The sequence below is a fragment of the Pseudonocardia yuanmonensis genome, assembly GCF_039542425.1.
Classification (GTDB): domain Bacteria; phylum Actinomycetota; class Actinomycetes; order Mycobacteriales; family Pseudonocardiaceae; genus Pseudonocardia; species Pseudonocardia yuanmonensis.
In genome coordinates this window covers 342,423-400,093 of sequence record NZ_BAABIC010000004.1, presented here as the reverse complement: position 1 = coordinate 400,093, position 57,671 = coordinate 342,423, and the positions used below count along the sequence as shown (strand labels likewise).

The following is a 57,671-nucleotide window of genomic DNA, read 5'->3' as shown; positions in this document are numbered from 1 at the left end:
GCCGGGCCCGAACGGCCCGCCGGGGCCGAAGCGCGGCCCGCCGCGCCGGCCGCGGCGGCGCTCGCCGCCCTCGCCGGCCGGCTCGGAGTCGATGTTCACGGTGATGTCCGGCCCGGAGCCGGGGCCGAAGGGCGGACGGGTGTGCGGGCGCCCGCGGCGCCCACCGAAGCGGGGGCCGCCGAACGGGGCGTCCCAGGGCGGGTTCATGGCAGACATGTCGGTCTCCTTCGTGGTTCTCGAGCCTCCTCTGAGCCTTCCTCAGTAGCTCGTGTGCCATCACGATATATCGCAATGCGTTGCCGATGCAACCCTGTCCCTCGAGTGCATTCGGCATGCATCCTGTGGCCCGGATCACCCGATCGAGCTGTGCTGGTCCCGTTCGTCCGGTTCGTGAGATCCTTGGGGCGGTTGCACGCGAGTCGGAGGTGTCCATGCTGCGGGTGCTCGGGGCCGCGCTCCTCGTGGTGCTGGCGTTCACGCTGGCCGGGGCGCTGTACCAGGTGCTGGCGTGGGCCGTGGCCGTGGGCGCGCTGGTGTTCGCGGGCGTCGTGGTGTGGTCGCTGTGGAGCCGCGACGACGGGGCGCGCGTGCGGCGGTGACCCGCGTCGCTCGACCCTTCCCGGCGGAACGAGCAGGAACCGGCCGGCGTTGAAGCGGACATGACGACCTCTTCCGGCTCGCGCTCCTTCGCGGGGCGGCGGGCCGCCTGGCTCACCCTGGCCCGCGTGATCGTCCAGAGCCGGCGGCCGGGGTCGCCGACCCTCGGCGACCGCGCCCGCGCGCTGCCCCGCATGGTGGGGGCTGCACTCAGCGGCCGCTCCGGTGTGCTGACCCGCGGCCGGCTCGGGCTGCTGGTCCTCGCCGCGGCCTACCTCGTGTCGCCGGTCGACCTCGTGCCCGAGGCCGTGACGGCGTTCCTCGGCCTGGCGGACGACGGCGTCGTGGCCCTCTGGCTCGGCGGCGCGCTGCTCGTCGAGACCCAGCGCTTCCTCGACTGGGAGCGCGACGGCCGCCCGCAGGTCGTCGAGGGCGAACTCGTCGGGTAGGCCCCCGCACCGGCTCGTAGGGTGCGGGCCATGCGTGCGATCGTCTGCGAGACGCCCGGCGGGCCGGAGGCCCTCAGCCTGCAGGACATCCCGACGCCCGAGCCCGGCCCGGGCGAGGTCCGGGTCCGGGTGGAGGCCGCGGGGGTCAACCCGATCGACTGGAAGACCCGGTCCGGCCTCGGCCCGGCCAGGTCGTTCGGCGGGAAGCCGTTCGTCGTGGGCTGGGACGTCGCGGGGGTGGTGGACGCCCTGGGGCCGGGCACCGACCTCGACGAGCTGGGGTTCGCGGTCGGCGACTCCGTCCTGGGCATGGCCCGGTTCCCGAGCCCGGACGGCGCGTACGCCGAGTACGTCACGGCCCCGGCCGCGCACTTCCGGGCGCGTCCCGCGGACCTGTCCGTGGTCGAGGCGGCCGCGCTGCCCCTGGCCGGGATGACGGCGTGGCAGAGCCTCGTCGACGTCGGGCACCTCGAGGCGGGGCAGCGGGTGCTGATCCACGCCGCGGCCGGCGGCGTCGGGCACTTCGCCGTGCAGATCGCGAAGGCCCTCGGGGCGCACGTGATCGGCACCGCCTCCGCCGGCAAGCACGACCTGCTCCGCTCGCTGGGTTGCGACCAGGTCGTCGACTACCGGACCGAGCGGTTCGAGGAGGTCGTGGAGCCCGTCGACCTCGTCTACGACCTCGTCGGCGGCGAGACGGCCGTGCGCTCGTTCGATGTGGTGAAGCCGTCGGGGATGCTCATCTGCCTGCCGACGATCGCGGTCGAGGCCGCGGTCGCGGCCGCTGAGGAGCGCGGGGTGAAGGCCTCCGGCGCCTACGTGCGCGCAGGCGGGCCGGGGCTGAGCGAGCTGCTCCGGCTGCACGCCGACGGGAAGCTCCTCGTGCGCGTCGCCGAGACCTTCCCGCTGGAGCGCGCCGCCGACGCGCACCGGTTGGGCGAGCAGGGCCGGACGACCGGCAAGATCGTCCTCACGGTGTAGGGGCCGGCCCCACGGACGCTCAGGCCGCGGGGCCGCCTCCCCGCTCAGGCCGCGGGGCCGCCTCGACGACGCTCAGGCCGCGGGGCCGCCTCGACGCTCAGGCCGCGGGGCCGCCGTACTCGCGCAGGAGCGAGTCGAGGAAGTCCTCGGCCTCCGCGGCGGCCGCGGTCGCGTCGCCGGCCCGGATGGCCGCCAGCAGCCCGGTATGGCTCTCGCACCGCCCGCCGGCCACGGTCGTCGCGACGCTGGCGTGCACCACCTCGGTCAGCCCGCGGTAGAGCTCAGCCAGCACGCCGTTGTGCGCGCAGCGCAGGACGAGCTGGTGGAAGGCGAGGTCGGCGCGGACGAAGGCCGCGAGGTCCGCCGCGCGCTCGGCCTCCTCGCAGGCCGCCATGGCGCGGTCCAGCTCGGCCAGCTCGTCGGGGGTGCGGTGGGCGGCGGCGAGACGGGCCCCCTCGACCTCGAGCAGCCGGCGGACCTGCAGCACCTCGCGCAGCTCGGTCCCGGCGAGCCGGCGGATCGCCCCGGAGATCTCGCTGGTCGCCCGGACGAACGTGCCGTCGCCCTGCCGGACCTCGAGCAGGCCGGCGTGGGCGAGCGCGCGCACCGCCTCGCGGACGGTGTTGCGCCCGACCCCGAGGGCCTCGGCGAGCTCGGCCTCGGGTGGGATCCGGGTGCCGACCGGCCACTCACCGGCCGCGACGGCCGCGCGGACCTGCTCGATGACCTGCTCGACGAGCCCGGCGCGCCGGGTGGTGGCCAAGGGCACAGGGCATCCTCTCATCCGAACATGGGATGTCTGTCAGAGTAGTCCCCATGGCACTCGGGGATCCGGGGCGCGCCGAGGCGTCCCCCCGTCCGGTCGCGTCCGCGCCCGGCGCGCACCACGCGTTCGCGGACGGGCAGGCGCTCGAGATCGCCGGGGAGGCCGCCGCCGAGGAGCGGCTGGCGCCCGCGCGGTTCGGTCCGCTGCGGGCGACGCTGCTGCTGGCCGTCGCGGTCGTGCTGGCCGCGCTGAACCTGCGCGCCGCGGTGACCAGCGCGTCGTCGCTGCTCGGCGACGTGCGGACCGGGCTCGGCGCCTCCGCCGCCTGGACCAGCCTGCTCACCACCGCGCCCACGCTGTGCTTCGCGATCGCGGGCCTGGCCGCCCCGGCGCTGGCCCGACGGGTCGGCCTCGCCCGGGCGATCGGGGTGGCGCTGGCGGTGCTCGGCGTCGGGCTCGTCGTGCGCGTGCTGGGCGGTGCGGGCGTGATGCTCGGCGGCACCTTCGTGGCGTGCGCCGGGATCGCGCTCGCCAACGTGCTGGTCCCTGTCGTCGTCAAGGAGTCCTTCGCCCACCGGGTCGGGCTGATGACCGGGCTCTACACCGCGGCGCTGCAGGGCAGCGGGGCGCTGGGCTCGGCGCTGACCCCGCCGCTGGAGGGCCCGGCCGGGGGCTGGCGCGGCGCCCTCGTGCTCTGGGCCGGGCTCGCCCTGGTGGCGCTGGTCGTGTGGGTCGTGAGCGCGCGGCACCGGCCGGCGGCCGAGGCACCCCGCGGCGCCCGGCGTCCCTCGTGGGGCCGGCTGCTGCGCAGCCCGGTGGCCTGGTCGGTGACGGCGTTCATGGGCCTGCAGTCCTTTCTGGCCTACGTCGTCATGGGCTGGCTGCCGCAGATCTACCTGGGCGCGGGCCTGTCCAAGGGCGCGGCCGGGGTGATGCTCAGCATCGCGACGCTCGTCGCCGTGCCGTTCAGCCTGATGGTGCCCGCGGTGGCCGCGCGGCGGAGGAGCCAGTCCGGGTGGAACGCCGGCCTCACACTGCTCGCGATCGCCGGGACGATCGGGCTGATGCTCGCGCCCGCCGCGGTGCCGTGGCTGTGGGCGCTGCTGCTCGGCGCCAGCATGACCGTGTTCGCCATGGCGATGACCGTGATCACGCTCCGGGCCCGGGACGCCGAGACGGCCGCGGGGCTGTCCGCGATGGCGCAGGGCTTCGGGTACCTCCTCGCCTCGACCGGGCCGATGCTCGTCGGGCTGCTGCACGAGGCGACCGGCGGCTGGACGGTCTCGCTCCTCGCGCTGCTGGTCGCGCTGGTGGCCCAGCTCGTCGCCGGCGTCCTCGCCGGGCGGCCGCGGCTCGTGTGAGCGCTCAAGCCGCCCCGGTGGAGGCGCCCAGGGCCGGCACGTAGCCGCGGGCATACCCCGGGGCGGTGGGGTGGTAGGCGCCCGGGCCGCCGGGCGCGACGATCCACGGGTCGGCGCTGCACAGCCCGTGCCCGGTGAAGGCCGGCCGGACGTCGACGAACGTCGCCCCGAAGCGTCGGGCGGTGTCGGCGATCCGGTCGTTCAGCACGTCCGCCCCGGCGTCGAGCCGCGCGCTGCGGACCGGGTTCAGCGGGCAGCCGGGGCCGTCGCCGAACAGTCGCGGGTAGCCGAGGACCACGACCCGGGCGTCGGGCGCGCGCACGTGCACGGCACCGAGCACCACCGCCAGCGCGGAGGGCAGGACGTACCGGGCAACCCGCTCGCCGGTCCGGACGGCCTGGTCGCAGCCCGCGTCGTCGGGCGCCGTGGTGCACCGCGCGAGGACGGGCGCGAAGCCGGTGTCGTTGCCACCCACCGTGATCGTGACCAGGTCGGTGTCCTTCGTGACCGCGGACACCTGGTCGCGCAGCACCCCCGCGGTCGTCGCGCCGCTGCACGCGACCGAGAGGAACGACGCGGGCACGGTCGCGGCGGCGTACCGGGCCGGGTAGGAGGCGTCGCTGCGCGCGCACACGCCGCTGGTGCCGTCCGGGGCGGCGCCCACGCCGGCGGCATAGGAGTCGCCCAGCGCCACGTAGTCGACCGGTGGTGAGGTCGGCTGAGCGGCCTGGGCGACGGGCATGCCCGTCAGCGTCGCGGCCAGGGCCAGGACGAGCGGGACGACGGTTCGGCGGAGCCCGGAGGGGAGGCGGCGGCGCACCCTCCCATCCAGCCATCGGCCCGCCGCGAGGGACAACCGCCGTCCGGGTCCGGGGAGCGTCCGCACCACCACGCACGGTGGTGACGGTGACCGGCCTACCGGACGACCGTTCAACCGGTTACCGTGCGGGACGTGTCGGTGCCGACGGAGGAGCGGGAGACGGTGGCGTGGCCCGCGGACGGGCTGGTCGCCGTCGTCAAGCAGGACTGCCCGACCTGCCGGCTGGTGGAGCCCGTGCTCGCCGCGCTCCCGGGGCTGACGGTCTTCACCCAGGACGATCCGGACTTCCCGGAGGGTGTCGCCGACCGGCGGGACGACACGGAACTGACGGCCAGCCTCGCGCTGGAGGTCGAGACCGTGCCCACGCTCGTCCGGTTCGCCGGGGGTGTGGAGGTCGCCCGGGTGGTCGGGTGGAGCCGGGCGCAGTGGGCCGAGCTGACCGGTGTCCCGGACCTCGGTGAGGGCCTGCCGGAGTACCGGCCCGGCTGCGGCTCCCGCACCCAGGACCCGGACGTGGCCGAGGAGCTGCTGGTCCGCACGCGCGGCGGTGCGCTGCACTCGCGCAGGCTGGAGATCGCCGCGCTGGAGGACGAGGCCGAGGCCCTCTTCGACCGCGGCTTCACCGACGGGCTGCCGGTCGTCCCGCCGACACCGGCGCGGGTGCTGCGCATGCTGGAGGGCACCTCGCGCAAGCCGGACGAGGTGGTCGCGGTGATTCCGCCGAACCTGGTCGAGGCGACCGTGGAGAAGGTCGCGATCAACGCCGTGCTCGCGGGCTGCCGACCCGAGTACCTGCCCGTGGTGCTCGCCGCCGTCGAGGCCGCCTGCACGGACGAGTTCAACGCCCACGGGCTGCTCGCGACCACCTGGGGCGCGGGTCCGGCGATCGTGGTCAACGGGCCGGTCCGCGCCGAGGTCGGCATGAACTGGGCCGGCAACGCGCTCGGGCAGGGCAACCGCGCCAACTCGACGATCGGCCGGGCGCTGCAGCTGGTGATCCGCAACGTCGGCGGCGGCCGCCCGCAGGAGGTGGACCGCGCCGCGCTCGGTCACCCCGGCAAGGTCGGGTTCTGCTTCGCCGAGGACGAGGAGGGCTCGCCCTTCGAGCCGCTCGCGCAGAGCCGTGGCGTGCCGCCGGGCCGCTCGGCGGTCACGGTGTTCGCGGCGGAGGGACCGCGCGGGATCGTGGACCAGATCTCGCGCACGCCGGAGTCGCTGGCCCGCTCGCTGGCTCTCGGGCTGCGCGGGGTGTGCCACCCGAAGCTGGTCCGCGGGTTCGACGCCACGCTGGTCGTCTGCCCGGAGCACGCGCGGGTGTTCGCGGAGGCGGGCTGGGACCGGGGGCGCCTGGCGGCGGCGCTGGACGAGGCGCTCCTGCTCGACCGCGCGGAGATCACCCGCGGGGCCGGCGGCATCGACGAGGGCGTGCCCGCCGGCGACTCCGACCGGCCGGTGGCGAAGTTCCGGCCGGGCGGACTGATGATCGTGCACGCCGGCGGCGGCGCCGGGATGTTCTCGGCCGTGATCGGCGGCTGGGCGGGCGGGCCGGGCGGGAGCGCGCCCGTGACGAGGGAGGTGGACCCGTGGCGATGACCGGGACGCGGTCGACGGGATCGTTGGTGATCCTGGACCCGACGGACGAGAGCACGCCGGACAGCCGCACGGCGCTGGAGCGGCCGGCCTCGCTCGAGGGGCTGCGGGTCGGTCTGCTCGACATCTCCAAGCCGCGCGGGGACGTCTTCCTGGACCGGCTCGCCGAGCTCCTCGCCGAGCGGGGGGTCACGGTCCGCCGCTACGCCAAGCCGACCTTCACCAAGCCGATGCCGCCCGACCTGCGGCGGGAGATCACCACGGAGTGCGACGTGGTGATCGAGGCCCTCGCCGATTGAGGCTCGTGCACGTCGTGCAGTGTGCACGACTTCGCCGCCCTCGAGGGCCGGGGCGTGATCGCGGCCTTCCTCGCGTCGACGCAGTTCGTGGTGGCCGCGGACGCCCAGGCGCGGGCGCTCGGCTACCGCGAGGTGCCGTCGGTGTTCGTGCCGCACCCGATCCAGGACCGCACGGACGCCGAGATGCGGGCGCTCGCCGATGCGGCGCTGGAGGAGGTGCTCGCGGCCGTCACCCGGCGCTGACCCACGGGCCGGAGCACGTCGAGGACGTCGGCGGGCGGAACGGGTCAGGGCGGCCGGGTCGTGCGGCGCACGGTGGCGGTGGTGCAGAGTGTCCGGAGGACCGCGGCGACGGCGTCGGCGCGGCCGTGGTTGCGAAGGCTCTCGAGGGGGAGGTGCCCGTGGCCGTCGAGTTCGATCTCGGGACCCGGTACCGGCCGGCGGGCGGGCCGGCCCTGCTCACCGGGGTGCAGGCGATCGCGCGGCTGCTGGTGGAGCAGCACGCCGCCGACGTCGCGGCCGGGCTGCACACGGCCTCGTTCGTCTCCGGCTACCAGGGCAGCCCCCTCGGCGGGCTGGACAAGACCCTCGCCGGGCTGCCCGAGCTGGCCGGGACCGCGGGGCTGCGGTTCGTGCCCGGCGTCAACGAGGAGCTGGCCGCCACCGCGGTGTGGGGCAGCCAGGTCGAGGTGCCCGGCCACGAGCGGACCGTCGACGGCGCGGTGGGGGTCTGGTACGGCAAGGCGCCCGGCGTCGACCGGGCCGGCGACCCCTTCCGGCACGGCAACATCTGCGGCGCCCACCCGAACGGCGGGGTGCTGGTGCTGGCCGGCGACGACCCCGGCTGCAAGTCCTCGACGATCCCGTGCGTCTCGGAGCGGACGCTCGCCGGCTACGGGCTGCCCGTGCTCTACCCGGCCGACGCCGCCGACGTCGTCCGGTTGGGCCGGTACGGCATCGCGCTCAGCCGGGCGTCCGGCATGTGGGTGGGACTCAAGATCACCGCGGACGTGGCCGACGGCGTGTACGCGCTCGACCCCGCCGAGGTCTCCGACCTGGAGATCACCGTGCCGGAGCTGGAGTGGGAGGGCCGGCCCTGGCGGTACCGGCAGTACCCGATGCTCGTGCCGCCCTCGTCCCTGGAGGCCGAGGCGCAGCTGTACGGCCCGCGCTGGGCGATGGTGCGGGCGTTCCTCGCCGCCAATCCGCTCGACGTCCTGGTGGACCCGGCCCCCGGCGCGACGGTCGGGATCGTGGCCGGCGGGAAGGCGTTCGGCGACGTCCGGCAGGCGCTGCGGGACCTCGGGGTGGACTCCGGGGTGCGGCTGCTGAAGCTGGGGGCGATCCACCCGCTCGAGCGCGGCCGGCTCCGCGACTTCGCCGCCGGGCTCGACACGGTGCTGGTGGTGGAGGAGAAGACACCGTTCGTCGAGACGGCGGTGCGGGACGCACTGTACGGCCTGCCCGGTGCGCCCGCCGTGCTCGGCGCGGCGGACGAGGCCGGCGGCCCGCTGGTGCCGCAGGCGGGGGAGCTCACCGCAACGGTGCTGGCCGGCCCGCTGCGCCGGGTGCTCCGCGACCGTGTGCCGCTCGCCGCGCCGAGGTCGGCCCCGCCGCCGCTCCCGCTACTGCCCGTCGCGCGCACCCCGTACTTCTGTTCCGGCTGCCCGCACAACCGCTCGACGATCGTCCCGGAGGGGGCGGTGGCGGGCGGCGGTATCGGCTGCCACGCGATGGTCGCGCTCACCCACCGCGAGGCCAGCGAGGTCGCCTCGCTCACGCAGATGGGCGGCGAGGGCGCGCAGTGGATCGGCCAGGCGCCGTTCACCACGGCCGGCCACATGTTCCAGAACATGGGCGACGGAACGTTCGCGCACTCCGGGCAGCTGGCGGTGCAGGCCTGCGTGGCCGCGGGCGTCACGATCACCTACAAGCTGCTCTACAACCGGGCGGTCGCCATGACCGGCGGGCAGGACGCCGAGGGCGGGCTCGAGGTGCCCGCGCTCGCGGCGAAACTGCTCGCCGAGGGCGTCGCGAAGATCATCGTCTGCGCCGACGAGCCGCGGCGGTACCGGGAGCTGCCCGCCCTGCCGAAGGGCGTGGACCTGTGGCACCGGGACCGGTTCGACGAGGCCCAGCGGGTCCTGGCGGAGACCCCGGGGGTCACCGTGCTGATCTACGACCAGCGGTGCGCCGCGGAGTCCCGGCGGCTGCGCAAGCGCGGCGCGATCCCGGTCCGGCCCACCCGCGTCGTGATCAACGAGGGGGTCTGCGAGGGCTGCGGCGACTGCGGTGCGAGGTCGAACTGCCTGTCCGTGCAGCCGGTGGACACGGAGTTCGGCCGCAAGACCCGCATCGACCAGACCTCCTGCAACACCGACTACTCGTGCCTCGCGGGGGACTGCCCGTCGTTCGTCACCGTGGAGTCGCCCGGGGGGCACACGGCGCGGCCCGAGCGCCGGGAGCCGCCCCCCGTGCCGGACGTGGACGTGCCGGAGGCCGGCGACGTCTTCCTCGCCGGCATCGGCGGGACCGGGATCGTCACGGTCAACCAGGTGCTCGGCTCCGCCGCCCTGCGGGACGGCCGGGCGGTGCACGGCGTGGACCAGACCGGGCTGTCGCAGAAGGCCGGCCCGGTCGTCTCGCACCTGCGGGTCGGTGATCCCGGCGTCCGCGGCCCGGCCAACCGGATCGGTGTCGCGGACTGCTACCTGGCGTTCGACGTGCTGGTCGGGGCGGACTCGCGCTTCCTCGCCCACACCGCGGAGGACCGGACCACCGCCGTCGTCTCGACGAGCCCGGTGCCCACGGGGGCGCAGGTCCGGGACGCGGGCGTGACCCCGCCGGCCACAGAGGAGCTGGTGGCGCGGATCGCCGGGCGGTCCCGGGCCGTCGTCACGCTCGACGCGCAGGCCGCGGCCGAGGCGTTGTTCGGCGACGCGATGCCGGCCAACCTGCTGCTCGTCGGTGCGGCGTACCAGTCCGGCGTGCTGCCGGTCTCCGCCGCGGCGATCGAGTGGGCCATCGAGCTCAACGGCGTGGCGGTCGCGGCCAACACCGCGGCGTTCCGGTGGGGCCGCCTGGCCGTGGCCGATCCGGCGGCGTTCGCCACGGCGGTGCCGTCGGCGGCCGTGCGGGAGCCCGCACCCTCGGGTCTCGACCTGGGCGGGCTGGCGGGGGAGACCCGGCGGCTGGTCGACGTCCGGGCCGCCGAGCTCGTCGCCTACCAGTCGGAGCGGACGGCCCGCGGGTACGTCGCCGACGTGCTCGCGGTGTGGCGGGCCGAGCGCGCGCTCGGGGAGGACACCCGGTTCTCCGAGGCGGCGGCCCGCGGGCTGTACCGGCTCACCGCGTACAAGGACGAGTACGAGGTGGCGCGGCTGCTCACCGATCCGGCCTTCGAGGCGCGGCTGACCGCCGAGGTGCCGGGCGGGACGCGGATGCGGTACCGGCTGCACCCGCCGGTCCTCAGGGCGCTCGGCCGGCGACGGAAGATCGCGCTGGGGCCCTGGATGCGGCCGGTCCTGCGGACCCTGGCCAAGGGCAAGGTCGTGCGCGGCACGCCGCTCGACCCGTTCGGCCGCACCGAGGTCCGCCGGCTCGAGCGTGCGCTGCGGGACGAGTACCGGGCGATGGTGCTGCGGCTCGCGGGCACGCTCACCCCGGGGACGTACGGCACCGCGGTGGCGGCGGCGGAGGCGGCGGAGCTGGTCCGCGGCTACGAGGACGTCAAGCTGGCCGGGGTGGCGCGGTACCGGGCGCGGCTGGCCGAGCTCGGCCTCGCGGAGCCCGCCCCGGACTCTCCTGCCGCTGACTCTCCTGCCGCTGACTCTCCTGCCGCTGACTCTCCTGCCGCTGACTCTCCTGCCGCTGACTCTCCTGCCGCTGACTCTCCTGCCGCTGACTCTCCTGCCGGGGGCTCCTCCGCTGTGGGCCCGGCCTCTTGACCGATCGCCGAGGCGCCGTTCCCGGTCAGGTGACCCAGGTCCCGTAACGCCGTTCGGCGCGCCCTCCGCCGGGCCTCCCGGTGACCGCTCGCACACGGCGATCGCCCTGTGTGACAGGGCGGGCACCCGGAGCGACGGCGTAAGGGCCGCGAGGCTCGTCCGTGCGGTGAACGGCGGGCGAACGACCCGCGTGTCGCGGCGACACGCCGGGTACGCCTCGCTCCGGCCACTCGGCGCGCCACCCGATCCGGTGGTCTCGCCGACCGCAACCGGACCGGGACAGCGGGTACCCCGCGCCGCTAGCGTCGTCCTCGGATCACGACGAGGTCACGAAGAGGACACCGGGCCGGCATCCCCGAGCCGCCCCGTCCGGCCCCCCACCGGAAGTCCGGCCCCGTCACGATCCGGAAGGAAGATCGTGGCACGGCATCGCTCCCCCCAGGGCCGTCGCGCGATCGCCGGGCCACCGCTGCCCGCCCCCGCGGCGGCAGCGGGGCCCGGCGGCCTGCGAACGAGCCTCCCGCTCCCCAGCGGCTCCCCGGCCCTGTCCGGTGCCGCCCTGTCCGGAGTCCTCCCCGGCTCCCTGCAGGTCCGGATGGCCGCGGTGGTCGCCGTCGGCGGCGTCGTCGCGGCGGCCGGGCAGGCCGCCTACGCGGGCGCACTCCCGGACCTCGAGTCCGGGGCCAACGCGCTGACCGCGGGCCTCACGCGGCTGACCTCCGACGCCTCCGCGCTCTCGGACGAGACGGACACCGTCACCGCCTCGGCGGACGGCATCGCCGAGCTCGGCGGCCGGCAGGTCCGCGTCCCGCTCGCACCGGTCGCGGCGGCCCCCGCGGTGGCCGCTCCGGGCACGGTCGCCGGCCCGGTCACGGGTGCGGACGTCGTCGCCGACGTGGTGAAGGCCGCCGACCTGCACCAGGCCGCCGCGGACGCCGCCCGCAGGGCGGCCGAGCAGGCCGAGGCCGCGCGGAAGGCCGCCGAGGCCGAGCAGGCCGAGGCCGTGCGCCAGGCCGAGGAGCTGGCGACGCTCGGCGCCTCACGCGCCGCGGCCGGCGGGATCCAGATGGTGGTCGGGCGGGTGTCGTCCGGCTTCGGCATCCGCGGCGGCGCCCCGCACCAGGGCCTGGACATCGCGGCGCCGATCGGTACGCCGATCCACGTCCCGCTGGCCGGCACCGTGATCAGCTCCGGTCCGGCGAGCGGCTTCGGGCTCTGGGTGCGCGTGCAGCACGCCGACGGCACGATCACGACCTACGGCCACATCAACCGGTCGCTCGTGAGCGTCGGGCAGCAGGTCGAGGCCGGGCAGCAGATCGCCGAGGTCGGCAACCGCGGTCAGTCGACCGGGCCGCACCTGCACCTCGAGGTCACCACCCCGGCCGGCACGAAGATCAACCCGTTGCCGTGGCTGGACGAGCAGGGGATCGGCTACACCTGAGTCCTCACCGGTACGCCTCGAGCGCGCGGATCTTGTTCGTCACGTCCAGCGCGGCGACCTTGTAGGCCTCCGAGAGGGTCGGGTAGTTGAGCACGGTGTCGACGAGGTAGTCGACGGTCCCGCCGCAGCCCATGATCGCCTGGCCGATGTGGACGAGGTCGGTGGCGTTGGTGCCGAACACGTGCACGCCCAGCAGCGTGCGGTCCTCGGTCGAGACCAGCAGCTTGAGCATGCCGTAGGAGTCGCCGACGATCGCGCCGCGCGCCAGCTCCCGGTAGCGCGAGATGCCGACCTCGTAGGGGGTCGCGGACTCCGTCAGCTCCGCCTCCGTCCTCCCGCAGTAGGAGATCTCCGGGACGGTGTAGATGCCGATGGGCTGCAGCCCGTGCAGCTCGCGGGCGGGCTCGCCGAACGCGTGGTACGCCGCGAGCCGGCCCTGGTCCATGCTCGTCGCGGCGAGGGCGGGGAAGCCGATCACGTCCCCGACCGCGTAGATGTGCTCGACCTCGGTCCGGTAGTGCTGGTCGACGGCGATCCGGCCGCGCCTGTCCGCCGTGAGGTTCGCCTTGTCCAGCGCGAGCTCCTCGGTGACGCCCTGCCGGCCGGCGGAGTACATGACCATGTCCGCAGGGATCTTCTTGCCGCTGGCCAGCGACGTGATCGTGCCCTTGGCCGTGTTCTCGACGCGGGAGACCTCCTCGCCGAAGCGGAAGGAGACGCCCTGGTCGCGCAGGTGGAACTTCAGCGACTCGACGACCTCGGGATCGCAGAAGTCCAGCATGCCGGGCCGCTTCTCGACGACCGTGACCTTGGTGCCGAGGGCGGCGAACATCGACGCGTACTCGATGCCGATCACCCCGGCGCCGACCACGACCATCGAGGTGGGGACGCGGTGCAGGTGCAGGACCGCGTCGGAGTCGACGACGTGGTACTCCTCGTCGTCGAACTCGACCTCCGGCGGGCGGGCGGGCTTCGTGCCGGTCGCGATCACGATGTAGTCGGCGGTGACGGTGCTGTGGTCACCGCGCTCCGGCCCGGTCACCGTGACGGTGTGCGGGTCCTCGAAGTGCGCGGTGCCGCCGAGGATGTCGACGTGGTTGCGCAGCAGCTGGTTGCGGATGATCTCCACCTCGCGCCCGACGACGTGCTGCGTGCGCGCCAGCAGGTCCGCGATGGTGATCTCGGACTTGACCCGGTAGCTCGCGCCGTACATCTCGCGCTGCGCGAAGCCGGTCAGGTACAGGACCGCCTCGCGCAGCGTCTTCGACGGGATCGTCCCCGTGTTGACGCAGACGCCGCCCATCATGTCGCGGCGCTCGGCGATCGCCACCCGCTTGCCGAGCTTGGCCGCGGCGATCGCCGCCTTCTGCCCGCCCGGGCCCGAACCGATCACCAGCAGGTCGTAGTCGTACACCGACGTCCTCCCGTGCGCTGCCGTGCTTCGTCGTGGGTTCCGTGCGTCCGGCCTCGCGGTCGCCGGGGGACGCGCTGCTCCCCGGACAGGGTTCCCGGGGACGTTCACGGGGACAACCGCGCGACGTTACAACTGTGCGACGACCTGACGACCGTTCGCGCAGGACCGCGGGCCCGGTCCGTCCACAGGCCCCGGTCACGACCGCGGTCCACGGTGCCCGGCTGCGGGGTTGTCCACAGCGTCGCGACGACACCTGCCGCAGGTCGGGCCGGCGGGTGAGGCTGCCGGGCATGAGCCCCGTGCCTCCGGTCCCGTCGTCCCCGCATCCCGCCGAGCCCGCACGACCCGCGACCCCCGCCGGCCCCGCCGTCGGGGTCCTGCCGGATGATCCGGACTCCCCCGTGCGGGTCGGCACCGAGGGGCTCCTCGCCGCGGTCCCGGTGCTGATCGGGTTCCGGCCGCGGAACTCGCTGGTGATGATCGCCACCGGCGGACCGCAGGGGCGGCGGGTCGGGCTGACCCTGCGCGTGGACCTGCCGCCGCCGGAGGATCCCGAGCTGGTGGCCGCGCTCTGCGAGTCCGCCGCCGCGGCGCTGTGCCGCGACGACCCCGAGGGCGCCGCCGTGCTGGTCGTGGGCGGGGGCGAGCCCTCCCCGCCGCCCGGCCCGGGCGAGCCGGTGTGGCCGCCGCGGGCCGACGTGGCGGGCGCCGCCACGCTCGCCCTGCTCGAGCGGGAGATCGGGGTGCACACCGTCGCGTGGGCGGCGGAGATCGCCGCCGGCGCACCCTGGCGCTGCTACCCGCTGCACGACTGCCGCTGCGAGGGCACGCTGCCGGACCCGGCGGCCTCCGTCCTCGCCGCCACCGCGGTCGCCCGCGGCGCCGTGCTCCGGGACTCGCGCGAGGAGCTGGAGCGGGTGGTGGAACCGGCCGGCACCGGGGAGGATCCCGCCCCCGCCGATGCCACCGATGTCGCTGATGCGGGTCCGGGCGCTGAGCCCGCCGCCGGACGGTCGGCGGGCGGGGCCGGCTCCGCCGGTGCGGGACCGGCGGAGGAGCGGACACCCGCCGCCGACCCGCGGCGCATGCTGCGCGAGGCGCTGGCCGACGGCGCGGCCGGGCGGCTCGACGTCGGGCGGCGGCTCGCCGGCGCGGTGGCGGCCGCGGTGCGCCGCCCCAGGTTCCGCGACGAGGCCCTGGCCGCCTGCGCGGGGCCGTCGGCGCCGGAGGCCGAGCAGCTCTGGTCCGCGCTCGCCCGCACCTGCCCGGGCGCCGAGGCCGCGACCCCCGCCGCCCTGCTCGCGGTGTCCGCGCTGCTGCGCGGCGACGGGGCGCTGGCCAACGTGGCCCTCGACCGGGCGCTGCGCGCCGACCCGGGCCACCGGCTCGCGAGCACCCTCCGGGTCGCGCTCGACGGCGGCTGGGGCCCGCGGGAGATCCGGGCCTGGATGGAGGGGGAGCGGTGATCCCGCTCCCGCGGTCAGACCGGGAGGCGGTCCTGGGCGAAGCGCCAGGCGTCGCCGACCATGGTCCCCAGGGCCGTGCGCGTCGGGTTCCAGCCCAGCTCGCCCATCGCGCGCTCGCTCGACGCGATGAGGACGGCCGGGTCACCGGCCCGGCGCGGGGCCACGCGGGCCGGGATCGGGTGTCCCGTCACCGCGCGGCAGGCCTCCACCACCTCGAGCACCGAGAAGCCGCGGCCGCTGCCGAGGTTGTAGATGCCGTGCCGCCCCGGCTCCGCCTTCTGCAGCGCGAGCAGGTGGGCATCGGCGAGGTCGTCGACGTGGATGTAGTCGCGCAGGCAGGTGCCGTCCGGGGTGTCCCAGTCGTCGCCGTAGATCGACACGGCCTCCCGGCTGCCGGCGGCCACCTGCAGCACGATCGGGATCAGGTGCGTCTCCACCGCGTGCCGCTCCCCGAAGCGGCCGTGCGCGCCGGCCACGTTGAAGTACCGCAGGCTCACCGCGGCCAGCCCGTGCGCCGTCGCGTACGAGGTGATCATGGTGTCGATGGCGAGCTTGCTGGCGCCGTAGGGGTTGGTCGGACGGGTCGGCGCGTCCTCGCGGATCGGCACCTGCTCGGGCTCGCCGTACACCGCGGCGGTGGAGGAGAAGACCAGCCGCGGGGTGCCGTGCTCGCGCATCGCCTCGAGCAGCCGGAAGGTGCGGACCACGTTGTTGTCCCAGTAGAGCTGCGGCTTCTCCACCGACTCGCCGACCAGCGAGCGGGCGGCGAAGTGCAGCACCCCGTCGAAGCCCTCGGCCAGCAGCGGGCCCGCGGCCCCGGACAGCTCGCCCTCGACGAAGCGCACTCCCTCCGGCACCGCGTCCGCGTGCCCGGTGGACAGGTCGTCGAGCACGACGACCTCGTGCCCGGCCTCCACCAGGTGCGCCGCGTTGACGCTGCCGACGTAGCCCGCGCCTCCGGTGACGAGCAGCTTCACGAGGTCCTCCCTGGGTCCGGCACTCCTCCGCGGAACGGTCTCACGCCGCGCCCGGTTCCCCGCGCCCGGCCCCGGACGGACCACGGACCCGGACGCCACGAGCCCCGGACACGCCACGAGCCCCGGACACGCCACGAGCCCCGGACACGCCACGAGCCCCGGGCACGCCACGAGCCCCGGACACGCCACGAGCCCCGGACACGCCACGAGCCCCGGACACGCCACGAGCCCCGGTGGCCGGACCGGGGCTCGTGGTGGGACGGGCGTGGGCGCGCCTGCGGGTCGCCGCGGGCGAGCCCGCACGGCCGGGTTCCGCTACGCGCAGGCCGCGGGCTCGACGGGCGCCGGGTCAACGGGCGCCCGGTCGGAGCGCGCGGGTCGGAGAGGCGCGGTCAGAGGGCGCGGACGAGGACCGCGTGCGCGATCAGCGGCGCGACGGTGGCCGTCTCGCCACCCGAGGTGACCGGCACGGGGTCGCCGAAGCGCGGGATGCCGCCCACCTCGACGTCGCCGCCCGGGACGATCCCGGCCAGCTTGAGCTCGCCCATGAGGTCCGCGTCGACCTGCACGTGCTCGGCGATGCGACGCACCTCGACCCGGCCGCCGCCGCGGCGCGCGAACTCGTCCAGCCGCTGGAGGCCGACCTCGAGGGTCGGCGGCGCCGAGGCGCGCGGGGCGCCCTCCGGGCTCTCGGTGGCGCGCAGCTCGTCCAGCCCCGGGATCGGGTTGCCGTACGGCGAGACCTGCGGGTCGTCGAGCAGCGCGACGAGCTTGCGCTCCACCGCGTCGCTCATCACGTGCTCCCAGCGGCACGCCTCGGCGTGCACCAGCTCCCACTCGAGGCCGATGACGTCGATCAGGAGGCGCTCGGCGAGGCGGTGCTTGCGCATCACGGCCACGGCACGGGAGCGGCCGTCCTCGGTGAGCTCGAGGTGACGGTCGCCGGCGACGACGACCAGCCCGTCCCGCTCCATGCGGGCCACCGTCTGGCTGACGGTGGGGCCGCTCTGGCCGAGGCGTTCGGCGATCCGCGCGCGCAGCGGGACGACGCCCTCCTCCTCCAGCTCGTAGATGGTCCGGAGGTACATCTCGGTGGTGTCGATGAGATCGTTCACGGCCGGCCCCTTCGTTCGTGTGACCAGTCTAGCGGCGCCGGTCGCAGCGTCGTCGCAGCGTTGTCGGCGGTGCTCGCGGTGCTCGCGGTGGTCGGTGGGTGGACGCTGCTGCGTGGTGGGAGAGGGTGGGGGACGTTCCGCGGCCCCGGGCCGGGCCCGGTGCCGTGCGACGCCCTCCCTCGCCGCCCCGGGTGCCGCCGCGAGCAGCGCGGGGCGGCGACGCCCGTGAGCGGCGGACGCTTCCGCTCAAGGATAGACCGTGCAGGATGGTGTGCGTGTCCCCGCCGAACCACGAGCCGAACGACGCCGCGACCACCGGGCCGGGCCGCGCGCAGCCCGCCGAGGAGCGCGCGGACGCGGCCGTGGAGCCGGGCTGGAGCGCGCCGCTGATCAGCCCCGCCGGCCTCGCGGCCGTGCTGGACGCGCCGGGCCGGCCGGTCGTGCTCGACGTGCGCTGGCGGCTGGGCGGGCCGCACGGCCGCGCCGACCACCTGGCCGGGCACGTGCCGGGGGCCGGGTTCGTCGACCTGGACTCCGAGCTGGCGGACCCGCAGGGCGTCGGCGGGCTCGGCGGGCGGCACCCGCTGCCGTCGGTGGCCCGGCTCGAGCGGGCGCTGCGGCTGTGCGGGGTCCGGGCCGGCTCGCGGGTCGTCGCCTACGACGACGGCGACGGCTCGGTCGCCGCCCGCGCCTGGTGGCTGCTGCGCTGGGCCGGGCTGCCCGCGGACCGGGTCGCGGTGCTCGACGGCGGCTGGAAGGCCTGGCGGGCCGCGGGCCTGCCCGAGGAGACCGGGGCGCTGGCCCCGCAGAACGGGACGATCGTCGTGCGCCCCGGCGGCATGCCGGTGGTCGACGCCGAGGGCGCGGCGGCGATCGCCGGTGCCGGCGTGCTGCTGGACGCCCGTGCCGCCGTGCGCTACCGGGGCGAGCAGGAGCCCGTCGACCGGCGGGCGGGGCACATCCCGGGCGCGATCAACGCGCCGTTCACCGGGCACGTCGGGCCGGACGGGCACTGGCTCCCGCCCGAGGAGCTCGCCGAGCGGTTCCGCGCGCTCGGTGTGGGCCGCGGGCCGGTGGGCGCCTACTGCGGGTCGGGCGTCACGGCCGCGTCGGTCGTGCTGGCCCTGGAGGTGGCGGGGCTGCGGCCGCCGGAGCGGCCCGCCGTGCTCTACGCCGGTTCGTGGTCGGACTGGAGCTCCGACCGCCGCCGCCCGGTCGCGACCGGCGAGGAGCCGGGGGACCCGGGACAGCTGTGACCGCCCCGCCGGGACCTCCGGCACGTGGCCGCACGCGGCCGATTCGCCTACCGTCCGCGTCATGAGCCCGCGCACCTCGGTGGTCTGGACACCGGAGTTCCTCACCTACCAGCTGTCGGACGACCATCCGCTGAATCCGGTGCGGCTCGACCTGACGATGCGGCTGGCGCGCCAGCTCGGCGTCCTCGACGGCGTCGAGCTGCTCGCCCCCGAGCCCGCCACCGAGCAGGACCTGCTGCGCGTCCACGAGCCCGGCTACCTCACGGCGGTGAAGTCCGCGCCGGAGATGCCGTTCGACGTCGGGCACGGGCTCGGCACGGACGACAACCCCATCTTCTTCGGCATGCACGAGGCCAGCTCGCTCATCTGCGGTGGCTCGCTGCTGGCCGCGCGCGAGATCGCCGAGGGCCGGGCGGACCGGGCCGTGAACATCGCCGGCGGGCTGCACCACGCCATGCCGGGGCGGGCGGCCGGGTTCTGCGTCTACAACGACTGCGCGGTGGCCATCGCCTGGCTGCTCGAGCAGGGCTACGAGCGGATCGCGTACATCGACGTCGACGTGCACCACGGCGACGGCGTGCAGGCGGCCTTCTACGACGACCCGCGGGTCATGACCATCTCGCTGCACCAGCACCCGCTCACGCTGTGGCCGGGCACCGGCTGGTCGGCGGAGCTGGGCAAGGGCAAGGGCGAGGGGTACTCGGTGAACATCCCGCTGCCGCCCGGCACGGGGGACGCGGGCTGGCGCCGCGCCTTCCACGCGATCGTGCCCTCGCTGCTCGAGCAGTTCCGCCCGCAGATCCTGGTCAGCGAGTGCGGCGCCGACGCGCACTCCGAGGACCCGCTGGCCAACCTCGAGATGTCGGTGGACGGGCAGCGCGCCACCTACCAGGCCATGCGCGAGCTGGCCGAGACCACGGCCGGCGGGAAGTGGCTCGTGCTCGGCGGCGGCGGGTACGCGCTGTTCCGCGTGGTGCCGCGGGCGTGGACCCACCTGCTCGCGACGGTCCTCGACCGGGACCTCGACCCGGCGACGACCATCCCCGCGGACTGGACCGCCCACGCCACCTCGATCACCCGGATGCCGCTGCCGGTCTCCATGACGGACGACGCCGACCCCTCGTACTCCCCGTGGGGCGACGGTCGGGCGGACCGGGTCGACGGCGGCCTCGTCGACACCCGACGGGCCGTCTTCCCCCTCCACGGCCTCGACCCCGACGACCCCCGGGACTGAGTACATGCCTGATCGCGCACCCCACCCGGCCGACCCGAGCGGCAACCCCGCCGGAACCGTCACCGCCGATCCCCGCCCGGCCCCCGCCTCCGACGGCACCTCCACCCGTGCCACCGACGGCACGCCCACGGGCGAGCCGGAGGCGACCGCCCCGGTGCCGCCGGGCGAACCGGCCGCCGGGCCCGCCTATCCGCGGCACTGGGAGGCGGACATCGTCGCCTCGGACGGGCGGATCGTGCACCTGCGCCCGATCCAGCCCAGCGACGCCGACGCGCTGCTGGCCTTCCACCAGCGGCTGTCCGACCGCACCCGCTACCTGCGCTACTTCGGGCCCTACCCGCGGATCCCCCCGCGCGACCTCGAGCGGTTCGTCACCGTCGACCACCACAAGCGGGTCGCGCTCATCGCGCTGCTCGGCGACGAGATCATCGCCGTCGGCCGGTACGAGGGCCTGGGCGACCCCGACAAGCCGGACGAGCCGGTGACCTCGGCCGAGGTCGCGTTCGTGGTGCGGGACGACCACCAGGGCCGCGGGCTGGGCTCGATCCTGCTCGAGCACCTGGCGGCGGCGGCCCGGGAGAACGGGCTGAGCCGCTTCGAGGCCGAGGTGTTGGTCGAGAACCACGCCATGGTCCGCGTCTTCCGCGAGGCCGGCTACCAGGTGCGGCGGGCCTTCGCGGAGGGCGTGCTGCACCTCGAGTTCGACATCGACCCCACCGAGCGCTCCCTCGCGGTGCGGGACTCCCGCGAGCAGGCCGCCGAGGCCCGCAGCGTCGCGAACGTCCTCAACCCGACGTCGGTGGCCGTCATCGGGGCCTCCACGGACCCGTCGAAGATCGGCCACGCGGTCCTGTCGAACCTGCTGAAGGCCAACTTCACAGGACCCGTCTACCCGGTGAATCCCGACGCCCGATCGGTGCGCGGTGTGCGCGCCTATCCGTCGGTCACGGACATCCCCGACCCGGTCGACCTGGCCGTCGTCGCCATCCCCGCCGCCGGGATCGACGAGGTCATGGACTCCTGCCTGGAGAAGGGCGTCAAGGCGCTGGTCGTGGTCAGCTCCGGGTTCGCCGACGCCGGCGGGCACGGCGTGAGCGCCGAGCGCAAGCTCGTCGCGGAGGCCCGGGCGCACGGCATGCGGGTGATCGGGCCGAACGCGCTCGGCGTGGCCAACCTCGCCGACGAGGTCCGGCTCAACGCCAGCCTCGCCCCGGACCTGCCGCCGCGCGGGCGGGTCGGCTTCTTCAGCCAGTCCGGCGCCCTGGGCACGGCCATCCTCGCCACGGCGAAGTCCCGCGGCCTCGGGCTGTCCACCTTCGTCTCCGCCGGTAACCGCGCCGACGTCTCCGGCAACGACCTGCTGCAGTTCTGGCAGACCGACCCTGCGACGGACGTCGTGCTCCTCTACCTGGAGACCTTCGGCAACCCGCGCAAGTTCGGCCGGCTCGCGCGCCGGCTCGCCCGCACCAAGCCGGTGGTCGCGGTGAAGAGCGGGCGGCACGCGCGGCCCGAGCGGCTCCGGGAGAGCGCCGTCCCGATCGACGACGCGAGCGTGCGGGCGCTGTTCGAGCAGTCCGGCGTGATCCGGGTCGAAACCATCGCGCAGCTGTTCGACACCGCGCTGCTGCTGGCCTACCAGCCGCTGCCCAGGGGCCGCCGGGTCGCCGTCGTCGGCAACTCGACGGCGTTGAACGTGCTGGTCACGGACGCGCTGCGGGACGAGGGCATGCAGACCGCGGGCGACCCGGTCGACGTCGGGGCGGCGGCGTCGCCGGAGGAGTTCGCCGCCGCCGTCGGCCGGGCGCTGGAGGCCGACGGCGCGGCCGAGGCGGACTCGATCGTCGTGGTGTTCGTGCCGCCGATCGCCACCCCCGGCGCGGAGTACGCGCGGGTGCTGCGGGAGACCGCGGGCCGCGGCGCGGGCGCGGACAAGCCCGTCGTCGCGGTGTTCCTGGCGATGGAGGGCGTGCCGGACGAGCTCGCCGTCCCGCTGCCGGACGGCACGCCCGGCCCGGGGTCGGTGCCGTCGTACGCCAGCCCGGAGCGGGCGGTGCAGGCGCTGTCCCGGGTCGCCCGGTACGCCGACTGGCGGGAGATGCCGGTCGGGGAGTTCGTGCAGCCGGACGGGATCGACCTCGACCGGGCGCGCGCGATGGTCGAGCGGCTCGGCGTGACGGCCGACGCCGTGGACACGACCTCCGCAGACGCCGTCGAGGCGGCCACCCGCACGCTGACGGACGACGAGGCCGTCGAGCTGCTGAGCTGCTTCGGCATCTCCGTCACCACGTTCCGGCGGGTCCGGGGCGCCGACGCCGCGGAGGCCGCCGCCGAGGAGCTCGGCTACCCCATCGCGCTCAAGGCGGTGGGGGACCGGTGGCGGCACCGCACCGACCTGGTCGGCGTCCGCCTGGACCTGGGCTCGGCGGCCGCGGTGCGCCGCGCCCTCGCGGACCTGGAGCGGGTGACCGGCAAGGACGAGGTCTACGTGCAGCGGATGGCGCCGAAGGGCACCTCCTGCGTGCTGGAGGTGGCGGAGGACCCGTCCTTCGGCTCGCTGCTGTCCTTCGGGATCTCCGGGATGGCCACCCAGCTGCTCGACGACCGGGCCTTCCGGGTGGTGCCGCTGTCGACCGAGGACGCGGCGGCGCTGATCCGGGCGCCGCGCGCTGCGCCGCTGCTCACCGGGTACCGCGGCTCCGAGCCGGCCGACCTGGCCGCGCTGGAGGACCTGGCCCTGCGGGTCGGGGCGATGGCCGAGGCGCTGCCGGAGGTGCGCTCGCTCGCGCTCGACCCGGTGCTGGCCTCGGCCGCGGGCGCCTTCGTCACCGGTGCGCGGGTCGTCCTGGGTCCGCCGCCGACGCGGGACGACCACGGCCCCCGCCGCCTCGGCTGAACGGACGAACGGCGCTCTCGCTCACCAGGAAGGAGCGAGAGCGCCGCTCGATCACAGGTCAGGTGCGGAAGGTGACCTGCAGGGTCGGGGTGCTGGTCTCGGCGAAGAAGTCGTTGCCCTTGTCGTCGACGACGACGAACGCGGGGAAGTCCTCCACCTCGATCTTCCAGACCGCCTCCATGCCGAGCTCCGGGTACTCCAGCACGTCGACCTTGCGGATGCAGTCCTGCGCGAGCCGGGCGGCGGGACCGCCGATGGAGCCCAGGTAGAACCCGCCGTTGGCGGCGCAGGAGTCCGTGACCTGCTTCGAGCGGTTGCCCTTGGCCAGCATCACCAGCGACCCGCCGGCCTCCTGGAACTGCCGCACGTAGGAGTCCATCCGGCCCGCCGTCGTCGGACCGAACGAGCCCGACGCGTACCCCTCGGGCGTCTTGGCCGGCCCGGCGTAGTAGACGGGGTGGTCCTTCAGGTACTGCGGCATCGGCTCGCCCGCCTCCAGCCGCTCCGCGATCTTCGCGTGCGCGATGTCGCGGGCCACCACGAGCGGGCCGGTCAGCGAGACGCGGGTCTTCACCGGCAGCTGCGACAGCGTCGCGCGGATCTCGGACATCGGGCGGGTGAGGTCGATCCGGACGACCTCGTCCGCGCCGGACTCGGCGAGCTGCTCCTCGGTGACGTCCGGCAGGTACCTGGCCGGGTCCCGCTCGAGCTGCTCGAGGTAGACGCCGTTCGCGGTGATCTTCGCCTTGGCCTGGCGGTCCGCGGAGCAGGACACCGCGATCCCGACCGGAAGCGAGGCGCCGTGCCGGGGCAGCCGGACGACGCGGACGTCGTGGCAGAAGTACTTGCCGCCGAACTGCGCGCCGATGCCGAAGTTGCGGGTCAGCTCCTGGACCTGCTGCTCCAGCTCGGGGTCCCGGATCGCGTGCCCGAGCTCCGAGCCCTGGGTCGGCAGGGCGTCAAGATAGCGCGCCGAGGCCAGCTTGGCGACCTTGAGCGTGTACTCCGCGGACATGCCGCCCACGACGATCGCGAGGTGGTACGGCGGGCAGGCCGCCGTGCCGAGCGAGCGCAGCTTCTCGTCGAGGAACGCGGCGAGCCGCTTCGGGTTCAGCAGAGCCTTCGTCTCCTGGTAGAGGAAGGTCTTGTTGGCCGAGCCGCCGCCCTTGGCCATCACCAGGAACTCGTACTTCGGGGTCTGCCCGGGCGCCGCGTAGAGCTCCACCTGCGCCGGCAGGTTCGTGCCGGTGTTCTTCTCCTCCCAGAAGGACAGCGGCGCCATCTGCGAGTACCGGAGGTTGAGCTCGTCGTAGGCCTCGAAGACCCCGCGCGAGACGGCCTCCTCGTCGGCGCCGCCGGTCAGCACCGTCTCGGTCTTCTTGCCGATGACGATCGCGGTGCCGGTGTCCTGGCACATCGGCAGCACGCCGCCCGCGGACACGCACGCGTTGCGCAGCAGGTCGGTGGCGACGAACCGGTCGTTGCCGGAGGCCTCCGGGTCGTCGATGATCGCGCGCAGCTGGGCCAGGTGGGAGGGCCGCAGGTGGTGCTGGATGTCCTTGACGGCCTCGCGGACCAGGCCGGTGATCGTGGTGGGATCGATCTCGAGGAACGTCCGGCCGGGGAACGACGGGGACTCGACGAGCTTCCCGGCGGGAAGGTCGAGCTCGCGGTACTCGGTCGCGTCGTCCCCGAGCGGGAGCACGTCGGTGTGGTGGAACTCGGGCATGGGTGGACGCTACCTCCGGCCCGCGTCCCGACCGGCACGCTGCGGGCGTGATGCTCGCCCCGCGCCGTCGGCCCGGCCCGCCCGTGCCCCCGGCGTCCCTGCGCCGCGACCCGACCCCACCCCGCCCGGTGCGTCCCGGTGTGACCGGAACCTCGCACCGCCGACCGATCCGCTCGCACCGCCCGTCCCGGGCAGCACACCGCACATCGTTCGGCCGCCGTTCATATTCACGCCACCCGAGCGAGGCGTGCGCGTCTTGCTAGCGTCCCGCCGGTGGAGAGCCGCGGCGTACGGGCGCCAGATGACCCGCCGAGACCGCCACCCTCCCCAGCGGGCACGGAGGACCCGCTGGACGCCGCGACCACGGTCCCCGACGGCCTCGCCGTCCGCGGGCGCGTCGTGCGCAATCCGCTGCGGGGCGCTGTCCGCAGCGCCGCCCACCGGGACGGCCTCGCCCTCATCCTCGGCTCCGGCCTCACCTCGGCCGTCGGGCTCGTCTACTGGGTCCTCGCGGCGCGGCTGTTCCCCGCGGACGTCGTCGGCCTGAACCAGGCCGCGCTGTCCGCGGTGATGCTGCTGGGCAGCGTCGCGCACCTGAACATGACCTATGCGCTGCTGCGATTCGTCCCGGTCGCAGGCCGGGCCGCGCGGCGCATGGTGATCGCCGGGTACCTGGCCGCCGGCGCGCTCGCGGCGCTGGTGGGGCTGGGCTTCGCGCTCGGCGCGCGGTGGTGGGCACCGGATCTCGTGGCCGCGGTGGGCCACGAGCGCCTGACGGTGTTCTTCGTGCTCGCGACGCCGGTGTGGGCGCTGTTCACGGTGCAGGACTACGTGCTGACCGGCATCCGGCGCGCGACGGTCGTCCCGCTGGAGAACGGCGTCTTCGCCATGCTCAAGGTCGGGTTGCTGCTGGTCGCGCTGCTCGGCACCGTGACCGGGGCGATCGCGGTCTCGTGGATGGTCGCCACGGCGCTGCTGGTCCTGGTGGTCAACGTCTGGTTGCTCGCCCGCGCGCTGCCGCGGTTCTCCCGCGAGCACGAGGCGGCGGGCGGCGCCATCGAGCGGGTCACGGTCCGCGACTTCGCCGGCTTCGTACGGGCCGACTACGCGGGCGCGATCTTCCAGCAGGCCGCGATGTTCGGCATGCCGGTCCTGGTGCTCGGCCGGCTCGGCCCCGAGGCCAACGGCGCGTACGGGATCGTCTGGCAGATCGCGCAGGCGCTGTTCGTGGTGTCGTCCGGAATGAACCAGTCGATGGTCGCCCATTCCGCGGCCGACGCCGCCTCGGCGGACACCGTCGAGACCGCCCGACGCACGACGATCCGCCGCTCGCTCACCCTCGTCGTGCCCGGCGCGCTGGTCGTCGCGGTGGGCTCGCCGCTGATCCTGGCGGTGTTCGGCACCGGGTACGCGCGGGAGGGCGCCGTCGCGCTCGCGCTCACCGTCCTCGCGGCGGTCCCGTACGCGGTGACCTCGGCGACCGTGAGCGCCGCGCGGGTCCGCCGCCGGGGCGCCGTGCAGTTCGCGGTCCCCGCCGCCGCCGCGGTGCTGGTGATCGGCGGCTCCTGGCTGCTGCTGCCGGTGCTCGGGATCGCCGGTGCCGGGCTGGCGTGGCTGGGCGGGCAGTCGGTGGTGGCCCTGGTGATCCTGCTGGTGACCGCGCGGTGGCTGCCGCCGGTCCTGTCCCGCCGGCTCGACGCGCTGCGCTCGGCCGGGCTGCTGCGGCGCATCGGCGGGGCCGGCACGCTGCTGCACACGGTGCCCGGGGGCGCGGGATGGACGCTGGGGGAGCGGCTGGCGGGCGGCTCGGAGTCGGTCGTGGTGCGGCTCGGGTCCGGCGGGTCCGGGAACGACCCCGCCGCCACCGCCGCGGGCGCCCTGCTCAAGGCCTGCGACACCCCGCGCAGCCGCCGCGGTCTCGCCTGGCAGACCGAGGTGCTCGACCGGCTGCACGCCGACCCGCGGATCGGGCACCTGCACCCGCTGCTGCCCCGGGTGCTGGGGGCGGGCGACGTCGGGCGCAGCCACTGCGTGATCGAGTCGGTGTTGCCGGGGGAGAGCGGCCTCGTCGTGCTGCGCGACCCGGCGCGGACGGCGCGGCTGGTCGACAGCGCGGTGGCGACGATCGGCGAGTTCCACCGGCACACCGGCCAGGTCCGGCCGATCCGGGACGACGACCTGCGCGCCTGGGTCCACGAACCGCTCACCCGGGTGCGGGCGCTGGTGCCGCGGGCCCGGCACGCGGACGTCCGCGCCCTCGGCGAGGGACTCGACGCCGCCCTGCGCGGCCGCCGCGCCGCGATCGGCTGGAGCCACGGCGACTTCGCCCCGGTGAACCTGCTCGCCGACGCCGAGGGCCGGGTCAGCGGGATCGTCGACTGGTGCGAGGCGCGCCCGACCGGGCTGCAGGTGCTCGACGTGGTGGAGGTGCTGGTGGGGTCGGCGCGGCACGTGGCCGGCCGCGAGCTCGGGGCACAGGTGCTGGACTGGCTGGCCGAGACGCCGGCCGAGATCGGCGACCGGATCGCCGGCGCCCAGCGCGGGGCGGACCCGCTCGACACCCATGCGCTGATCGTCCTCGGCTGGCTGCAGCACGTCTCCGAAGTGGCCCGGAAGTCCGCCCGCGCCTCGGCGAACCCGGTGTGGGTACGCCGCAACGTCCGCGCCCCACTGCGCGGGGCGCGCGCCGCGCTCGGCACCCCCGGCGCCCGTGACGTGGTCGGGTGACCGGACCGGCCCCCGTCCGGTCCGGTCACCCCGGGCGACACCGACGGCGCGCCGGAGGACGGCGCCCGCGGTGCGGGTAGGAGGGGGGCACCCACGACCCTCCCGGAACGTCACCGTCCACGTCAAACGTCCGGTCGGCTTCTCCACCCGCACGTCGTAATGTGAGTCACATGCCTCATTCCATTCTCGGGACCGCCGTGCGGCGGATCGAGGACCCCGACCTGATCACCGGAGCCACCACCTACGTCGGCAACGTCGTCGCGGGCCGCACGGACGTGCTGCACGCGGCGTTCGTCCGCTCCCCGCTGGCGCACGCGCACGTCACCGGCATCGACACCTCCGCGGCCGCAGCGGCCGAGGGCGTCGTCGCCGTCTACACCGCCGCGGACCTGGAGCTCCCCGCGCACCACGGGCTGATGGTGCTCAACCCCGACATGCCCCGCCCGCCGCTGGCCACGGACCGGGTCCGGTTCGTGGGCGAGGCCGTGGCCCTGGTCGTCGCCGAGTCGAAGGCCGCCGCGGTCGACGCCGCCGAGCTGGTCGAGGTCGACTACGACCCGCTGCCCGCCGTCGTCGACCCCGAGGCGGCGCTGGCCCCCGACGCCCCGCTGCAGTTCCCCGACGCCGGCTCCAACGTGGCCGGCGGGCTGCGCTCGGCCGAGGGCGCCGCGGTGCTCGACGGCGCCGAGGTCGTCGTCCGGGCCCGGATGGTCAACCAGCGGATCGCGGTGGTGCCCCTGGAGGGCAACGCGATCCTCGTCGACCCGACGGACGCCGACCACGACCTCGTCGTGCACGTCTCCACCCAGATGCCGCATGGCTTCCGGGCCCAGCTCGCCGGTATCTTCGGGCTGGAGGCGGACGCGGTGCGGGTGATCGCGCCCAACGTCGGCGGCGGCTTCGGCGGCAAGGCCGGGATGATCGCCGAGCACACCGCGACGGTCGGCGCCGCGCGGGCGCTGGGCCGCCCGGTCGCCTGGGTCGAGACGCGCTCGGAGAACCTCGTCTCGATGCCGCACGGGCGCGGCCAGGTCGCGTACTACGAGCTCGGGCTCACCCGCGAGGGCCGCATGACCGGCCTGCGCTGCAGGGTCGTCGGCGACGCGGGCGCCTACGCCGGGTTCGGCGGCGCGCTGCCGCTGCACATGACCTACGTGATGGCCCCGGGCGTCTACGACATCCCGAAGGTCGGGTACGACGCCGTCGCCGCGCTGACCAACACCACGCCGATGGGCGCGTTCCGCGGGGCCGGCCGGCCGGAGGCCGCGGCGCACCTCGAGCGGCTGGTCGACATCGCCGCGGCCGAACTCGACCTCGACCCGGTGGAGCTGCGCCGGCGCAACTTCCTCGACCCCTCCGCCTTCCCGCTGACGACCCCGGTCGGGGCCAACTACGACGTGGGCGACTACGACCTGCCGCTGCGCGAGGCCCTGCGGCTGGCCGACTACGAGAAGCTCCGCGAGGAGCAGGCCGCGCGCCGGGAGGCCGGCGACCCGGTGCAGCTGGGCATCGGCGTGTCCGTGTACGTGGAGATCACCGCGGGCGGCGGGGGCAGCGAGTACGGCTCGGTGCGGGTCCACCCGGACGGCACGGCCACCGTGCAGGCGGGGACGTCGGCGCACGGGCAGGGGCACGCGACGTCGTTCGCGATGCTCGTGTCGGACCGGCTCGGCATCCCGATGGAGAAGATCACCTACGAGCAGTCGGACACCGCCAGCGTGCCGCGCGGCGGCGGCACCGGCGGCTCGCGGTCGCTGCAGATGGGCGGCTCCGCGGTCCGGGTCGCGGCCGACGACGTCCTGAAGGAGGCGATCCAGCGGGCGGCGGCGCTGCTCGAGGCCGACCCGGACGACGTCGCGCTCACGGACGGCGGCGAGTTCGGCGTGACGGGTGTCCCGTCGGCCACCGTGACCTGGCAGCAGGTGGCCGCCGAGGGCGAGATCTTCGCCGGCGTCGACGAGCAGCAGGCCGACGCCACCTACCCCTTCGGCGCGCACCTGTCCGTGGTCGAGGTCGACACGGACACCGGTCGGGTCCGGCCGCGGGCGCACATCGCCGTCGACGACTGCGGGCGCGTGCTCAACCCGCTGCTCGTGGAGGGGCAGCAGCACGGCGGGCTGGCGCAGGGCATCGCGCAGGCGCTGTACGAGGAGGTCCTCTACGACCCGGAGGGCAACCCGACCACCGCCACGCTCGCCGACTACCACATCCCCACCGCGGCGGACCTCTTCTCGTTCGAGGCCGTCACCACCGAGACGCCCACCCCGCGCAATGTCCTCGGCGCGAAGGGGATCGGCGAGTCCGCGACGATCGGCTCCACGCCGGCGGTGCAGAACGCGATCGTCGACGCGCTGCGTCCGTACGGGGTCACGCACGTCGACCTGCCGTGCACCCCGGAGCGCATCTGGCGGGCGATCCGGGCCGGCGGCGGGGAGCCGTGGCGAGAGCCCGCGGACGTCTTCGCCGGGCTCCCGGTGCGGGGCGGGGACTCGCAGGACGAGTCCGGGGCGATCTAGGACGCGGCCGTACGGCCGCATGATCCACAGGACGGTTCGGCCGTCCGGGGGTGGGTGCTCCCGGCACCCACCCCCGGGGCTGAAATCGGGCCCGCCGTGGCGCAGACTCTTGCCCGTGACGCGAGGAGCGAGCGTGGAGCGCACGCGATGAGGCTGGCCACCATCCGGACCGCGGCGGGGACGCGCGCGGTCCGCATCGACGCGAGCGGGGCGACCGAGACCGGCGACGCGGACCTGCGGGCCCTGCTGTCCCGCCCGGACTGGGCCGAGCACGCAGCGGCCGCCGCCGGACCCGCGCACGCCGTCGAGGGACTCGACTACGCGCCCCTGGTGCCCTCGCCCGAGAAGATCATCTGCGTCGGGCTGAACTACCGGGACCACGTCCTCGAGATGGGCAACGAGCCGCCCGAGTACCCCACGGTGTTCGCGAAGTACGCGCCCGCGCTCGTCGGCGCCCACGACGAGATCGAGCTGCCCACCGTGTCCGAGCAGGTCGACTACGAGGCCGAGCTGGCCGTGGTGGTCGGGCGGCCGGTGCGCAACGCGGACGAGGCCTCCGCGGCGGCGGCCATCGCCGGCTACACGATCCTCAACGACGTCAGCGTGCGGGACTACCAGAATCGCACCAAGCAGTTCCTGCAGGGCAAGACCTTCGAGCACAGCACCCCGCTGGGCCCCGTGCTCGTCACGCCGGACGAGCTGCCCGAGGGCGGCTGGGCGATCTCCTCGACGCTCGACGGCGAGGTCATGCAGGACTCGACCACGGACCAGCTCGTGTTCGGGGCCGTCGACCTGATCGTCTACCTGTCGGCGATCCTCACCCTCAACCCGGGCGACGTCATCGCCACCGGCACCCCCGGCGGCGTGGGCCACGCGCGCCGGCCCCCGCGATACCTGACGGACGGCGCCGAGCTGGTCACCGCGATCGCGGGCATCGGCGAGTGCCGCAACGTCTGCCGGCTCGCGAAATGACGCGGACGCTGTCGCTGTCGCTGGCGTGGGCCGGCGACGGTGCGGCGCACCTGCGCGGGCTGTTGGACCGGATGGGCGACGACGCCTTCCGGGCCCCGTCCGCGCTGCCCGGCTGGACCCGGGCGCACGTGCTCAGCCACGTCGCCCGCAACGCCGAGGCGATGATCAACCTGCTGCACTGGGCGCGGACGGGGGAGGAGACCCCGGCCTACGCCGACGACGCCCAGCGGGACGCGGACATCGAGGCCGGGTCGCGGCGGGAGCCGTCGGCGATCCGCGAGGACGTGGTCGCGACCTCGGACAGGCTCGCGCAGGTCGTCAAGGCGATGCCCGAGGAGGCGTGGTCGCGCAGCATCCGCAACCGGCAGGGGCAGGAGGTGCCGGCCACGGAGATCGCCTGGATGCGCGCGCGGGAGATGTGGATCCACTCCGTGGACCTCGACGTGGGCGCCTCCTTCGAGGACTTCCCGCAGCCGATGCTGTGCGAGCTCGTCGCCGACGTCGCCGCGAACCTGGCCGCCCGACCCGGGGTGCCGGCGGTGCGGCTGGTCGCGAGCGACCGCAACCAGGTGTGGTCGACGGCGTCCGAGGGCGTGCGACCGGAGGTCTCGGTCGAGGCCCCCGTGGCCGATCTCGCGGCGTGGGTGTCGGGGCGCGGCCGGTCGCGCCGCGTCCGGGCGGTCACGCCCGAGGGCGAGCCGATGCCGGTGCCGGAGCTGCCCGCCTGGCTGTGACCGGACCCGCGCTCAGGGGCGGTCGCGGCGGGTGAGCTCGTCCAGCCTCGCCTGCACCTCCTCGAGCCGGGTGAGGGTCTCGTCCAGGCGGGCGTGCAGCACCGCGATCTCGGCCGAGAGCACGGCGACCGTGCCGGGATCCTCGGCGGGGGCCTCGGGCGGCGCGACCACGGGGGCCGGGGCGGCGGCGTCGTCGCCCAGCCCGGTCGGGCTGCCCTCCAGCACGACCTGCACCCCGCCCGCGAGCTCCGCGAACCGGTCGGGGCGCAGCACCGGGCGATCGGCGGCGCAGTTGCGGCAGACCGGGAGGAGCCGCCGCCAGCCGACGCTGCCCGCGCCGGAGTCGGCCAGTAGCTCGGCGGGGCGGCCGCAGTCGCAGCGGCCGATCCGGACCGTCTTCACCCGTTGGCGGGCGTACCGCAGGCCGCGCTCGTAGCGCCGGTACCGCCCGGACGCCGCGACCTCCAGCAACACCGCGCTGCGGTGGTCCGGCTCGCACGCGAGATCGCGCGCCGCACCGATCTCGTGGAAGCAGTAGAACCCGCAGTCACACCAGCGCGACGGGCAGGCGTGCCGCGAGCCGTGCGCGCAGATGGCGTCGTCCACCGCGCGGTAGACGTGCGCCCTGCCGAGGGTCACGCCGCTGAACCCGCAACTCCCGCCGTCGGCGGCGAGCATCGGGTACGCGAGCTTGAACCCCGGCAGGGGCTCGTCGGAGTGTTCGCGCGGGCTGCGGGCGAAAGGACCGCCCACCGACCCGCCCCGGTCTCAGACCCGGGCGGGACGCTCGGCCGGGGCGTCCTCCGCCAGCGCGGCGGTGACGACCGGGACCGTCTCGTGCGACTGCGGTGCGGGCTCCCGCGTCTCGGCGAGGCGGTCGGCCTCCCGGTCGATCGCGACACCCTCCGCCAGCTTCCTGCCCAACCTCATGACGCCTCCCGGTTGTAGCGGTGAACGCTTGCGTACCAGGCTGATCCTTCGCCGCGGAGTTGTCCAGAGGAGGGCATGACGACCGTGTTTCGCCTCGCCCGGACGGCGGCACCCGGGCGCACGGCGGGGAGGTCCGGGCGGGGCTCTCGCCCGTTCGAGGTGATGTGGTCCGGCGGGCTTTCCTCGGCCGTACTCGCGCGCCCGCGGCCTCGCACACCCGCCGGGCCTTCCCGCACACCCTGGCTGGGCGACACCTGGCGGCCCGTCGGCACACCCGGCCGGCCGTCGGCACACCCGACGGGGGACGGCACACCTGGCGGTGTCGGCACACCCGGCGGTGTCGGCACACCCGGCGAGGCTTCGGCACACCCCTCGTGACCCGGTGCCACACCCGGAGCGTGCGCGGCACACCCCGTCGACGGGCGGTGGGCCGCTCGACCGGGTGTGTCGCCGGGGTGCAGGGGCCGGGCCGCCGCACTGCCGGAAGTCGGCCGGATCGGCGCCCCTGACCCGAGGCGGAGGCAGGTTGCTCGGGAGGCGCGGGCCGGAGCGCGCACACCCGTCGAGGCGTCGCGCGGGTCGTCGACGGGGTGTGTCGAGGAGCGGGTGGGTGTGGGACCGGGCAGGAGCGGGTGTGGCGCGCCGGGTCGGTGTGCGGCCCGCCGGCGTGTCCCGCGGGGCGGTAGAGCAGGTCGGGCCGCCGGGCTGTCCGGCAGGACGGAAAGAGCAGGTCGGCCCGCCGTGTGTCCGGCAGGGCGGAAGAGCAGGTCAGCAGGGGTCGGGGCGGGTGTAGCAGGGGAGGTCGGGTTCGGCGGGGAGGACGGGTGCCTCGGCGGCGGCCCGTGCCACTGCCCGGTCGACGGCGGCGGTGCCCTGCCGCAGCTCGGCCGCGGTGATGCCCGTGGCCTGGGTCCGCCGGCAGGTGGCGGCCGGGACCCGGGCGGCGTCGGCCGGGCCCGGGTTCTCCAGCGCGTCGACGACGAGGGCGAAGGAGGCGGCGTCGGACAGGCCGAGCGGACCGTGCGCGACCCTCCTGCCGGGACACACCTCCTGCACGGCGATCGCCCCGTTGCCGGCGACGGCCCCGCCACCCGGTTCGGCCGGCAGCGCCGACGCCTGCGGGACGGGGGTGACGACGGTGTCCCCGCTCGACACCACCACGGTGTAGTCGATCCCGGCGAACGTGCGCCGCCCGGAGTTGAGCGCCTCCTCGAACCGCGAGCCGCTCGACTGCTGCCAGTGGGCCGCCGAGCACCCCTGCGCGCACCCGTCGCGGAGGGCGTCCGAGCCGGCGTTGGTGGGGCCGAGGGCGACGAGGTCGGAGACGTGGTCGCGGACGTCGGGCCAGAACCGCAGCGCCCAGCGCGGCACCATCCCGCCCTGGCTGTGCCCGACGACCGCCACCTTCCGCCCGGTCCGCTCGGCGATCGTGCGGATCGCGTGCACCACGTACTCCGCGCGCCGGGCGACGTCGCCGGTGTTGGCCTCGGGCGCGGTGGACAGGCAGGTCGGGAAGCCCTCCGCGGCGAGCAGCGGCCGCAGCCCCCAGCGGAAGGCGGTGTCGGGGTCGGCACCGGTCCCGGAGAGCAGGAGGACGGTGTCGCGGCCGGCCCGCCCGCCGGCGCAGACGAGGCTCGCGGCGAGGTCGGCGGCGGGGACGGACAGCGCCGGACCGGGCCGGTCGACCGGGGCCCAGCCCGGGTCGGCCGGCACCTCCACCCGTGTGGCACCCGGTTCGGCGGGCGTGCGCAGCGAGGCCCCGCTCACCGCGGTGTAGAGCCCGAACACCAGGCCGACGGCGACGACGACGGCCGCCGCGGCCCGCAGGCCGGACCCGCGGGGCGCAGGAGGCGCGGGAGGCTCGGGAGGCTCGGGAGGCACGGGAGGCATAGAGGGCAGAGTGCGCACGAGCGGCTCCGTCCGGCCGGCGAGGACTCGGGAACACGGGCTTGCGGTACGACCGGGTTACGACAGCACCCGGTGCTCCGGCGCACAAGTCGGCCGGTCCGACCGTAGGGTGCGCGCGTGACCCGCCCCGCGAGCGGCCCGGTGGACCCGGCCCACACCCCGGTCCCGGACGGCGCACGAGGCCCGGCCGGGAACAGGGGCCTCGACCGGGGCGGCGGCCCGAACCACACCGCGGTCCCGGACTTCGCCGCCGTCCGCGCCGAGTTCGGCCTCCCCGCCGACGGCAGGGTGTTCCCGCCCGCGGTGCTCGCGGAGGCCGAGCGCGCCGCGGCCGCGGGCCCGCACGGCCCCCGGGTCGACGCCACGGACGTCCCGCTGGTGACCATCGACCCGCCCGGCTCCAGGGACCTGGACCAGGCGGTCGGCATCACCCGGACGCCGCGCGGCTTCACCGTGCACTACGCCATCGCCGACCTCGGCGCCGTCGTCGAGCCCGGCGGGGCGCTCGACGCGGAGGTCCGCCGCCGCGGCCAGACGCTCTACCTGCCCGACGGCGCGGTCCCGCTGCACCCGCCGGTCCTGTCCGAGGACGCCGCGAGCCTGCTCCCCGACGGCCCCCGCGCGGCCGTGCTCTGGCGGATCGATCTCGACGACGAGGGCGCCGTCCGCGGCGCCGACGTCCGGCGGGCGCTCGTGCGCTCGCTGGCCCGGCTGGACTACGCCGGGGTGCAGGCCTCGATCGACGCGGGTGTCCCGCACCCGGCGATCGCCGCGCTCGCCGAGCTCGGGCCGCTGCGGCGCGCCCGGGCCGTGGCGCGCGGGGCGATCGAGTTGGAGCTGCCGGAGCAGGAGGTGGTGCGCACCGGTGGGACGTGGACCGTCCGGGTGCGCCGCCGGACGCCGGTCGAGGACTGGAACGCGGAGATCTCGCTGCTCACCGGGCAGGTCGCGGCCGGGATGATGCTCGACGCGGGGGTCGGGCTGCTGCGCACCCTGCCCGCACCGGACCCCGAGGCGGTCGCCGCGCTGCGGGCGGCCGCGCTGGAGCTGGGCCTGGAGTGGTCGGAGGGCGAGTCACCCGCCCGGGCGCTCGCCGCCCTCCCGCGCCCGGCCGGTGGGGCCGATCCGACCGATCCGCGCGCGCTGGCGGTCCGGCGGGCCGCCACCACGTTGCTGCGCGGCGCCGCCTACGCGGCCTTCGGCCCCGGGACACCCCCGCCCGAGAATCCCGGTCACGGCGGGATCGGCGCCCCGTACGCGCACGTCACGGCGCCCCTGCGGCGGTTGGTCGACCGGTTCGGCAGCGAGGTCTGCCTGGCGCTCGCGGCCGGGCGGGAGGTGCCGGACTGGCTGGCCGAGGCGCTCCCGGCCCTGCCGGGCCTGATGAGCGCGTCGGACACCCTCGCCGCGCGCGTCGACCGGGCCTGCACGGACCGCACGGAGGCCGCGCTGCTGGCCGGCCGGGTGGGGGAGGAGTTCGAGGTCGTGGTGCTGCGCCGCGAGCCCGGTGAGGTCTTCCTCGCCGACCCGCCCGTCCTCGCGCGCTGCGAAGGTGTCGGCGAGCCCGGGGCCACCGTCCGGGCCCGGCTCGTCGAGGCCGATCCCGCCACCGGGCGGGTCAGGTTCGGCTTACCTGGCTGACGCCGACGGCTCAAGCCCGGACGAGTGTCCGCACGAACACGCAGCGCGACCGGCCCCCGCACGACTAGCGTCGTCCGCCGGCACGAACTGGGGCGGAGGTCGACGGTGGCGCAGGTCAGGTACGGGATCGAGCACGAGGTGGCGTTCCGCCGCGCCGACGGCGCGTTCGCGGACTTCACGAACACGGCCTTCGACGAGCTGCAGGGGATCGTCGACGCCCTGCCCGAGGACCCCGCCGACTACCCCGACCTGCGGATCGGGGACCAGGGCATCAAGCGCAAGCGGTGGTACGTCGAGGGCTTCGAGCGCTTCGACGAGTCCGGTGCGCTGGTCCGCTGCGACCCCAAGGGCGTCGAGATCCGCACCCGGATCCACGACTCGGTCGAGGCGGCCGTGCGCGCACTCGCCGACGACCTCGCGGCGCTGGAGCGGGAGGCGCGGTCGCGCGGGCTGGAGCCTTACCCGATCGGGTTCAACCCGGTCCGGTCGAGCTACCCGATCGTCCCCGCGCTCAACGCCTGGGAGCGTGCCCACCGCACGGCCTCCCCCGAGGAGCGGACCGCGCACCTGCACATGGTCACGCACGGGCCCGATCTCAACCTGTCCGTCGCGGGGCTGAACGGCGCGGCGCTGGTCGACGCCGGCGCCAAGCTCACCCACTACAGCCCGTGGCTGGTCCCGCTCGCCTTCTCCTCGCCCTTCCGCGACGGCGCGCCCTGGGGCGGGCTCTCGGCGCGCACCGCCGTGCGCACCGGTCTGCGGCCCGCGGCGATGGTGTTCCTGGAGCCGGGCTCGCCGCACGCGTTCGCCTCCGATCCCTCCCTCACCCAGCCCGCGCGGTTGGCGGCGGAGGTCGGGCGCATCGAGTTCAAGGCGTTCGACGCCTGCCCGGACCCGGAGCTGTACGGCGAGTTGCTCAGCCTGCTCACCGGCCTGGTGCTCGACGACTCGCTGCCCGGCCGCCGCCGCACACCCGACGCGGCGCTGCACCGGCACGTCGCCGTGGAGGGGCTGGCGGACCCGGAGACGCACGCGGCCACCGGCGCCCTGCTCGACGCGGCCGAGCGCGCGCTGTCGGACCGGCCGGCGGACCTGGCCCGGCTCGGGTCGCTGCGGGAGCGGTGGCGGGCGCGCGAGTGCCCGGCGACCGCAATGCTCGCCCGGCACGCCCTCCTGAGCTGATCCCGGGCTGTGCGCGGGCGGCCCGCCCCTCCCGGCCCGAGCGGGCGAACAGAGTACCGCCGGACCCGCCGATCGGCCGAGGACTCCGCTATCGTCCTCGGCGACGCGCCCGTCGAGGGAGGTACCCCGGGCATGACGGTGACGACCGGTCCGAGCGCGAGCCGCGCGGAGGAACGCGAGCTGGCCCTGGACGCGCTCGGGGTCCGACCGGAGGGTCGTGAGGGGCGGTTCGACCGGATCACGCGGCTCGCGCAGAAGCTCTTCGGCGTCGAGATCGCGGCCGTCACCGTCGTCGACGCCGACACCCAGTGGATCAAGTCCGTGCAGGGCATCGACATCCCGTACGTCCCGCTCGAGGACACCTTCTGCAGGGTCACGCTCACGGCCGTCGAGCAGCAGACGGTGATCGAGGACGCGCGGGCGGACGGGCGTTTCGCCGACAGCCCGTTCGTGCGGGGCGATCCGCACGTCCGCTTCTACGCCGGCCACCCCCTGACGACCTCCTCGGGGATCCGGGTCGGGACGCTGTGCCTGATCGACCCGGCGCCGCGCCGCTTCGGCCACGCCGAGCGGACGTTGCTGGCGGAGCTCGCCGACTGGGCGGGGACGGTGCTGCGGCGCACGTCCGAGATGGAGCGTGCGGCGCAGGTGCAGCGGGCCCTGCTCCCGCAGAGCGGGTCGATCACCGTGCCCGGGTACGAGGTCGTCGGCGCGTGCGTCCCGGCTCGTGCGGTCGGGGGTGACCTGCTCGACTGGTACCGGGTCGGCGACGACGACTCCGACCTGGCGATCACCCTGGGCGACGTGATGGGCAAGGGGATCGGGGCGGCCCTGCTGATGGCGACGGTGCGCTCGGCCCTGCGCACGGCCGGGCGGGAGCTGCCGCCCGGTGAGGCGGTCCGCGAGGCGGCGCTCGCCCTCGAGGCCGATCTGGAGGGCACGGGGACGCTCGTGACGCTGTGCCAGGCACGGCTCACGCCGGCGACGGGGCGGCTGGTCTGGTCAGACGCCGGGCACGGCCTGCTGCTGCTGGTCCGGGCCGACGGCACCGTCACCCGGGCCCCCGCGGGCGGGCTCCCGCTCGGCACGCTCCCCGACGACCGGTGGCCCGAGCACGAGGTCCATCTGGCGCCCGGCGACGCCGTCGTGGCCTTCAGCGACGGCCTGCTGGACCTGTACCCCACACTCGACGCCGCCTTCGCGGACGTGGCTCGTCAGGTCCGTTCGGCCCCCGCCGCCATCGGTGATCACGTGAGCCGCACGGCAGAGCGCGTGCGCGACCTCGCCGCGGCCGACGACGTCACGATGGTGGTCGTCCGACGGTGTCCGTGATCGCCCGCAGCCTGCGCTACCCGGGGACCCCGCCGTGCCTGGACGTGGTGCAGGACGCACTCGGCCGGCTCTGGGCCGACGCCCCCGGCGTCGCCGAGACCGACCGGATGCTGTTCGAGACGGCGTTGATCGAGATCGTCGGCAACCTCGTCGAGCACGCGCGGCGGGCCGACGGCCGGCCGGTCGACGTGGAGATGCAGATCCTGGTGCACCCGGACCGGATCGAGGCGCTCCTCGAGGACAACGGCGGTGCACCGCCGGTCGATCCCGCCGATGCCGCCCTGCCGGCGGACGAGCTCGCCGAGAGCGGTCGGGGTCTGGCGCTCGCCGCGGCGGTGGCCGACCTCGGGCACGTCCGCTTCGAGGGCGGCAACCGCTGGACCGTCGTCCGGCACCGTGGCGCGGCCTGACGGTCCCGGTCGACGGGCCCGGCCCGCCGCGGCGGCGTCACGTCTCGCCGAACGCCCCCCGGACGCTGGCCGCGGGACGCAGGACCCGGTCGAGGTTCGTGAGCTGCAGAACGGTCCGCACCTGGTCCGTCGGCCGGGCGATCCGGAGGTCACCGCCGGCCTGGCGCGCGGTCTTGAGCCCCGCGACCAGCGCCCCGAGGCCCGACGAGTCGATGAAGTCGGTGGCCGCGAGGTCGACGACGATGCGCACGCGGCCGCCCCCGACGAGCTCGCCGACGAGGTTCTTCAACCCCGCGGTCGACACCATAGTCAGCCTGCCCTGCGGCGTGACGACGGTCGTGGAGTCGTCGAGGTGCTCGGTACCGAAGTTCATGTCCATCACGCCTTCACGTCGTCGGGGCGGGTCTTCTCGTCCTCGGGGCCGGTGTAGGTCGCCGCCGTGATCACGACGGAGAGGATGACCAGGTCGAACACGACCCACACGAGGTTCACGCCGAGGCTCAGCAGGTCGAACCCGGCCGCGCCCAGCAGGTAGCGGACCGTCCCGACCACGGCGGCCAGCGCCAGCAGGGCCATCGCCGTGAGCTGGGGCCAGACCAGCCGCCACGGCGGCCGGGCGCGTTCCTGCCTGGTCTTCGGGGTCACGACGAACCCGAGCGGGCGCCGGAACCACACGTTGGCGCAGGCCGTCCACGCCGCACGGATCCACAGCGGGAACAGCGCCAGGCTGTACTGGGCGCCGCGCCAGGTCCGCTTCCCGTAGCCGATGACCAGGAACAGCAGCTGGTTGACGACCAGGTAGGGGATCAGCCGGACCAGGAACTCCGGGCCGTAGCTGACGACCGGCCGCACGTCGAAGCACAGGAAGAACACGGGGGCGGCGAGGTAGGCCAGGGCGAAGAAGCCGCTCAGGTAGCTCCACATCGTGGCGAAGTACATGAGGCGCTGGCCCGCGGAGAGCCCCTTCTGCACGAGCGGGTTCTCCTTGAGCATCACCTGGAGGGTGCCCTGGGCCCAGCGCAGCCGCTGCTGCAGCATCGTGCCCAGGTCTTCCGGGGCGAGGCCGTGAGCCAGGTTCTCGTGGTGGTAGACGCTCTTCCAACCCATGCCGTGCAGGCGCATCGCCGTGGCCATGTCCTCGGTGACGGACAGGGTCGCCATGGGCATGATCGGCTGGGCCTCGTCGGAGCGGCTGACGTCCACGGCGTCCACCAGCGTCCGTACCGAGGCCAGCGCGGTCAGCGGGGACATCTCCCGGTCCGACAACCGGGACAGGGCCGTCTCGTCGAGCAGGGGGAGCGGGGGCCGGGCGTGTGGTCCGGCCGCCTCCAGCTCGCCGAGCTCCTCCAGGTCACGGGTCAGGGCGGCGACGTCGGCCTCGACGAGACTGCGCGACGCCTCGTCGACGCGTTGGCGGAAACGGTAGGTGACCTCCGACAACGACGAGCGGCGGGACCGCATCTCGGTGCGCGCCAGCCCGACCGCCGTCCGTACCCGTTCCAGCGCGGCGTGCACCTCGGGGCCCTGGTCGCGGGCCTCACGCCCGGCCCGGGCGAGCAGCGTGTCGGCGGTCCGGAGCACCTGCGTGACGCTGCGCTCGACCTGCTCGACGTATCCGGCGAGGCCGAGCTGCATGAGGGCCTCGCGGCGCAGCACGGCGTTGGAGCCGCAGAAGAAGGCCGCGTTCCAGCCGTCCTTGCCCTTCTGGATGGGCCCGTAGAAGAGCGGCGCCTGACTGCCGAGCGGGTCGGCCGCCGTGACGTTGGTGAAGAACTGCGGCGTCTGCACGACGGCGACCGCCGGGTCGCGGAAGCAGCCCAGGACCCGGTCGAGGATCTCGGGCTCCGGGATCTGGTCCGCGTCGAGGATCAGCAGGAACTCGCCCTCGGTGTTCATCAGGGCGTTGTTCAGGTTCCCCGCCTTGGCGTGCCGGGGCATGTTCGCCCAGCTCGCGTCCCGGGTGATGTACCCGACGCCGGCCTCGGCGGCGGCCGCGGCCATCTCGGGGCGGGCCCCGTCGTCCAGGATCCACGTGCGGTGGGGGAACCGGATGTCCCGCGCCGCCCGGGCGGTGGTCATGACGAGGTCGACCGGCTCGTTGTAGGTGGTCACGAAGACGTCCACCGTCGCGTCCGGGTCGGGCGGCGGCGGCTCGCCGCGTTCCTTGATCCGCCACATGGTGATGCCGAACAGGAACGCGTCGACGAGGCTGTAGGTCTCCGCGAGGATCAGCGGGACGGCGATCCACCAGACGTTCCAGTTGACGGACTCGAACCAGCGCCAGACCACGTAGTTCAGGCCGAGGGAGAGCGCCAGGATCACCAGGACGCGGACGACGACGCGGTGGGCCGACCTCGGTGCCCGGTGACCGCGCGAGGCGAGGGCCCGTCCGGTCATCGGCGGCTGCCGTACGGCGCGTGCCGGACTTCGCTCATGCCAGGAGAGGATAGGGAGATGAGCCGTTCGGGGCACGTCGGCAGACCGGAACGACGCAGGCGCGTCCCCAGGTCAGGGGTCGTGCTCACCCTCGGTGGTGGTGTGCTCGGGTTGCTGTTGCTCGCCGCGGCGGCCCCGGGGCCCGCTCCGCTCGCGGTCGGCGTCGCGAGCGGCGACCGGGCGGGCGTCACCGAGTTCTCGCGGAGCGCGGGGCTGCCTCCGGCGATCGAGGTCTGGTACGCCGCCTGGGCCGGCGAGCCCGCCTTCGACTCCGCGCGTGCCGACGCCGCGATCGCGGACGGGGCGCTGCCGATGGTCACGTGGGAACCGTGGGACCCGGCGGCGGGCGCGATGCAGCCGGAGTACGCCCCCGCCCGGATCGCGGCGGGGGCGCACGACGCCTACATCGCCTCGTTCGCGCGGCAGGTGCGGGACTGGGGCGGCACGGTGGCGCTGCGCTTCGCGCACGAGGCCGACGCCCCGCACTACCCGTGGGGCGTCGGGGTCGGCGGCACCACGCCGGCCGATCTCGTGGCCGCCTGGCGGCACGTGCACCGGGTGTTCCGGTCCCAGGGCGCCGACGTCGTCTGGGTGTGGTGCGTGAACGTGCACTCCGCCGGGACGGCCGAGTACGGGCCGCTCTACCCGGGTGACGACGTGGTCGACTGGCTCGCCGTCGACGGCTACAACGGGGGCGACGCGGTCGCCTGGGGCGGGTGGCGGTCCCCCTCGGAGGTGTTCGGCGAGAGCCTCGCCGACCTCCGGGCGCTGTCGGACCACCCGATCGTGATCACGGAGACGGCCAGCGCCGAGGAGGGCGGCGACAAGGCGGAGTGGATCCGCGGGCTGTTCGCCCTGGCCGCGCAGGAGCGGGTCCGCGGCCTCGTGTGGTTCCAGGAGGACAAGGAGGCGGACTGGCGGATCTCGAGCTCGCCGGAGTCGGCGGCGGCCTTCCGCGCGCAGGCGGCCGTCTCCGCCCCGCCGCCGGTGCCGGCCCGGTTCACACGAGGAAAGTGAGCCCGCGCGTGGCCCGGGCGGTCCGGCGCGCCGCCCTCAGGACCCTTCGGGGAGGCGCCGGGTGGCGACCACGGTGACGTCGTCGGTCATCGGGCGGTGCCGGCTCCGCTCGACCACGGCGTCGACGAACGCGGCCGGGCTGCCCGCGGACCGGGCGAGCCCGCTGATCTCGTCGAGGGCCGCGAGGGTGCCGTCGTAGAGGTCGAGCAGGCCGTCGCTGAACGCCACGAGGACGTCGCCCGGCTCGAGGACGGTGGTGTGCTCGGCCCAGCTGTCGCCGGGCAGGGTGCCGAGGGGGAGCCCGCCCGCACGGGACCGCTCGGTGGTTCCGTCCGCGCGCAGCACCAGTTGCAGGCCGTGGCCGGCGTCCGCCCACTCGAGCAGTCCCGTCGCGGGGTCGAGGCGGGCGTGCAGCAGCGTCACCAGCGACTCGGTGAGCCGGAGATCCTCCTCCAGGGCGGCGGCGGCGATCCCGAGAGCCTCGGCGGGCGGGTGGCGCCGCCCCGCGGTGTGCAGCGCGGTCTTCACGGTCGCCGCCACTAGCCCGGCCGCCAGCCCCTTGCCCATGACGTCGGCGATGGTCATGACCAGGCGGCCGTCGGGCTGGGCCTGCCAGTCGACGAAGTCGCCACCGACGGAGCGGGCGGGCCGGCAGGACGCGGCGAACTCCCATCCCGGTGCCGACGGAGCCGACCGGGGCAGGAGGTTGCGCTGGATCTCGGCGGCGTGCTCGAGCTCGGTGTCGTGATCGAGCTCCTGCTCGAGCGCCTCCGCCAGCTCGGCCAGCGCGGCCCGCTGCTCGGGGCCGAAGGGCTGCGGCCGGGTGTCGAGCAGGCACAGCGTGCCGACCCGCTCGCCGGCGGCGTGCAGCGTCCGGCCCGCGTAGAAGCGGACCCCCAGATCGCTGAACGCCGGGTGGCCACCGAACCGGTGATCGTGGGCGAGGTCCTCCACGACCAGGTCCCCGGAACGCCGGACGGTGTGGTCGCACATCGACTTCTCCCGTGGCAGGGAGGTCAGCGCATGGCCCTGACGGGACGTGAACCACTGCCGGTTCTCGTCGATCAGCGACACCCCCACCATCGCGACGCCGAACAGCCGCTGGGCGAGCCGGGTGATGCGGTCGAAGCGCTCGTCGCGCACCTCGGGCCGGACCCCGAGGCTCTCCACGGCGCGTACCCGGGCGAGCTCCGCGGCGTCGGGCCGGGCCGGGGCGCCGGGCTCCGGGAGCTCACCCGGCGGCCGGGTCGTGCCGATCTCGGCCATGTCCTCCTCCGGGCGCCGGCGTGCGTCGTCCTGCGACGGTACGCACACCGGCGCTCGCGGGCGCGCCGAGGTGGCGAGGCCTCAGTGGTAGGTGTGCGCCTCGTCCGGGTAGGCGCCGCCGCGGACGTCCTCGGCGTAGGCGCGGGCGGCCTCGAGGAGGAGGCCGCCGAGGTCCGCGTAGGGCTTGACGAAGCGCGGCTTGCGGCCCCGGTTCATCCCCGCCATGTCGGACCAGACGAGCACCTGCGCGTCGCAGTCCGGGCCGGCGCCGATCCCGATCGTCGGGATGGTGAGCTCCGCGGTGACCCGCTTGGCGACCTCGCCCGGCACCATCTCCAGCACGACCGCGAACGCGCCCGCCTCCTGCAGGGCGAGGGCGTCGTCGACCAGCCGCTGCTCGGCGGACTGGCCGCGGCCCTGGATCCGGAACCCGCCCAGCGCGTGCTCGCTCTGCGGGGTGAAGCCCAGGTGGGCCATGACCGGGATGCCGGCTGCGGTGAGCGCCTCGACCTGCGGGGCGTAGCGGGCGCCGCCCTCGAGCTTGACGGCGTGCGCGCCGCCCTCCTTCATGAACCGGAACCCGGTCTCGAGGGCCTGCGCGGGGGAGATCTGGTAGCTGCCGAACGGCAGGTCGGCCACGACGAGGGCGTGCCGCGCACCCCGGACGACCGCCTTCACCAGCGGCATCAGCTCGTCGACGGTGACGGGGAGGGTGTTGTCGTAGCCGAAGACGTTGTTGCCCGCGGAGTCGCCGACGAGCAGGACCGGGATGCCGGCCTCGTCGAAGATCTCCGCGGAGTAGACGTCGTAGGCGGTGAGCATCGGCCAGCGCTCGCCGCGGCGCTTCATCTCGGCGAGGTGGTGCACCCGGGTGCGCTTCTGCGGGGCGGCGCCGCGGTAGGGCGCCTGCACCTCGCCGGTCGCGGGGGTGCCGCCGGTCGCGGGCGTGGCTGTGGTGTCGCGGGACATCGTCGTCCGTCCTCCCTCGAGGCCTGCGCGGCAGGTCCCCGGGTCGTCTGGGTCGTCCAGGTCTGGCGGGACGAGCCTGTCACCCGCGCGCGGCCGCACGCACGGTTCGGCGACGCACCTCACACGGTGGTGTGCCCGGCACGCCGGCGCCGCTCGTCGCACCCCGGGTGGCGCGTCGCGCCCGCGCTGTCATGCTGGCGCGGTGCTTGGCTCCGTGTCGTCGCGCCGTCGCTCCCCGTTCACGGCCGCCCGGGCCCTGACCGCGCTGGTCGCGGTCCTGGCCTGTGTCGCGCTCGCCGCCTGCTCCGGCGCGGCCACGCCGGCCCCGGCGGCGGCCACCGCCACCCCGGCGGGTGATCCCGCGCAGGATCCGGCCCTGGCCCGCTTCTACTCGCAGGAGCTCCGGTGGGGGCCCTGCAACGACTACGCGGCCTCCCCGGACGTCGCGCCGAGCTACGCCGACCCGCGCTACCAGTGCGCCAAGCTCGAGGTCCCGCTCGACTACGCGCAGCCGGACGGCCGGACGGTGAAGGTCGCCGTCATGCGGTCGGCGGCGACCGACCAGGCCAACCGGATCGGGTCGCTGCTGCTCAACCCCGGCGGCCCCGGCGTCTCGGGCACCCAGCTCGTGCCCGCCACCGTGAAGTCCACCGCGAACTCGCCGGTCCAGGCCCGCTTCGACCTCGTCGGGTTCGACCCGCGCGGGGTCGGGGTCAGCGAGCCGGCCATCGACTGCCTGACGGACGCCGAGCAGGACCAGTACCGGGCCACGGTCTACGCCGACCCGTCCCCGGCCGGGGTGGCCGCGCTGGAGGCGCACAACAAGGAGTACGCGGACCGCTGCACCGCGCGCATGGGCGTGGACGTGCTCGCCCACCTGGGCACCCGCGAGGTCGTCCGGGACCTCGACGTGCTGCGCGCGGCCCTCGGCGACGAGAAGCTGACCTACTACGGCTACTCCTACGGGACGTCGATCGGCTCGACCTACGCCGAGGCCTTCCCGACCCGGGTCCGCGCGATGGTGCTCGACGGCGCCGTCGACCCCACCCAGGACACGGTCGAGACCAACATCGACCAGAGCGCGGGCTTCCAGCAGGCCTTCGACGCCTACGGCGCCTGGTGCGCGAGCCAGCCGAACTGCCCGCTCGGGACCGACCCGAACGCCACCACGACGACCTGGCAGAAGATCGCGCAGCCGCTGATCGACAACCCCGCGCGCACCTCCGACCCGAACCGCACGCTGTCCTTCTCCGACGCGATCACCGGCGTGCAGCAGGCGCTCTACCTGCGCTCGCTGTGGCCGGCGCTGTCGCTGGGCATCTCCCGGCTCGCCGCGGGCGACGGCTCGGTCCTGCTGACCCTGGCCGACTTCTACTACAAGCGCACGGACGGGAAGTACGACAACTCGCTCGAGGCGTTCCAGGCCATCATCTGCATGGACAACGTGCGCATCACCGATCCCGCGCAGGTCGCGAAGCTCAACGAGGGCGTGGTCGGCGCGGCGCCGTTCACCGCCACCGGCCGCGGCGCGGTCAACGCGAAGGACCCGTGCGCGTTCTGGCCCGTCCCGCCGACGCTGGAGCCGCACCGGCCGCAGGCCCCGGGGCTCCCGCCGGTCGTCGTCGTGTCGGTCACGGGGGACCCGGCCACGCCGTACCAGGCGGGCGTCGACCTGGCCGAGGACCTGAACGGGCGGCTGCTGAAGGTCGAGGGCAACCAGCACACCGCCGGCTACCAGGGCAACGCCTGCATCGACGACAAGCTCACCGCGTACCTGGTCGACGGCACGCTCCCGGACGAGGGCGCCGAGTGCGTGCTGCCCGCCCAGTAGCCGTCACCCGTTCGCGCACCGGCGTCCCACACCCTGAGCAGCCACGAAACATCGGCGTAACACGACATTCCTAGCCTGACGGGCATGGACCGCCAGCAGGAATTCGTGCTGCGCACACTCGAGGAACGCGACATCCGCTTCGTGCGGCTGTGGTTCACCGACGTGCTCGGCTATCTCAAGTCGGTGGCGGTGGCCCCCGCCGAGCTCGAGGGGGCGTTCGCGGAGGGCATCGGGTTCGACGGCTCGGCGATCGAGGGCTTCGCCCGGGTCTACGAGTCGGACATGGTCGCCCGCCCCGATCCCTCCACCTTCCAGGTGCTGCCCTGGGAGACCGCCAACGGCGAGCACTACTCGGCGCGCATGTTCTGCGACATCGCCATGCCGGACGGCTCGCCCTCGTGGGCCGATCCGCGGCACGTGCTGCGGCGCGCCCTGTCCAAGGCCGGGGAGGCCGGCTTCACCTGCTACGTCCACCCCGAGATCGAGTTCTACCTGCTGCGCGACCTGCCGTCGGACGGCTCACCGCCGGTCGCCGCGGACTCCGGCGGCTACTTCGACCAGGCCAGCCACGACGTGGCGCCGCACTTCCGGCGCAACGCCATCGAGACGCTCGAGTCGATGGGCATCTCGGTCGAGTTCAGCCACCACGAGGGCGGGCCGGGCCAGCAGGAGATCGACCTGCGCTACGCCGACGCGCTCACCATGGCCGACAACATCATGACCTTCCGGTACGTGGTGAAGGAGGTGGCGCTGACCCAGGGCGTGCGGGCCTCGTTCATGCCCAAGCCCTTCACCGACCACCCCGGGTCGGCCATGCACACCCACTTCTCGCTCTTCGAGGGCGACCGCAACGCCTTCCACGACCCGGACGACCCGTACGAGCTGTCCGAGACCGGCAAGGCGTTCGTCGCCGGGGTGCTGCGGCACGCGCGCGAGATGAGCGCCGTGACCAACCAGTGGGTCAACTCCTACAAGCGGCTGATCACCGGCGGCGAGGCGCCCACGGCCGTGTCGTGGGGGCACGCGAACCGCTCCGCGCTGGTCCGGGTGCCGATGTACTCGCCGGGCAAGTCGTCGACCCGCCGGGTGGAGATCCGCACGCTGGACTCGGCGTGCAACCCCTATCTCGCGTTCGCCGTGATCCTCGGGGCCGGGCTGCAGGGCGTGCAGAAGGGCTACGAGCTGCCCGCCGCCACCGAGGACGACGTCTGGTCGCTCACCGACACCGAGCGCCGTGCCCTGGGCTACGAGGCGCTGCCGCAGAACCTCACCGAGGCCCTCGGCGCGATGGAGCACTCGGAGCTGGTCGCGGAGATCCTCGGCGAGCACGTGTTCGACTTCTTCCTGCGCAACAAGCGGGCGGAGTGGGACAACTACCGGCGCAACGTCACGCCGTACGAGCTGGCGACCTACCTGCCCGTCCTGTGACGGACGAGGTCGTCCGGCTCGAGCGGTACTCCGGGCCGTGGGAGCCGGACGACCCGGACGCCAACTTCAAGGCCGAGGTGGCCGACTACGGCCGCCTCGACCCGCTGCACACCCTCGCCGGGCTCAGCGCGCACACCGGCATCCCGGTCGGCGCGCTGGTCCGCTACGTCCTCGCCCGCTTCGCCACGACGGGGTCCGGCGGGCTCCTCGAGCTCGGCCCCACGATGGTGGAGCGGCTGCGCGAGCCCGTCCGCCGCGCCGAGGCGGAGGGGACGGACGAGGCCCGGCTGGCGGCCTACCGCGAGCTCGCCGCGCTGCTCGGCTGGCTGGGCGCGCCCCTCGACGACCCGGAGCTCTACCCCGGCCCGTGAGGACCGCCGCGACGGACCCGTGAGGCATCCCGTGGCGGGGCCCGGCACGGCGCGGCACCATGACCGTCATCGGGCGGACATAGGGCAGGATGGCTGGACGTGGCGGATCGCACGCGGACCTCGCTGGCCCGGCTCGGCCTGACCGAGCCCTGGGCGGAGCAGACCCTCGCCGAGCTCGGCTGGTGGGCCGAGGACCGGCCCGTCGAGGGCGCCGAGCCGATCATGTGGGCGCTGGCCCGCTCGCCCGATCCCGACCTCGCGCTGCGGCAGGTGGAGCGCTTCGCGAAGGCCGCCGGGGACTGGAAGACCGTCGACGCCGCGCTGCGGACGGACATCGGGCTGCGCGGGCGGATGCTCGCGCTGCTCGGCGCCTCCACCGCCCTGGGCGACCATCTCATCACCCATCCGGACCGCTGGCGGCTGCTCGCCGACGGCCCGGAGCGCGACGGCCCGCCGCCGGACCTCGCCCGGCGTGCCGCGTACCTGCTCCGCGCCGTCGGCGCCGATCCGGATGCGCCGGCGTCGGGCGGACCGGGAGGGGCGCGCGCCCAGCTCACCGGCGCCGCCGCGATCACCGCGCTGCGCACGGCCTACCGCGACGAGCTGCTCGGGCTCGCCGCCGCCGACCTCGCCGCGGTCGGGGAGACGTCGCTGGCGGTGATGGAGGTCGACGAGGTCGCCTCCCAGCTCGCCGACCTGGCCGCCGCTGCGATTCGGGCGGCGCTGGCCGTCGCGCTGGAGGAGGTCGACCCGCCGGACGACGTCCGGCTCGCGGTCATCGGCATGGGCAAGTGCGGCGGGCACGAGCTCAACTACGTCAGCGACGTCGACGTGATCTTCGTGGCCGAGGGCGACACCCAGGCCGCCTCCCGGCTGGCGAGCCGGCTGATGCGGGTCGCGGGGGAGGCCTGCTTCCAGGTCGACGCCAACCTGCGGCCGGAGGGCCGGCAGGGCGCGCTGGTCCGCACGCTCGACGGGCACGTCACCTACTACAAGCGCTGGGCCAAGACCTGGGAGTTCCAGGCGCTGCTCAAGGCGCGGCCGATCGCGGGCGACGAGGAGCTCGGCGCCGCGTACGTCGAGGCGGTCGCGCCGATGGTGTGGAACGCGGCCAGCCGGGACGACTTCGTCCAGGACGTCCAGGCCATGCGCCGCCGCGTCGAGGAGCACGTCCGCCCCGACCACGCCGAGCGGGAGCTCAAGCTCGGCCGTGGCGGGCTGCGGGACGTGGAGTTCGCCGTCCAGCTGCTGCAGCTCGTGCACGGCCGGTCCGACGAGTCGCTGCGCTCGCCGTCGACGCTCGACGCGCTGGCCGCGCTCGCGAACGGCGGGTACGTGGGGCGGGACGACGGCGCGAACCTCGCCGCCTCCTACCGCTTCCTGCGGCTGCTCGAGCACCGGCTGCAGCTGCAGCGGCTGCGCCGCACGCACCTGCTCCCGGCGAAGGACGACACGGACGGTCTGCGCTGGCTGGCCCGGGCCGCCCGGCTGCGCCCGGACGGCCGGCACGACGTCGTCGGCGTGCTGCTCGCGGAGTGGTCGCGCAACGCCCGGCGGGTCCGCCGGCTGCACGAGAAGCTGTTCTACCGGCCACTGCTGCAGACCGTGTCCCGGCTGCCCGCGGATGCGATCCGCCTGTCGGAGAAGGCCGCCGCGGCCCGGCTCAAGGCGCTGGGCTGGGCCTCGCCGGAGGGCGCGCTCGGGCACCTGCGGGCGCTGACCGGCGGGGTGTCCCGGGCGGCGGCGATCCAGCAGACGCTGCTGCCGGTGCTGCTGGAGGAGCTCGCCGCCACCCCGGACCCGGACCGCGGCCTGCTGGCCTACCGGCAGGTCTCGGAGGCGCTCGCGAACACCCCCTGGTACCTGCGGCTGCTGCGGGACGAGGGACTGGTCGCCGAGCGGCTCATGCGCCTGCTGGGCACGTCCGCGCTGGTCCCGGACCTGCTGGTGCGGGCGCCGGAGATCCTGCGCGTGCTGGCCGAGCCCACCCCCGGCCAGCCCGACGAGCTCAAGCGGGACCCGGCCGTCGTCGGGCAGTGGCTGCTCGCGGCGGTCGCCCGGCAGCCGGACCTCACCTCCGCGGTCGCGTCGGCGCGCTCGATGCGCCGGCACGAGATGCTGCGGGTGGCCTGCGCCGACCTGCTGGGCTCGCTGACGGTCGCCGAGGTGTGCGAGGCGCTGTCCACGGTGTGGGTCGCGGTGCTGCGCGCGACGCTCGACGCCACGGTCAAGGAGGTCGCCGCGGGCGAGCCGCCGAAGGCCCGGATCGCGGTGATCGGGATGGGCCGGCTCGGCGGCGCCGAGCTCGGCTACTCCTCGGACGCGGACGTGATGTTCGTGTGCGAGCCGGCCGACCCGTCGATCGCTGACACGGACGCGCTCAAGTTCGCGACGACCGTCGTCGAGACCGTCCGGCGGCGGCTCGGCGCGCCCAGCCCGGACCCGGCGCTGCAGGTCGACGCCGACCTGCGCCCCGAGGGCCGCTCCGGCCCGCTGGTCCGCACGCTGCACTCCTACCGCGAGTACTACGCGCGCTGGGCGGAGGTGTGGGAGGCGCAGGCGCTGCTGCGGGCCCGGCCGGTCGCGGGCGACCCGGAGCTGGGGCGGCGGTTCATGGAGGTGATCGAGCCGATCCGGTACCCGGCCGACGGGCTGACCCAGGCCCAGGTCACCGAGATCCGGCGGATCAAGGCACGGGTGGACGACGAGCGGCTCCCGCGCGGCGCGGACCGCTCCACCCACACCAAGCTCGGCCACGGCGGGCTCGCCGACGTCGAGTGGACCGTGCAGCTGCTGCAGCTGCAGCACGCGGGCGACATCCCGGAGCTGCGCACCACGTCGACGCTCGAGGGGCTGCGAGAGGCCGCCGAGGCGGGCCTGATCAGTGCGGCCGACGCCGCGGAGCTCCGCTCGGGCTGGGAGACCGCCACCCGGGCGCGCAACGCGATCATGCTGGTCAAGGGCAAGCCGGGGGACCAGCTGCCGCGCTCGGGCCGGGAGCTCGCCGCCGTCGCCGCGGCCTTCGGCTACCCGGCCGACGGCGACCCCGGCCAGTTTCTCGACGACTACCGCCGCACCGCCCGCCGCGCCCGGGCCGTGGTGGAGCGGGTCTTCTACGGCTGGGACTCCTGACCCGTGAGTGCCTACTGCCCCTGGAGCGGCAGTAGGCACTCACGGCCCCCGCCGACCTGGGGAGACGGCCGGCTCAGCAGTCGCAGCCGCAGCAGTCGCAGTCCGAGCAGCAGCTGCAGCACTCGCAGCTCGCCTCGGAGCAGTCGCAGCAGTTCGCGCAGGTCTCGCTGCGGCAGAACCCCTCGCGCGCCTCCCGGGTCCACGGGTCCTCGAAGGTGTCCGCGCAGCACATCTGGCAGCTGCAGAAGAGGCCGACGGCCACGGCGCAGCCGGCGAGGGCGCCCCGGGGCGGCCGCGGGCCGGGGCGCGAGGGCGGCGCGTCCGGCTTCCCCTCGGCGTGTGCGAAGGCGTGCGCGATCGCCCGGTCGACCTCGTGGACCAGCAGCCGGTGCGCCAGCCGACGGTTCGTCCAGCGCACCTCTTCCAGGGCGAGCCGGATGCCCAGCGCGGCGTCGTCGGCCAGGGCACGGGCGGCGAGGAGATCGGTGCCGGTCGCGCGCAGCGGGTTCCACGCACCCGCGGCGGCGTCGGTGGGAAGGTCCTCGACGGCGTCGAGCAGGTGGGCGAGCCGCCCGAACAACCGCCCGGCCTCCGCGAGCGGCCCCGCGTTGTCCGGGCGCCCGGCGAGGACCGCGGTGTGCGCGAAGGCCGCCGCGGTGGCCGACTCGGTGGGTTCGGTGACGGCGAGCAGCGGCGCCCCGGCCTGCTCCAGGGCCGGCTGCCGGGCGACGGCGTCGAGCAGGACCGCGGGGTCCAGACCGAGCCCCGCCGCACCCGTCGAGGCCCGTGCGGCCCACCCGGCCGCCAGGCGCCGGGCCGCCGCCGCGACCGGGCGGCGCGCGAACGGGCCGTCGCCGTCCGCGACGTGGTCGGCGAGCGTCGCCGAGGCCAGCACCAGGCTCACCGCGGCCGCCAGCCGGGCTCCGTCGCCGGTCGCGACCCGCGCGGTCCGCATGCCGCGCCACGGGCACGGGCCGGCGGTCCGGCGACGCCGGGCGGGGGCCTGGGCGTCGAGCAGAACCGAGATCAGCAGCCCGTCGTAGTTCGTGGCGACCCGCGCGGCCTGGCCGTGCTCGTCCCGCAGGGCGTAGCAGAGCCCGCACAGGTGGCCGATCCACTCGGCGCGCAGGGCGGGGGAGAGGGTGTGCCGGCAGGGCCGGACCATGCCGAACACGCGCCGGATCGTAGCGACGCCGCCCGCTCCGTCCGGCGACGATCCGGAAACGCGCCCCGGCGAACGGGACGTTCCGGAAAGTCGTGGCGGGCCGCGGCGGACCCGGCCTACCGTCACCGCCATGCCCTCGACCGGCGCGATCCTCGCCTTCCTCGCCGCGTCCCTGGTGCTGGTCGCGATCCCGGGCCCGAGCGTGCTGTTCATCGTGGGGCGGGCCCTCGCGCACGGCCGTCGTGCCGCGTTGACCAGCGTCGCGGGGAACACGACGGGCGTCGCCGTGCTGGTCGTGGTCGTCGCGCTGGGGCTCGGGGCCGTCGCCGCCGCCTCCGCCGGCGTGTTCACGGCGATCAAGCTCGCCGGCGCCGCCTACCTGGTCTGGCTGGGCGTGCACACGATCCGCACCCGCGGCGACCTCGTCGCGGCGCTCGGGGCACCCGGCGCGACCGCGGACCGGCGCGTGTACCTGCAGGGCGTGGTCGTCGGGCTGACCAACCCCAAGGCGCTGGTGTTCTTCGCCGCCGTGCTCCCGCAGTTCCTCGGCCCGCAGGCGCCGAACCCGTCGTTGCAGCTGCTCACCTTCGGCCTGCTCTTCTGCCTGACGGCGGCGCTGCTGGACTCGGCCTGGGGCCTCGCCGCGGGTGCCGCGCGGGACTGGTTCGCGACCAGCCCGGCCCGCCTGCGCCGGGTGGGCGGCGCAGGCGGGCTGGTGCTCGTGGGGATGGGCGTCGGGCTGGCCTTCAGCGGCCGGCACGACTGACCCGCCCTACCGCGTGGCCCGGAGCGCCGCGGCGAACCACTCGAAGGCCGGAACGGTCGGCGGGCGCTCCGGCCAGCCGTTGAGCCGCCCGAGCAGGGTCCAGTACCGCTCGACGCGCCGATCGCTGAAGGTGTCGACCATGGCCGCCAGCCCGGCCCGGTCGGCGGCCTCGTCGACGCCGATGCGCTCCAGCACCGCGGCCGCCTCCGGGGAGGCCGGGTCGACGCCCTCCCGCAGCGCCGCGCCGGCGTGCTCCAGGACCAGGGCGGGGTCGTAGGGCGGCGGCGCGGCCGCCTCGGACCCCGCGACCGCCATCTCCCGCGCCCGGGCCCGGAAGGCCGGGTCGGAGACGAGGTCGGCGAGCTCGACCCATGCCTCCACCTGCTCCGCCGTCGGCTCCTCCGGCAGCTCGGCCGGCATGGTGCGCATCGCGGACGCGATGCCGGCACCCGGCGCCTCCGGGTCGGTGCCGGCGAAGGTCTCGGTCACGAAGTCGTCGATCATCCGCTGCCGCGCCTCGGCGGACAGCCTGGCCAGGTCGTTCATCAGTCTCAGCTCCCTCGGTGTGGGCTCCGCGCCGTCGCGGGCGAGCAGGGTGCACACGGCACGCTGCACCCGCAGGGCGCGGATCCGTTCGTCGATGGCCCGCACGTGCGCGGCCGCCACCTCGCCGACCCGACGTCGGCGCAGCAGCACCTCCCGCACGTCGTCCAGACCCAGCCCGAGCTCCCGCAGGGTGCGGACGAGATCGAGCCGGGCCACGGCGGCCGCGTCGTACCGGCGGTAGCCGGCGGGGCTCCGATCGGTCTCGGGCAGCAGGCCCTCGTCCGACCAGAAGCGGATGGTGCGGACGGGCACCCCCGAGCGCCGGGCGAGCTGCCCGATCGTCAGCAGGGTGCGGTCCGGTGCTCCGGTCTGCCCCTTCGTCGTCGCGGTCACGGCATCCACCCTCGAGGTTCCAGCGGCTGGAAGGTCAAGGAGGAATCCTGCCGGGTGGGTCCTCAGCCCGCGCACAGCCACCGCTGCCAGACTCGGCGCGTGCTGCCAAGCGAGGTCCAGGGCGTGCTCGACGCGATGCTGGCCACCCTCACCGCCCGGCCCGCCGAGCTCGCCGCCGCGGCCGCCGCGCTGGTCGTCGTGGTGTGGACGGCGTCCTGGCGGCTGACCCGCACGGTCGTGACGATCGCGCACGAGGGCGGGCACGCGATCGTCGCCGTGCTGGTGGGGCGCGGGCTCACCGGTATCCGGCTGCACGCGGACACCTCCGGTGTCACGCACTCGACGGGCGCGGGACGCGGGCCGGGCGTGGTGCTGATGTTCCTGGCCGGGTACGTGTTCCCGCCGCTGCTCGGGCTGGGCGGCGCCGCGCTGGTCGCCGGCGGGTACACGAGCGCGCTGCTGTGGCTCGGGGTGGCGCTGCTGGTCGCGACGCTCGTCTACATCCGCAACCTGTTCGGGGCGTTCGCCGTGCTGGTGACGGGCGGGGTGCTGGGCGCCGTCGCGACCTGGGCGCCGCCGGACTGGCGGGCCGGGTTCGCGGCCGCGCTGTGCTGGTTCCTGCTGTTCGGGGGCCTGCGGGCGGTGCGGGAGCTGCAGCGCAGCCGTCGCCGGCGCCGGACCACGACCTCCGACGCCGACCAGCTCGCCGCCATCACGGGCGTACCGGGCGGAATGTGGGCGGGCATGTTCGGCTTGATCGGGACAGCGGCCACTGTGGCCGCCGCCGTGATCGTCTTCACGTGACCGGCCCTGATCGCCAGCCGAGAGGAACGCCCGTGCCCGAGGACTTCAACGCCCGCGTCATCCGCGAGTTCACGGAGAACGACGGGAAGGTCGGCCCGCCGTTCGAGGGCGCTCCGATGATCCTGCTCCACCACGTCGGCGCGCGGTCCGGCCAGGTCCGCACCAGTCCGTTGGTCTACTTCGAGGACGGGGACCGCTACCTGATCGTCGCGTCCGCCGCCGGTGCCCCGTCCCACCCGGCCTGGTACCACAACCTGAAGGCCAACCCGCGGATCTCCGTCGACCTCGGGACCTCCGACGGCGTGCGCGAGCTGACGGTCGAGGCCGCGGAGCTCACCGGGGACGAGCGGGACACGGTCTGGGAGAAGATCAAGTCCGCTGCCCCGGGCTTCGGCGACTACGAGAAGAAGACCGAGGGCATCCGCACCATCCCGGTTTTCGCCCTCACCCCCGCCGCCTGACCCACCAGCTCCTGGTCGAAGTAGCTGCCAGCCGGGCGATCGCCTGTGCGACGACGGTCCTGGTGCGACGGCGCGCGGCAACACCCCCGTCGGAGAGTGCCTCATACCCGGGGGCGTTCCACATCCGGTCGACGGCCTGTGCGGCGCCCGACCGGATGTGTCGGCTGCCTGGCGCCCGGCTCCGGGTTCCCGACCGATCGCGGGTTCGCGGCGAGCTCGCTGTCCGCTGGGTGGTCGCGTGAGCCCGATCCGTCGCCTGCATACCCGGCGGGGCGTCCCGCAGGCCGTCGACGGGGTGTGCGGCGGGCAGTTCGGGTGTGCGGAGGCGCCGGAGCGGGTGGGGGACGACCGGCGGGGTGTGCGAACCATTGAGTTCCGTAGCCATTGAGTTCGTCGCTCGGCGGTCGGCCGGCACGAGGCCGCTGTCGCTGTCGACGGCGTTTCCCCACACCCGCAGAGGCGCGGCACATCCCGTAGGGCAGCGCGGCACACCTGATCGGCTCGTCCCACATCCGGTCGACGGCCTGTGCGACGCCCGACCGGGTGTGCCGGCTGCCTGGCGCCCGGCTCCGGGTTCCCGACCGATCGCGGGATCGAGGCGAGCTCGCTGTCCGCTGGGTGGTCGCGTGAGCCCGATCCGTCGCCTGCACACCCGGCGGGGCGTCCCGCAGGCCTTCGACGGGGTGTGCGGCGGGCAGTTCGGGTGTGCGGAGGCGCCGGAGCGGGTGGGGGACGACCGGCGGGGTGTGCGAGCGACTGGATCCGTCGCCCTGAGTTCGTCGCTAGGCGGTCGGCCGACAGGAGGCCGGCGTCGCTGTCGACGGCCTCACACCCGGGGGCTCGTCCCCACACATCGTCGACGGCCTGTGCGGCGGCCGGCCGGGTGTGCGCCCGACGGCCGGCCGGGTGTGCCCGAGCACCGCGACCCGGCGCCTCAGGCGTCCGCCGTCGACGGCCTGCCCGACGACCAGTCGGGTGCCCGCTGTCCCATGCCGGTTCGGGTGTGCCGGCTGCCCGCGCCCCGGCTCCTGGTTCCCTGAACTCCCGCCCGTGCCCCCGCCGTCGTGACAGCCGCTCGGAATCCGGGTCGGCGGGAGGCGGGGGCGTCTGAGAAGGTGGCCCCTCGTGAGCATCTCGCTGGAGCAGGCCCGCACGATCGTCGACGCCGCCCTCGCCCACGGCACCGAGCAGGGGTTCAAGCCGCTGACCGTGGCCGTCCTCGATCCGGGCGGCGCGATCGTCGCCCTCGCCCGCCAGGACGGGTCCGGCTATCTGCGGCCCGACCTCGCCGTCGCCAAGGCCAACGGCGTGCTGGCGCTGGGCATGACCAACCGCGCCATCGCGGCCCGCGCCGCCGACTCGCCCGAGTTCTTCACCTCGGTCGCGAACCTCGCCGGCGGCAGGATCTTCTCGGTCCCAGGCGGCGTGTTCGTCCGGGACGGCGACGGGACGCTGCTCGGCGCGGTGGGGGTGACCGGCGACCTCTCGCTCAACGACGAGGCCGCCGCCGTCGCGGGGATCGAGGCCGCCGGCCTCGTCGCCGTCACCGGCGCGGAGTGACGGCCGGGCACGGTCCGCACCGCGCCGATCCCGCCGGCCGGGCGGCGTCGGTCGGTCTCGCGTTCGCCGTCGTCTCGGCCGTGTCGTTCGGGCTCTCCGGCCCGTTCGCGAAGGCGCTGATCGACGCCGGCTGGTCCTCGGCCGGGGCGGCGTTCGTCCGCATCGGCGGGTCGGCCGTCGTGGTGCTCGTGCTGCTCGCGGTGACCCGGCCGGGCGTGCTGGCCGCGCTGCGGGCGGACGCCCCGGCGCTGCTGCTCTACGGGCTGCTGGCGATGGCGGGCGTGCAGGTCGCGTTCTTCAACGCCGTCCGGTACATGCCGGTCAGCATCGCGCTGCTGCTGGAGTACCTGGGCCCGGTGCTGGTCATCGCCTGGGTGTGGGTGGTGCGCCGGCAGCCGCCGGGACCGCGCACGCTGGTCGGTGCGGGGGTCGCCATCGCGGGGCTGCTCCTGGTGGTGCAGATCTGGTCGGGCACCGCCGTGCCGCCGGCCGGCCTCGCGTGGGGGCTGGCCGCGGCGGTGTGCCAGGCGAGCTACTTCCTGCTCGCCGACCGCGCGGGCGCCACGACCCCGCCGATGGTGCTGGCGGGCGTCGGGATGGCGGTGGGCACCGTGGTGGTGGCGGTGCTGGGCCTGGCCGGGCTGCTGCCGCTGGTCGTGTCCCTCCCGCCCGACGGCCCGGTGGTCCTCGCGGGCGCGGACGTCGGCTGGGTGGTCGCCGCCGGCCTGCTCGTGCTGGTCTCGACCGTCGTCGCCTACCTGACCGGCGTGCTCGCGATCCGGCGGATCGGTGCGGCGCGGGGCTCCCTGGTGGCGTTGCTGGAGGTCGTCGCGTCCGCG

Annotated in this window: 46 protein-coding genes (2 of these 46 cut by a window edge); 30 read left to right on the top strand and 16 right to left on the bottom strand. The window is 75.3% G+C overall.

Translation table 11 applies throughout. The annotated features are described in order from the left end of the window. Window positions 1-216: the start of a PadR family transcriptional regulator gene (locus ABD990_RS08395; RefSeq protein ID WP_345379516.1), read on the bottom strand. It extends 537 nt beyond the left edge of the window; only the first 216 of its 753 coding nucleotides appear in the window; it begins with the start codon at window positions 214-216; its stop codon lies off the left edge, out of view. Window positions 217-431: 215 nt separating this feature from the next. Here ABD990_RS08395 and ABD990_RS08390 point away from each other — a divergent pair, with 215 nt between their 5' ends. The 3 genes from ABD990_RS08390 to ABD990_RS08380 are packed head-to-tail and all read left to right on the top strand — an operon-like array spanning window position 432 to window position 2,027. After that, window positions 432-599: a hypothetical protein gene (locus ABD990_RS08390; RefSeq protein ID WP_345379515.1), complete on the top strand. Its 168-nt coding sequence runs from the start codon at window positions 432-434 to the stop codon at window positions 597-599. Between the two features lie 60 nt (window positions 600-659). Further along, the gene (locus tag ABD990_RS08385) at window positions 660-1,046 is read left to right on the top strand and encodes a YkvA family protein (protein ID WP_345379513.1); all 387 of its coding nucleotides are present in this window, start codon (window positions 660-662) and stop codon (window positions 1,044-1,046) included. Between the two features lie 30 nt (window positions 1,047-1,076). Beyond that, window positions 1,077-2,027 (top strand): NADP-dependent oxidoreductase, encoded by a 951-nt coding sequence (locus tag ABD990_RS08380; protein WP_345379512.1) that lies wholly within the window; start codon window positions 1,077-1,079, stop codon window positions 2,025-2,027. Between the two features lie 97 nt (window positions 2,028-2,124). On the opposite strand, the gene ABD990_RS08375 is transcribed toward ABD990_RS08380, so the two are convergent. Next, window positions 2,125-2,796, bottom strand: coding sequence for a FadR/GntR family transcriptional regulator (locus ABD990_RS08375; protein ID WP_345379511.1), 672 nt, complete (start codon window positions 2,794-2,796; stop codon window positions 2,125-2,127). Between the two features lie 47 nt (window positions 2,797-2,843). On the opposite strand from ABD990_RS08375, the gene ABD990_RS08370 reads away from it, so the two are divergent. Then, complete coding sequence (locus ABD990_RS08370; protein WP_345379510.1) at window positions 2,844-4,154, top strand: MFS transporter; 1,311 nt, start codon at window positions 2,844-2,846, stop codon at window positions 4,152-4,154. A 4-nt stretch (window positions 4,155-4,158) separates the two neighbouring features. On the opposite strand, the gene ABD990_RS08365 is transcribed toward ABD990_RS08370, so the two are convergent. After that, a complete protein-coding gene (locus ABD990_RS08365; protein ID WP_345379508.1) occupies window positions 4,159-4,974 on the bottom strand; it encodes an SGNH/GDSL hydrolase family protein in 816 nt (271 codons plus the stop codon). A 132-nt stretch (window positions 4,975-5,106) separates the two neighbouring features. Here ABD990_RS08365 and ABD990_RS08360 point away from each other — a divergent pair, with 132 nt between their 5' ends. The 4 genes from ABD990_RS08360 (at window position 5,107) to ABD990_RS08345 (ending at window position 12,251) form a co-directional block, all read left to right on the top strand. Next, window positions 5,107-6,567 carry a thioredoxin family protein gene (locus ABD990_RS08360; RefSeq protein WP_345379506.1) on the top strand — a complete coding sequence of 487 codons (1,461 nt, stop codon included), beginning with the start codon at window positions 5,107-5,109 and terminating at the stop codon, window positions 6,565-6,567. Window positions 6,568-6,590: 23 nt separating this feature from the next. Then, a complete protein-coding gene (locus ABD990_RS08355; protein ID WP_486362905.1) occupies window positions 6,591-7,106 on the top strand; it encodes a UGSC family (seleno)protein in 516 nt (171 codons plus the stop codon). Window positions 7,107-7,264: 158 nt separating this feature from the next. After that, window positions 7,265-10,810, top strand: coding sequence for an indolepyruvate ferredoxin oxidoreductase family protein (locus ABD990_RS08350; protein ID WP_345379503.1), 3,546 nt, complete (start codon window positions 7,265-7,267; stop codon window positions 10,808-10,810). A gap of 418 nt (window positions 10,811-11,228) precedes the next feature. Continuing rightward, window positions 11,229-12,251, top strand: coding sequence for a M23 family metallopeptidase (locus ABD990_RS08345; RefSeq protein ID WP_345379501.1), 1,023 nt, complete (start codon window positions 11,229-11,231; stop codon window positions 12,249-12,251). Between the two features lie 4 nt (window positions 12,252-12,255). Here ABD990_RS08345 and sthA read toward each other — a convergent pair whose 3' ends face one another. Next, window positions 12,256-13,665, bottom strand: coding sequence for a Si-specific NAD(P)(+) transhydrogenase (sthA, locus tag ABD990_RS08340; protein WP_345379499.1), 1,410 nt, complete (start codon window positions 13,663-13,665; stop codon window positions 12,256-12,258). 290 nt (window positions 13,666-13,955) lie between these two features. On the opposite strand from sthA, the gene ABD990_RS08335 reads away from it, so the two are divergent. Continuing rightward, entirely contained in the window at window positions 13,956-15,131 is a 1,176-nt protein-coding gene (locus ABD990_RS08335; protein ID WP_345379498.1) for a DUF4192 domain-containing protein, read from the top strand. Window positions 15,132-15,145: 14 nt separating this feature from the next. On the opposite strand, the gene galE is transcribed toward ABD990_RS08335, so the two are convergent. Both galE and ABD990_RS08325 read right to left on the bottom strand, forming a co-directional pair. Then, window positions 15,146-16,108: a UDP-glucose 4-epimerase GalE gene (gene galE, locus ABD990_RS08330; RefSeq protein WP_345379495.1), complete on the bottom strand. Its 963-nt coding sequence runs from the start codon at window positions 16,106-16,108 to the stop codon at window positions 15,146-15,148. A gap of 392 nt (window positions 16,109-16,500) precedes the next feature. Then, the gene (locus ABD990_RS08325; RefSeq protein WP_345379494.1) at window positions 16,501-17,223 is read right to left on the bottom strand and encodes an iron-dependent transcriptional repressor DtxR; all 723 of its coding nucleotides are present in this window, start codon (window positions 17,221-17,223) and stop codon (window positions 16,501-16,503) included. Window positions 17,224-17,585: 362 nt separating this feature from the next. Between ABD990_RS08325 and ABD990_RS08320 the strand changes: the two genes are divergently transcribed. From ABD990_RS08320 to ABD990_RS08310, 3 genes are all read left to right on the top strand, one after another. Then, window positions 17,586-18,479, top strand: a complete 894-nt coding sequence (locus ABD990_RS08320) for a sulfurtransferase (RefSeq protein ID WP_425569554.1) — start codon at window positions 17,586-17,588, stop codon at window positions 18,477-18,479. 61 nt (window positions 18,480-18,540) lie between these two features. Beyond that, the gene (locus ABD990_RS08315) at window positions 18,541-19,713 is read left to right on the top strand and encodes an acetoin utilization protein AcuC (RefSeq protein WP_345379493.1); all 1,173 of its coding nucleotides are present in this window, start codon (window positions 18,541-18,543) and stop codon (window positions 19,711-19,713) included. 4 nt (window positions 19,714-19,717) lie between these two features. Next, window positions 19,718-22,606 (top strand): bifunctional acetate--CoA ligase family protein/GNAT family N-acetyltransferase, encoded by a 2,889-nt coding sequence (locus ABD990_RS08310; protein WP_345379491.1) that lies wholly within the window; start codon window positions 19,718-19,720, stop codon window positions 22,604-22,606. 58 nt (window positions 22,607-22,664) lie between these two features. On the opposite strand, the gene ABD990_RS08305 is transcribed toward ABD990_RS08310, so the two are convergent. Beyond that, window positions 22,665-24,335, bottom strand: coding sequence for a fumarate hydratase (locus ABD990_RS08305; RefSeq protein ID WP_345379489.1), 1,671 nt, complete (start codon window positions 24,333-24,335; stop codon window positions 22,665-22,667). A 273-nt stretch (window positions 24,336-24,608) separates the two neighbouring features. Between ABD990_RS08305 and ABD990_RS08300 the strand changes: the two genes are divergently transcribed. From ABD990_RS08300 to ABD990_RS08285, 4 genes are all read left to right on the top strand, one after another. Further along, window positions 24,609-27,062, top strand: coding sequence for a phosphotransferase (locus tag ABD990_RS08300; protein ID WP_345379488.1), 2,454 nt, complete (start codon window positions 24,609-24,611; stop codon window positions 27,060-27,062). A 170-nt stretch (window positions 27,063-27,232) separates the two neighbouring features. Beyond that, the gene (locus ABD990_RS08295; RefSeq protein ID WP_345379487.1) at window positions 27,233-29,578 is read left to right on the top strand and encodes a xanthine dehydrogenase family protein molybdopterin-binding subunit; all 2,346 of its coding nucleotides are present in this window, start codon (window positions 27,233-27,235) and stop codon (window positions 29,576-29,578) included. Between the two features lie 147 nt (window positions 29,579-29,725). Continuing rightward, a complete protein-coding gene (locus tag ABD990_RS08290; RefSeq protein ID WP_345379486.1) occupies window positions 29,726-30,550 on the top strand; it encodes a fumarylacetoacetate hydrolase family protein in 825 nt (274 codons plus the stop codon). Further along, complete coding sequence (locus ABD990_RS08285) at window positions 30,547-31,284, top strand: maleylpyruvate isomerase family mycothiol-dependent enzyme (protein ID WP_345379485.1); 738 nt, start codon at window positions 30,547-30,549, stop codon at window positions 31,282-31,284. Before ABD990_RS08290 ends, ABD990_RS08285 begins: the two co-directional genes overlap by 4 nt. Before the next feature lie 12 nt (window positions 31,285-31,296). Here ABD990_RS08285 and ABD990_RS08280 read toward each other — a convergent pair whose 3' ends face one another. The 3 genes from ABD990_RS08280 to ABD990_RS08270 form a co-directional block, all read right to left on the bottom strand. After that, complete coding sequence (locus ABD990_RS08280; protein ID WP_345379483.1) at window positions 31,297-32,037, bottom strand: hypothetical protein; 741 nt, start codon at window positions 32,035-32,037, stop codon at window positions 31,297-31,299. Window positions 32,038-32,052: 15 nt separating this feature from the next. Next, complete coding sequence (locus ABD990_RS08275; protein WP_345379482.1) at window positions 32,053-32,214, bottom strand: hypothetical protein; 162 nt, start codon at window positions 32,212-32,214, stop codon at window positions 32,053-32,055. A gap of 768 nt (window positions 32,215-32,982) precedes the next feature. Further along, window positions 32,983-34,095: an esterase/lipase family protein gene (locus tag ABD990_RS08270; protein ID WP_345379480.1), complete on the bottom strand. Its 1,113-nt coding sequence runs from the start codon at window positions 34,093-34,095 to the stop codon at window positions 32,983-32,985. A 144-nt stretch (window positions 34,096-34,239) separates the two neighbouring features. Between ABD990_RS08270 and ABD990_RS08265 the strand changes: the two genes are divergently transcribed. The 4 genes from ABD990_RS08265 to ABD990_RS08250 all read left to right on the top strand — a co-directional run bounded on the left by ABD990_RS08265 (window position 34,240) and on the right by ABD990_RS08250 (window position 38,687). Continuing rightward, entirely contained in the window at window positions 34,240-35,763 is a 1,524-nt protein-coding gene (locus ABD990_RS08265) for an RNB domain-containing ribonuclease (RefSeq protein WP_345379479.1), read from the top strand. 105 nt (window positions 35,764-35,868) lie between these two features. Continuing rightward, the gene (locus ABD990_RS08260) at window positions 35,869-36,945 is read left to right on the top strand and encodes a glutamate-cysteine ligase family protein (protein WP_345379478.1); all 1,077 of its coding nucleotides are present in this window, start codon (window positions 35,869-35,871) and stop codon (window positions 36,943-36,945) included. Window positions 36,946-37,077: 132 nt separating this feature from the next. Beyond that, a complete protein-coding gene (locus ABD990_RS08255; protein WP_345379477.1) occupies window positions 37,078-38,277 on the top strand; it encodes a PP2C family protein-serine/threonine phosphatase in 1,200 nt (399 codons plus the stop codon). Next, window positions 38,268-38,687 (top strand): ATP-binding protein, encoded by a 420-nt coding sequence (locus ABD990_RS08250; RefSeq protein ID WP_345379476.1) that lies wholly within the window; start codon window positions 38,268-38,270, stop codon window positions 38,685-38,687. The genes ABD990_RS08255 and ABD990_RS08250 overlap by 10 nt, the downstream gene beginning before the upstream one ends. Before the next feature lie 37 nt (window positions 38,688-38,724). On the opposite strand, the gene ABD990_RS08245 is transcribed toward ABD990_RS08250, so the two are convergent. Both ABD990_RS08245 and ABD990_RS08240 read right to left on the bottom strand, forming a co-directional pair. After that, on the bottom strand, window positions 38,725-39,060 hold the full coding sequence (locus ABD990_RS08245) for an STAS domain-containing protein (protein ID WP_345379475.1): 336 nt from the start codon (window positions 39,058-39,060) through the stop codon (window positions 38,725-38,727). Between the two features lie 5 nt (window positions 39,061-39,065). Then, window positions 39,066-41,084, bottom strand: a complete 2,019-nt coding sequence (locus ABD990_RS08240; protein WP_345379474.1) for a glycosyltransferase — start codon at window positions 41,082-41,084, stop codon at window positions 39,066-39,068. A 120-nt stretch (window positions 41,085-41,204) separates the two neighbouring features. Here ABD990_RS08240 and ABD990_RS08235 point away from each other — a divergent pair, with 120 nt between their 5' ends. Continuing rightward, entirely contained in the window at window positions 41,205-42,140 is a 936-nt protein-coding gene (locus tag ABD990_RS08235; RefSeq protein ID WP_345379473.1) for a glycoside hydrolase family 26 protein, read from the top strand. 36 nt (window positions 42,141-42,176) lie between these two features. Here the strand turns inward: ABD990_RS08235 and ABD990_RS08230 are convergent, their stop codons facing one another. Both ABD990_RS08230 and panB read right to left on the bottom strand, forming a co-directional pair. Beyond that, window positions 42,177-43,406, bottom strand: a complete 1,230-nt coding sequence (locus ABD990_RS08230; RefSeq protein ID WP_345379471.1) for a PP2C family protein-serine/threonine phosphatase — start codon at window positions 43,404-43,406, stop codon at window positions 42,177-42,179. A gap of 81 nt (window positions 43,407-43,487) precedes the next feature. Further along, complete coding sequence (gene panB / locus ABD990_RS08225) at window positions 43,488-44,375, bottom strand: 3-methyl-2-oxobutanoate hydroxymethyltransferase (protein ID WP_345379469.1); 888 nt, start codon at window positions 44,373-44,375, stop codon at window positions 43,488-43,490. Between the two features lie 202 nt (window positions 44,376-44,577). Between panB and ABD990_RS08220 the strand changes: the two genes are divergently transcribed. From ABD990_RS08220 to ABD990_RS08205, 4 genes are all read left to right on the top strand, one after another. Beyond that, complete coding sequence (locus ABD990_RS08220) at window positions 44,578-46,206, top strand: alpha/beta hydrolase (protein WP_345379467.1); 1,629 nt, start codon at window positions 44,578-44,580, stop codon at window positions 46,204-46,206. An 84-nt stretch (window positions 46,207-46,290) separates the two neighbouring features. Continuing rightward, a complete protein-coding gene (gene glnA / locus ABD990_RS08215) occupies window positions 46,291-47,634 on the top strand; it encodes a type I glutamate--ammonia ligase (protein WP_345379466.1) in 1,344 nt (447 codons plus the stop codon). Further along, window positions 47,631-48,005: a DUF6027 family protein gene (locus tag ABD990_RS08210; protein ID WP_345379464.1), complete on the top strand. Its 375-nt coding sequence runs from the start codon at window positions 47,631-47,633 to the stop codon at window positions 48,003-48,005. The genes glnA and ABD990_RS08210 overlap by 4 nt, the downstream gene beginning before the upstream one ends. Window positions 48,006-48,104: 99 nt before the next feature. Beyond that, complete coding sequence (locus tag ABD990_RS08205; RefSeq protein ID WP_345379462.1) at window positions 48,105-51,137, top strand: bifunctional [glutamine synthetase] adenylyltransferase/[glutamine synthetase]-adenylyl-L-tyrosine phosphorylase; 3,033 nt, start codon at window positions 48,105-48,107, stop codon at window positions 51,135-51,137. Between the two features lie 73 nt (window positions 51,138-51,210). Here the strand turns inward: ABD990_RS08205 and ABD990_RS08200 are convergent, their stop codons facing one another. Next, window positions 51,211-52,311, bottom strand: a complete 1,101-nt coding sequence (locus tag ABD990_RS08200) for a DUF5685 family protein (RefSeq protein WP_345379461.1) — start codon at window positions 52,309-52,311, stop codon at window positions 51,211-51,213. 121 nt (window positions 52,312-52,432) lie between these two features. On the opposite strand from ABD990_RS08200, the gene ABD990_RS08195 reads away from it, so the two are divergent. Further along, window positions 52,433-53,068, top strand: a complete 636-nt coding sequence (locus ABD990_RS08195) for a LysE family translocator (protein ID WP_345379460.1) — start codon at window positions 52,433-52,435, stop codon at window positions 53,066-53,068. A 6-nt stretch (window positions 53,069-53,074) separates the two neighbouring features. Here the strand turns inward: ABD990_RS08195 and ABD990_RS08190 are convergent, their stop codons facing one another. Further along, window positions 53,075-54,007 carry a helix-turn-helix domain-containing protein gene (locus ABD990_RS08190; protein WP_345379459.1) on the bottom strand — a complete coding sequence of 311 codons (933 nt, stop codon included), beginning with the start codon at window positions 54,005-54,007 and terminating at the stop codon, window positions 53,075-53,077. A gap of 99 nt (window positions 54,008-54,106) precedes the next feature. Between ABD990_RS08190 and ABD990_RS08185 the strand changes: the two genes are divergently transcribed. The 4 genes from ABD990_RS08185 to ABD990_RS08170 form a co-directional block, all read left to right on the top strand. Then, window positions 54,107-54,811, top strand: coding sequence for a M50 family metallopeptidase (locus ABD990_RS08185; RefSeq protein WP_345379457.1), 705 nt, complete (start codon window positions 54,107-54,109; stop codon window positions 54,809-54,811). A gap of 32 nt (window positions 54,812-54,843) precedes the next feature. Next, complete coding sequence (locus tag ABD990_RS08180; RefSeq protein WP_345379456.1) at window positions 54,844-55,272, top strand: nitroreductase family deazaflavin-dependent oxidoreductase; 429 nt, start codon at window positions 54,844-54,846, stop codon at window positions 55,270-55,272. Window positions 55,273-56,397: 1,125 nt separating this feature from the next. After that, the gene (locus ABD990_RS08175; protein WP_345379455.1) at window positions 56,398-56,832 is read left to right on the top strand and encodes a GlcG/HbpS family heme-binding protein; all 435 of its coding nucleotides are present in this window, start codon (window positions 56,398-56,400) and stop codon (window positions 56,830-56,832) included. Beyond that, window positions 56,829-57,671, top strand: partial view of an EamA family transporter gene (locus tag ABD990_RS08170; RefSeq protein WP_345379453.1) — the 5' portion only. The gene runs 150 nt beyond the window's last position; only the first 843 of its 993 coding nucleotides appear in the window; the start codon lies at window positions 56,829-56,831; its stop codon lies off the right edge, out of view. Before ABD990_RS08175 ends, ABD990_RS08170 begins: the two co-directional genes overlap by 4 nt.

Bases quoted from the DNA above. Each gene is read 5' to 3' on its own strand.
- ABD990_RS08390 (WP_345379515.1), top strand. From the start codon at position 432: ATGCTGCGGGTGCTCGGGGCCGCGCTCCTCGTGGTGCTGGCGTTCACG.
- ABD990_RS08385 (WP_345379513.1), top strand. From the start codon at position 660: ATGACGACCTCTTCCGGCTCGCGCTCCTTCGCGGGGCGGCGGGCCGCC.
- ABD990_RS08380 (WP_345379512.1), top strand. From the start codon at position 1,077: ATGCGTGCGATCGTCTGCGAGACGCCCGGCGGGCCGGAGGCCCTCAGC.
- ABD990_RS08370 (WP_345379510.1), top strand. From the start codon at position 2,844: ATGGCACTCGGGGATCCGGGGCGCGCCGAGGCGTCCCCCCGTCCGGTC.
- ABD990_RS08335 (WP_345379498.1), top strand. From the start codon at position 13,956: ATGAGCCCCGTGCCTCCGGTCCCGTCGTCCCCGCATCCCGCCGAGCCC.
- ABD990_RS08315 (WP_345379493.1), top strand. From the start codon at position 18,541: ATGAGCCCGCGCACCTCGGTGGTCTGGACACCGGAGTTCCTCACCTAC.
- ABD990_RS08310 (WP_345379491.1), top strand. From the start codon at position 19,718: ATGCCTGATCGCGCACCCCACCCGGCCGACCCGAGCGGCAACCCCGCC.
- ABD990_RS08305 (WP_345379489.1), bottom strand. From the start codon at position 24,335: ATGCCCGAGTTCCACCACACCGACGTGCTCCCGCTCGGGGACGACGCG.
- ABD990_RS08295 (WP_345379487.1), top strand. From the start codon at position 27,233: ATGCCTCATTCCATTCTCGGGACCGCCGTGCGGCGGATCGAGGACCCC.
- ABD990_RS08290 (WP_345379486.1), top strand. From the start codon at position 29,726: ATGAGGCTGGCCACCATCCGGACCGCGGCGGGGACGCGCGCGGTCCGC.
- ABD990_RS08285 (WP_345379485.1), top strand. From the start codon at position 30,547: ATGACGCGGACGCTGTCGCTGTCGCTGGCGTGGGCCGGCGACGGTGCG.
- ABD990_RS08275 (WP_345379482.1), bottom strand. From the start codon at position 32,214: ATGAGGTTGGGCAGGAAGCTGGCGGAGGGTGTCGCGATCGACCGGGAG.
- ABD990_RS08255 (WP_345379477.1), top strand. From the start codon at position 37,078: ATGACGGTGACGACCGGTCCGAGCGCGAGCCGCGCGGAGGAACGCGAG.
- ABD990_RS08245 (WP_345379475.1), bottom strand. From the start codon at position 39,060: ATGAACTTCGGTACCGAGCACCTCGACGACTCCACGACCGTCGTCACG.
- ABD990_RS08240 (WP_345379474.1), bottom strand. From the start codon at position 41,084: ATGACCGGACGGGCCCTCGCCTCGCGCGGTCACCGGGCACCGAGGTCG.
- ABD990_RS08230 (WP_345379471.1), bottom strand. From the start codon at position 43,406: ATGGCCGAGATCGGCACGACCCGGCCGCCGGGTGAGCTCCCGGAGCCC.
- panB (WP_345379469.1), bottom strand. From the start codon at position 44,375: ATGTCCCGCGACACCACAGCCACGCCCGCGACCGGCGGCACCCCCGCG.
- glnA (WP_345379466.1), top strand. From the start codon at position 46,291: ATGGACCGCCAGCAGGAATTCGTGCTGCGCACACTCGAGGAACGCGAC.
- ABD990_RS08195 (WP_345379460.1), top strand. From the start codon at position 52,433: ATGCCCTCGACCGGCGCGATCCTCGCCTTCCTCGCCGCGTCCCTGGTG.